The 56,007-nt window shown below is 68.2% G+C and carries 53 protein-coding genes (2 of these 53 cut by a window edge); 23 read left to right on the top strand and 30 right to left on the bottom strand.

Annotation, left to right across the window (positions count from 1 at the left end):
- The 4 genes from ACL9RL_RS13805 to ACL9RL_RS13790 form a co-directional block, all read left to right on the top strand.
- Window positions 1-49, top strand: partial view of an aldehyde dehydrogenase family protein gene (locus ACL9RL_RS13805; RefSeq protein WP_422780843.1) — the final stretch only. The gene continues 1,307 nt to the left of window position 1, outside the view; 49 of the gene's 1,356 nt are visible here — the last part of the coding sequence; its start codon lies beyond the left edge, outside the window; it ends in the stop codon at window positions 47-49.
- A gap of 148 nt (window positions 50-197) precedes the next feature.
- The gene (locus ACL9RL_RS13800; protein WP_422780842.1) at window positions 198-986 is read left to right on the top strand and encodes a 3-oxoacyl-ACP reductase; all 789 of its coding nucleotides are present in this window, start codon (window positions 198-200) and stop codon (window positions 984-986) included.
- A 170-nt stretch (window positions 987-1,156) separates the two neighbouring features.
- On the top strand, window positions 1,157-1,921 hold the full coding sequence (locus ACL9RL_RS13795; RefSeq protein WP_422780841.1) for a FadR/GntR family transcriptional regulator: 765 nt from the start codon (window positions 1,157-1,159) through the stop codon (window positions 1,919-1,921).
- 400 nt (window positions 1,922-2,321) lie between these two features.
- A complete protein-coding gene (locus ACL9RL_RS13790; RefSeq protein WP_422780840.1) occupies window positions 2,322-3,191 on the top strand; it encodes an exodeoxyribonuclease III in 870 nt (289 codons plus the stop codon).
- 300 nt (window positions 3,192-3,491) lie between these two features.
- On the opposite strand, the gene ACL9RL_RS13785 is transcribed toward ACL9RL_RS13790, so the two are convergent.
- Window positions 3,492-4,412, bottom strand: a complete 921-nt coding sequence (locus ACL9RL_RS13785) for an AEC family transporter (protein WP_422780839.1) — start codon at window positions 4,410-4,412, stop codon at window positions 3,492-3,494.
- A 268-nt stretch (window positions 4,413-4,680) separates the two neighbouring features.
- Here ACL9RL_RS13785 and ACL9RL_RS13780 point away from each other — a divergent pair, with 268 nt between their 5' ends.
- The gene (locus ACL9RL_RS13780) at window positions 4,681-5,784 is read left to right on the top strand and encodes a Glu/Leu/Phe/Val dehydrogenase dimerization domain-containing protein (RefSeq protein WP_422780838.1); all 1,104 of its coding nucleotides are present in this window, start codon (window positions 4,681-4,683) and stop codon (window positions 5,782-5,784) included.
- Window positions 5,785-5,965: 181 nt separating this feature from the next.
- Here ACL9RL_RS13780 and ACL9RL_RS13775 read toward each other — a convergent pair whose 3' ends face one another.
- Window positions 5,966-6,985: an NADP-dependent oxidoreductase gene (locus tag ACL9RL_RS13775; protein ID WP_422780837.1), complete on the bottom strand. Its 1,020-nt coding sequence runs from the start codon at window positions 6,983-6,985 to the stop codon at window positions 5,966-5,968.
- A 155-nt stretch (window positions 6,986-7,140) separates the two neighbouring features.
- On the bottom strand, window positions 7,141-7,530 hold the full coding sequence (locus ACL9RL_RS13770) for a DUF1304 domain-containing protein (protein WP_422780836.1): 390 nt from the start codon (window positions 7,528-7,530) through the stop codon (window positions 7,141-7,143).
- A 126-nt stretch (window positions 7,531-7,656) separates the two neighbouring features.
- Here ACL9RL_RS13770 and ACL9RL_RS13765 point away from each other — a divergent pair, with 126 nt between their 5' ends.
- Window positions 7,657-8,238, top strand: a complete 582-nt coding sequence (locus ACL9RL_RS13765; protein ID WP_422780835.1) for a TetR/AcrR family transcriptional regulator — start codon at window positions 7,657-7,659, stop codon at window positions 8,236-8,238.
- Between the two features lie 44 nt (window positions 8,239-8,282).
- Here ACL9RL_RS13765 and ACL9RL_RS13760 read toward each other — a convergent pair whose 3' ends face one another.
- From ACL9RL_RS13760 to ACL9RL_RS13750, 3 genes are all read right to left on the bottom strand, one after another.
- The gene (locus ACL9RL_RS13760; protein ID WP_422780834.1) at window positions 8,283-9,380 is read right to left on the bottom strand and encodes a Gfo/Idh/MocA family protein; all 1,098 of its coding nucleotides are present in this window, start codon (window positions 9,378-9,380) and stop codon (window positions 8,283-8,285) included.
- Window positions 9,365-10,099, bottom strand: coding sequence for a ThuA domain-containing protein (locus ACL9RL_RS13755; protein WP_422780833.1), 735 nt, complete (start codon window positions 10,097-10,099; stop codon window positions 9,365-9,367). The genes ACL9RL_RS13760 and ACL9RL_RS13755 overlap by 16 nt, the downstream gene beginning before the upstream one ends.
- 297 nt (window positions 10,100-10,396) lie before the next feature.
- The gene (locus tag ACL9RL_RS13750) at window positions 10,397-11,248 is read right to left on the bottom strand and encodes a DUF1295 domain-containing protein (RefSeq protein WP_422780832.1); all 852 of its coding nucleotides are present in this window, start codon (window positions 11,246-11,248) and stop codon (window positions 10,397-10,399) included.
- Between the two features lie 204 nt (window positions 11,249-11,452).
- Between ACL9RL_RS13750 and ACL9RL_RS13745 the strand changes: the two genes are divergently transcribed.
- Window positions 11,453-12,955, top strand: a complete 1,503-nt coding sequence (locus tag ACL9RL_RS13745; RefSeq protein WP_422780831.1) for a DUF6421 family protein — start codon at window positions 11,453-11,455, stop codon at window positions 12,953-12,955.
- A 102-nt stretch (window positions 12,956-13,057) separates the two neighbouring features.
- Here the strand turns inward: ACL9RL_RS13745 and ACL9RL_RS13740 are convergent, their stop codons facing one another.
- Complete coding sequence (locus ACL9RL_RS13740; protein ID WP_422780830.1) at window positions 13,058-13,300, bottom strand: hypothetical protein; 243 nt, start codon at window positions 13,298-13,300, stop codon at window positions 13,058-13,060.
- A gap of 159 nt (window positions 13,301-13,459) precedes the next feature.
- Here ACL9RL_RS13740 and ACL9RL_RS13735 point away from each other — a divergent pair, with 159 nt between their 5' ends.
- From ACL9RL_RS13735 to ACL9RL_RS13705, 7 genes are all read left to right on the top strand, one after another.
- Entirely contained in the window at window positions 13,460-14,746 is a 1,287-nt protein-coding gene (locus tag ACL9RL_RS13735; RefSeq protein WP_422780829.1) for a sensor histidine kinase, read from the top strand.
- Entirely contained in the window at window positions 14,743-15,675 is a 933-nt protein-coding gene (locus tag ACL9RL_RS13730; protein WP_422780828.1) for a response regulator, read from the top strand. The genes ACL9RL_RS13735 and ACL9RL_RS13730 overlap by 4 nt, the downstream gene beginning before the upstream one ends.
- A gap of 155 nt (window positions 15,676-15,830) precedes the next feature.
- Window positions 15,831-16,835 (top strand): aldo/keto reductase family protein, encoded by a 1,005-nt coding sequence (locus ACL9RL_RS13725; RefSeq protein WP_422780827.1) that lies wholly within the window; start codon window positions 15,831-15,833, stop codon window positions 16,833-16,835.
- A gap of 337 nt (window positions 16,836-17,172) precedes the next feature.
- Complete coding sequence (locus tag ACL9RL_RS13720) at window positions 17,173-18,057, top strand: ABC transporter ATP-binding protein (RefSeq protein ID WP_422780826.1); 885 nt, start codon at window positions 17,173-17,175, stop codon at window positions 18,055-18,057.
- A 113-nt stretch (window positions 18,058-18,170) separates the two neighbouring features.
- Window positions 18,171-19,232 carry an ABC transporter permease gene (locus ACL9RL_RS13715; protein ID WP_422780941.1) on the top strand — a complete coding sequence of 354 codons (1,062 nt, stop codon included), beginning with the start codon at window positions 18,171-18,173 and terminating at the stop codon, window positions 19,230-19,232.
- Window positions 19,233-19,334: 102 nt separating this feature from the next.
- Window positions 19,335-19,559, top strand: coding sequence for a hypothetical protein (locus ACL9RL_RS13710; protein WP_422780825.1), 225 nt, complete (start codon window positions 19,335-19,337; stop codon window positions 19,557-19,559).
- 145 nt (window positions 19,560-19,704) lie between these two features.
- Window positions 19,705-20,808, top strand: coding sequence for a threonine aldolase family protein (locus ACL9RL_RS13705; RefSeq protein ID WP_422780824.1), 1,104 nt, complete (start codon window positions 19,705-19,707; stop codon window positions 20,806-20,808).
- A gap of 61 nt (window positions 20,809-20,869) precedes the next feature.
- Here the strand turns inward: ACL9RL_RS13705 and ACL9RL_RS13700 are convergent, their stop codons facing one another.
- Both ACL9RL_RS13700 and ACL9RL_RS13695 read right to left on the bottom strand, forming a co-directional pair.
- Window positions 20,870-21,814, bottom strand: a complete 945-nt coding sequence (locus tag ACL9RL_RS13700) for a quinone oxidoreductase family protein (protein WP_422780823.1) — start codon at window positions 21,812-21,814, stop codon at window positions 20,870-20,872.
- Window positions 21,815-22,034: 220 nt separating this feature from the next.
- Window positions 22,035-23,126 carry a type I restriction endonuclease gene (locus ACL9RL_RS13695; RefSeq protein WP_422780822.1) on the bottom strand — a complete coding sequence of 364 codons (1,092 nt, stop codon included), beginning with the start codon at window positions 23,124-23,126 and terminating at the stop codon, window positions 22,035-22,037.
- Window positions 23,127-23,283: 157 nt separating this feature from the next.
- Here ACL9RL_RS13695 and acs point away from each other — a divergent pair, with 157 nt between their 5' ends.
- Entirely contained in the window at window positions 23,284-25,464 is a 2,181-nt protein-coding gene (gene acs / locus ACL9RL_RS13690) for an acetate--CoA ligase (protein WP_422780821.1), read from the top strand.
- A 214-nt stretch (window positions 25,465-25,678) separates the two neighbouring features.
- Entirely contained in the window at window positions 25,679-26,257 is a 579-nt protein-coding gene (locus ACL9RL_RS13685) for a nitroreductase family protein (protein WP_422780820.1), read from the top strand.
- A 105-nt stretch (window positions 26,258-26,362) separates the two neighbouring features.
- Here ACL9RL_RS13685 and ACL9RL_RS13680 read toward each other — a convergent pair whose 3' ends face one another.
- The 3 genes from ACL9RL_RS13680 to ACL9RL_RS13670 all read right to left on the bottom strand — a co-directional run bounded on the left by ACL9RL_RS13680 (window position 26,363) and on the right by ACL9RL_RS13670 (window position 29,738).
- Entirely contained in the window at window positions 26,363-27,031 is a 669-nt protein-coding gene (locus ACL9RL_RS13680; RefSeq protein WP_422780819.1) for a DUF1345 domain-containing protein, read from the bottom strand.
- A gap of 143 nt (window positions 27,032-27,174) precedes the next feature.
- Complete coding sequence (locus tag ACL9RL_RS13675) at window positions 27,175-27,504, bottom strand: YciI family protein (RefSeq protein ID WP_422780818.1); 330 nt, start codon at window positions 27,502-27,504, stop codon at window positions 27,175-27,177.
- A gap of 80 nt (window positions 27,505-27,584) precedes the next feature.
- The gene (locus tag ACL9RL_RS13670) at window positions 27,585-29,738 is read right to left on the bottom strand and encodes an ATP-dependent Clp protease ATP-binding subunit (protein ID WP_422780817.1); all 2,154 of its coding nucleotides are present in this window, start codon (window positions 29,736-29,738) and stop codon (window positions 27,585-27,587) included.
- A 202-nt stretch (window positions 29,739-29,940) separates the two neighbouring features.
- Between ACL9RL_RS13670 and ACL9RL_RS13665 the strand changes: the two genes are divergently transcribed.
- Window positions 29,941-30,966, top strand: coding sequence for a siderophore-interacting protein (locus ACL9RL_RS13665; RefSeq protein WP_422780816.1), 1,026 nt, complete (start codon window positions 29,941-29,943; stop codon window positions 30,964-30,966).
- A gap of 255 nt (window positions 30,967-31,221) precedes the next feature.
- Here ACL9RL_RS13665 and ACL9RL_RS13660 read toward each other — a convergent pair whose 3' ends face one another.
- From ACL9RL_RS13660 to clpS, 3 genes are all read right to left on the bottom strand, one after another.
- A complete protein-coding gene (locus tag ACL9RL_RS13660) occupies window positions 31,222-32,421 on the bottom strand; it encodes a glycosyltransferase (protein ID WP_422780815.1) in 1,200 nt (399 codons plus the stop codon).
- A gap of 66 nt (window positions 32,422-32,487) precedes the next feature.
- The gene (locus ACL9RL_RS13655; RefSeq protein WP_422780814.1) at window positions 32,488-33,180 is read right to left on the bottom strand and encodes a DUF2017 family protein; all 693 of its coding nucleotides are present in this window, start codon (window positions 33,178-33,180) and stop codon (window positions 32,488-32,490) included.
- Complete coding sequence (clpS, locus tag ACL9RL_RS13650; RefSeq protein WP_422780813.1) at window positions 33,177-33,461, bottom strand: ATP-dependent Clp protease adapter ClpS; 285 nt, start codon at window positions 33,459-33,461, stop codon at window positions 33,177-33,179. The genes ACL9RL_RS13655 and clpS overlap by 4 nt, the downstream gene beginning before the upstream one ends.
- A gap of 178 nt (window positions 33,462-33,639) precedes the next feature.
- Here clpS and ACL9RL_RS13645 point away from each other — a divergent pair, with 178 nt between their 5' ends.
- Complete coding sequence (locus tag ACL9RL_RS13645) at window positions 33,640-34,368, top strand: NADPH-dependent F420 reductase (protein ID WP_422780940.1); 729 nt, start codon at window positions 33,640-33,642, stop codon at window positions 34,366-34,368.
- Between the two features lie 14 nt (window positions 34,369-34,382).
- Here ACL9RL_RS13645 and ACL9RL_RS13640 read toward each other — a convergent pair whose 3' ends face one another.
- The 9 genes from ACL9RL_RS13640 to ACL9RL_RS13600 all read right to left on the bottom strand — a co-directional run bounded on the left by ACL9RL_RS13640 (window position 34,383) and on the right by ACL9RL_RS13600 (window position 44,464).
- Window positions 34,383-35,282: a DUF817 domain-containing protein gene (locus ACL9RL_RS13640; RefSeq protein ID WP_422780812.1), complete on the bottom strand. Its 900-nt coding sequence runs from the start codon at window positions 35,280-35,282 to the stop codon at window positions 34,383-34,385.
- Window positions 35,283-35,494: 212 nt separating this feature from the next.
- On the bottom strand, window positions 35,495-36,697 hold the full coding sequence (locus ACL9RL_RS13635; RefSeq protein ID WP_422780811.1) for a class I SAM-dependent methyltransferase: 1,203 nt from the start codon (window positions 36,695-36,697) through the stop codon (window positions 35,495-35,497).
- Between the two features lie 133 nt (window positions 36,698-36,830).
- Window positions 36,831-37,448, bottom strand: coding sequence for a hypothetical protein (locus ACL9RL_RS13630; protein WP_422780810.1), 618 nt, complete (start codon window positions 37,446-37,448; stop codon window positions 36,831-36,833).
- A complete protein-coding gene (locus ACL9RL_RS13625; RefSeq protein ID WP_422780809.1) occupies window positions 37,445-38,362 on the bottom strand; it encodes a hypothetical protein in 918 nt (305 codons plus the stop codon). The genes ACL9RL_RS13630 and ACL9RL_RS13625 overlap by 4 nt, the downstream gene beginning before the upstream one ends.
- A 42-nt stretch (window positions 38,363-38,404) precedes the next feature.
- A complete protein-coding gene (locus ACL9RL_RS13620) occupies window positions 38,405-38,824 on the bottom strand; it encodes a heat shock protein transcriptional repressor HspR (RefSeq protein ID WP_422780939.1) in 420 nt (139 codons plus the stop codon).
- A 32-nt stretch (window positions 38,825-38,856) separates the two neighbouring features.
- Window positions 38,857-39,858 (bottom strand): DnaJ C-terminal domain-containing protein, encoded by a 1,002-nt coding sequence (locus ACL9RL_RS13615; protein ID WP_422780808.1) that lies wholly within the window; start codon window positions 39,856-39,858, stop codon window positions 38,857-38,859.
- A gap of 2 nt (window positions 39,859-39,860) precedes the next feature.
- Window positions 39,861-40,496, bottom strand: a complete 636-nt coding sequence (locus ACL9RL_RS13610; protein ID WP_422780807.1) for a nucleotide exchange factor GrpE — start codon at window positions 40,494-40,496, stop codon at window positions 39,861-39,863.
- Window positions 40,497-40,498: 2 nt separating this feature from the next.
- Window positions 40,499-42,364: a molecular chaperone DnaK gene (gene dnaK / locus ACL9RL_RS13605; RefSeq protein ID WP_422780806.1), complete on the bottom strand. Its 1,866-nt coding sequence runs from the start codon at window positions 42,362-42,364 to the stop codon at window positions 40,499-40,501.
- A gap of 264 nt (window positions 42,365-42,628) precedes the next feature.
- Window positions 42,629-44,464 carry an amidase gene (locus ACL9RL_RS13600; protein ID WP_422780805.1) on the bottom strand — a complete coding sequence of 612 codons (1,836 nt, stop codon included), beginning with the start codon at window positions 44,462-44,464 and terminating at the stop codon, window positions 42,629-42,631.
- 360 nt (window positions 44,465-44,824) lie between these two features.
- On the opposite strand from ACL9RL_RS13600, the gene ACL9RL_RS13595 reads away from it, so the two are divergent.
- On the top strand, window positions 44,825-46,258 hold the full coding sequence (locus tag ACL9RL_RS13595) for an MFS transporter (RefSeq protein WP_422780804.1): 1,434 nt from the start codon (window positions 44,825-44,827) through the stop codon (window positions 46,256-46,258).
- Between the two features lie 133 nt (window positions 46,259-46,391).
- Window positions 46,392-47,072, top strand: a complete 681-nt coding sequence (locus tag ACL9RL_RS13590) for a FadR/GntR family transcriptional regulator (protein WP_422780803.1) — start codon at window positions 46,392-46,394, stop codon at window positions 47,070-47,072.
- Window positions 47,073-47,277: 205 nt separating this feature from the next.
- Here the strand turns inward: ACL9RL_RS13590 and ACL9RL_RS13585 are convergent, their stop codons facing one another.
- On the bottom strand, window positions 47,278-48,591 hold the full coding sequence (locus ACL9RL_RS13585; RefSeq protein ID WP_422780802.1) for an enolase C-terminal domain-like protein: 1,314 nt from the start codon (window positions 48,589-48,591) through the stop codon (window positions 47,278-47,280).
- 290 nt (window positions 48,592-48,881) lie between these two features.
- On the opposite strand from ACL9RL_RS13585, the gene ACL9RL_RS13580 reads away from it, so the two are divergent.
- Both ACL9RL_RS13580 and ACL9RL_RS13575 read left to right on the top strand, forming a co-directional pair.
- A complete protein-coding gene (locus ACL9RL_RS13580) occupies window positions 48,882-49,733 on the top strand; it encodes a fumarylacetoacetate hydrolase family protein (protein WP_422780801.1) in 852 nt (283 codons plus the stop codon).
- 187 nt (window positions 49,734-49,920) lie between these two features.
- Window positions 49,921-50,679, top strand: a complete 759-nt coding sequence (locus ACL9RL_RS13575; protein ID WP_422780800.1) for an SDR family NAD(P)-dependent oxidoreductase — start codon at window positions 49,921-49,923, stop codon at window positions 50,677-50,679.
- 173 nt (window positions 50,680-50,852) lie between these two features.
- Here the strand turns inward: ACL9RL_RS13575 and ACL9RL_RS13570 are convergent, their stop codons facing one another.
- Together ACL9RL_RS13570 and ACL9RL_RS13565 are read right to left on the bottom strand one after the other, a co-directional pair.
- Window positions 50,853-51,269: a hypothetical protein gene (locus ACL9RL_RS13570; RefSeq protein ID WP_422780799.1), complete on the bottom strand. Its 417-nt coding sequence runs from the start codon at window positions 51,267-51,269 to the stop codon at window positions 50,853-50,855.
- 217 nt (window positions 51,270-51,486) lie between these two features.
- Window positions 51,487-51,810 (bottom strand): MarR family winged helix-turn-helix transcriptional regulator, encoded by a 324-nt coding sequence (locus tag ACL9RL_RS13565; protein ID WP_422780798.1) that lies wholly within the window; start codon window positions 51,808-51,810, stop codon window positions 51,487-51,489.
- Window positions 51,811-52,241: 431 nt separating this feature from the next.
- Between ACL9RL_RS13565 and ACL9RL_RS13560 the strand changes: the two genes are divergently transcribed.
- A complete protein-coding gene (locus tag ACL9RL_RS13560) occupies window positions 52,242-53,027 on the top strand; it encodes a MarR family winged helix-turn-helix transcriptional regulator (protein ID WP_422780797.1) in 786 nt (261 codons plus the stop codon).
- A 215-nt stretch (window positions 53,028-53,242) separates the two neighbouring features.
- On the opposite strand, the gene ACL9RL_RS13555 is transcribed toward ACL9RL_RS13560, so the two are convergent.
- The 3 genes from ACL9RL_RS13555 to ACL9RL_RS13545 form a co-directional block, all read right to left on the bottom strand.
- Window positions 53,243-54,355, bottom strand: coding sequence for an alkene reductase (locus tag ACL9RL_RS13555; protein WP_422780796.1), 1,113 nt, complete (start codon window positions 54,353-54,355; stop codon window positions 53,243-53,245).
- 128 nt (window positions 54,356-54,483) lie between these two features.
- Complete coding sequence (locus tag ACL9RL_RS13550) at window positions 54,484-55,299, bottom strand: NAD(P)H-binding protein (RefSeq protein ID WP_422780795.1); 816 nt, start codon at window positions 55,297-55,299, stop codon at window positions 54,484-54,486.
- 359 nt (window positions 55,300-55,658) lie between these two features.
- On the bottom strand, window positions 55,659-56,007 hold the end of the coding sequence (locus tag ACL9RL_RS13545; RefSeq protein WP_422780794.1) for a glycoside hydrolase family 1 protein. 824 nt of this gene lie beyond the right edge of the window; only the last 349 of its 1,173 coding nucleotides appear in the window; its start codon lies beyond the right edge, outside the window; its stop codon occupies window positions 55,659-55,661.

Here is a 56,007-nt window from a genome sequence, read left to right as displayed (position 1 = left end):
CCCCTTCGCCTTCACCGAGACGAAGAACGTCTTCATCGCCGTCGACTGACCCGCCCGCCGGTCCCTGAGCCCGGCCCCCACGCCGCAACCCCCGGTCCCTGAGCTTGTCGAAGGGCCCACCGGCCTCAGCACCACCACCCGCACTCCCGCACCACCCGCCCCCTGAGCTAGTCGAAGGGCGACAGAGAGGACACCTCATGACCATCACCCCCATCGACCTCACCCAGCGTCTCGCCGGGAAGGTCGCCGTCGTCACGGGCGGTGCCAGCGGCATCGGCCTAGCGACGGCGAAACGGTTCGCCGCAGAGGGCGCGACCGTCGTCATCGGCGACCTCGACCCCACGACCGGTGCGGCGGCAGCAGAGCTCGTCGGCGGGCTCTTCGTGCAGGTGAACGTGACCGATCAGGATCAGGTGAACAACCTGTTCGACACGGCGGCCGCGACGTACGGCTCTGTGGATGTCGCGTTCAACAACGCGGGCATCTCCCCGCCGGACGACGACTCCATCGAGACCACCGAGCTCCCCGCGTGGGAGAAGGTGCAGGACGTCAATCTCAAGTCCGTCTACCTGTGCTCGCGGGCGGCGCTGCGGCACATGGTGAAGCAGGGTCGCGGGTCGATCATCAACACGGCGTCGTTCGTCGCGGTGCTCGGCTCTGCGACATCGCAGATCTCGTACACGGCGTCGAAGGGCGGTGTGCTCGCGATGAGCCGGGAGCTCGGTGTGCAGTTCGCCAGGCAGGGCATCCGCGTGAACGCCCTCTGCCCGGGCCCCGTGAACACGCCGTTGCTGCAGGAGCTGTTCGCGAAGGATCCCGAGCGGGCGCAGCGTCGCCTGATCCACATCCCGGTCGGGCGGTTCGCCGAGCCGGAGGAGCTTGCGGCGGCGGTCGCGTTCCTCGCTAGCGACGACTCTTCCTTCATCACCGGGTCGACGTTCCTCGTCGACGGCGGCATCAGCTCGGCGTACGTCACGCCGGAGTGAGGCGGCTGCCGCGTGCCGGTGCGGACGGCGCATCGGCACGCGGGTGAGCTGCCGGCCGGCATGCGGGTGAGCCGGCTCCGCGCATTCCGCGCATCCTGAACCGTCCGATGGGCCGGCCGTACGATGTCACAACGTCGGCCAGCTGTCGGGCATCGCGAGAGAATGGGGACATGAGCGAAACGCAGGGGGACGAGGTGGCGCCGGGCATCCTGAGCGCCGAGCTCCTGCTGCGCCCCGGGCGAGCGGCGAATGCGTTCGAGGAGACCGTGCAGCGGCTGCTGCAGTCGATCCGGCTCGGGCTCATCGGTCCTGGTGGTCGGTTGCCGGCGGAGCGAGAGCTCGCGTCGATGCTCAACGTCAGTCGGGACACCGTGCGCGATGCGATCGCTGCCCTCACCGAAGCCGGGTACGTCGTCTCCCGCCGCGGTCGGTACGGCGGCACCTTCGTGATGGAGGAGCTGCCGACGAGCACCCCCGTGATGGATGCCGACGGCGATCTCGTGCCGCGCGGCGGGGTGCCGCGGGCCGAGATCGAGGACACGCTCGTGCTGCGCAGCATCCTCGAGGTCGGGGCGGCGCGGGAGGCGGCGCTCTGCAAACTGTCCGGTCCGGATCGCGAGCGGCTCTGGCAGGCGCTGGAGGACTGCCGGTCGTCGGCGCCGGAGGACTATCGCCGCCACGATTCGCGGTTGCACCTGCTCATCGCGGAGCTCGTCGGCGCCCCGAGCCTGTTGCCGCTCGTCGCAGACGCCCGCATGCGCATCAACGAGCTCCTCGACGGGATCCCCCTGCTCGCGGTCAACATCGCCCATTCCGACGATCAGCACGAGGTCATCGTGAAGGCGATCCTGCGCGGCCATCCGGAAGAGGCCGCCCAGGCGATGGCCGAGCACGTCGCCGGTTCAGAGGCGCTCCTCCGGGGCTTCCTGGCCTAGGCCGTCTGGTCTCTTCCCTCCCGCTCCCCTCCCTTTGCCTCTGCCTCTTCCCCAACCCCTCGCGCCCCGCCCCTCCCCGTTCCCGCTCTCTCCCTCTCCCTCCCTGACGTCCAGACGGGTCATCGAGCATAACTCCTTCGATTTCGACGTCGTTCGCGGCAGATCCGCGGAATTCCGGGGATCTCAATCGGCAGGCCGCCGAATCGAAGGAGTTATGCTCGACGACCGGAGCGCGATGCCGGGCAGAACGGGCGGAACGAGTGACAGGATGCCGGGCAGCCAGACGGGCGGCCGGGCCACGGGATGGCGGGGCGCCGGGATGGGCCGTCGGGCAGGCAGCCAGACGGGGCACCGGGACGGCGGGCAGCGGCGAGTCGGGGGCTGCCGGTAACGTGGGGGCATGCGCATCGCCACGTGGAACGTCAACTCGATCCGAACCAGAGTTGGCCGGGTGGTCGATTGGCTCGTACGCGAGGATGTCGATGTCCTCGCCATGCAGGAGCTCAAGTGCCGCGACGACCAGTTCCCGCTGGAAGCCTTCACGAAGGCCGGGTACCAGGTCGAGATGCACGGACTCAGCCAGTGGAACGGTGTCGGCATCGCGAGCCGTCTGCCCATGGAGGACGTGACGATCGGGTTCCCCGACATGCCCGGTTTCGGCAAGCCGCTCCCGCCCACCCTCGACGGCTCCGGCGTCGACCCAGACGGCCTCCCGCTCGAAGCACGTGCGATCGGTGCGACCGTCGACGGCGTCCGTCTCTGGAGCCTCTACGTCCCCAACGGCCGTGCCGTGGACGACCCGCACTACGACTACAAGCTCCGCTGGCTCGCCGCCCTCGAGGCCGACACCCGCGCCTGGCTCGCCGAGAACCCCGGTCTGCCGCTCGCACTCATGGGCGACTGGAACGTCGCCCCGCTGGATTCCGATGTCGGCGACCCCAGTTTCGGCCCAGGCTCCACCCACGTGTCCGCCCCTGAGCGTGCCGCCATCGCCGCTTTTATGGATGCCGGTCTGCAGGACACCGTGCGGCCGTACGTGCCGGAGGGGTACACCTTCTGGGACTACAAGGCGCTGCGGTTCCCGCGCAACGAGGGGATGCGCATCGACTTCATCTACGGGTCGGAGACGTTCGCGGATCACGTGGTCGAGGCGTCGATCCACCGCGATGAGCGCAAGGGCGACAGCCCGAGCGATCACGTCCCCGTCGTCGTCGACCTCGACTTCGAGCTCTCCGAAGAGGGCGACGACACCCCAATGATCTTCGGCTGAGTCGCCCCGATCCCGGCCGCTGCGCCGAGCCCCGCTCCCTGAGCCCGTCGATCCCGGTCCCTGAGCCCGCCGATCCCGGTCCCTGAGCTTGTCGAAGGGCGAGCATAACTCCTTCAATTCGTCGGCCCTCCGATTCGCAACCCCGGAATTCCGGGCTTCTTCCGGAACCGACAGCCAAATCGAAGGAGTTGTGCTCGATGGTGCTGGACGGCTCCGGCGACGAATGGCCGATGGCGTCCGACCAGCAGATGGCCAGACAGGCAGGTCATCCGACCAGCAGATGACCAGGCCAGCAGGTCATCAGGCCAGCAGCGCCGCAACCCCCAGCAGCACGGGCACGGCGAGGATCGTCGTGAGCAGCACGACATCGCGCGCCAACGGCTCCCCCTGCTCGTAGCGCGTCGCGAAGTTGTAGACGTTCTGCGCCGTCGGCAGCGACGCCAACACGACCGATGCGAACAGCGGCGCCCCCACGAGCCCGAACCCGAAGTGCGCGATCAGGAACGCGACCACCGGCATCCCAACAGCCTTCAGCACCGTCCCCACGAGGATCTCGCGCCGCCCACTGCCCGGCCGCAGCGGCCGCATCCCGTGCAGCGACATCCCGAACGCCATCAGGATGAGCGGAACCGCGGCCCCGCCGAGCAGCTCGAACGGCGCCATCACGGGCGTCGGCAGGCGCACGCCGAACAGATTCAGGACGAGGCCGGCGAGCGACGCGATGATCATCGGATTCCGGAACGGCTGCGTCACGATCCCCACGAACGACACCGATCCACGGTGGTAGGCATCGAGGATCGTGAGCCCGATCGGCGCGAAGATGAGCAGCTGCAACAGGATCACGGGCGCGACGTAGCTCGCCGAACCGAGGACGTACACGGCGACCGGGATGCCGATGTTGTTCGCGTTGACGTAGCTGGAGGCGAGCGCGCCGATCGTGACGACCGGCACCGGCCGATGCAGCCACACCGCGTTGACGAGGACGAACAGGGCGGCGGTCGCGAGCGCACTGAGGAAGGCGACCCAGATGACGTCGCTGAACACCTCGTGGAGGTCCGCCGTCACGAGGACCGTGAAGAGGAGCGCCGGGTTGGTGACGAAGAACGCGACCCTGTTGAGGACGTGCGGGGTCGTCGGGCCGCCGATCTCCAGTCGGCCGGCGATGTATCCGACGAGGATCACGACACCGATGATCGCGAATCCGGTCAGCACACCACCCATGCCTCCACCCTACGACCAGCTGGCAATCGCTTGCCGCGGGGCGACATCGGCAGAGATGAATGCGCGTTCGTGCAGCTCGGCATCGCCGGGATCCGCAGGGCGACATCGCCAGTCCACCCGAAGGCAAGCGGCACTTGCGCGCGCCGCCCGGACTTGGTGGAATCACTGTGGACCAGCCCGCGCAACCCGTGGAGCATCCGAACCACCATCACCACCTGCAAACTCCCACCAGGAGCCAGCACCAATCACCCACAAGGAGATCCCGACGATGCCGTCATTCGACCCCTCCGCGTCCCTCGACGCGATGCACAGCCCATCCCTCCCCCACGAACGCCTGCTGATCACCCGCGGCGTCCGCTCGGATCTCACCATCAGCATCGCCCTCCACTCCACGACGCTCGGCCCGGCCCTCGGCGGCGCGCGCGTCTGGCAGTACGACGGATGGATGGACGCCGTCGAGGACTCCCTCCGGCTCGCTGCCGGCATGACGATGAAGAACGCTGCGGCCGGGCTCAGCCTCGGCGGCGGCAAGTCGGTCGTGTTCGTGCCGCGCGGCGTGACCCTCGACGCCGAGCGCAAACGTGCCGCGATGCTCGACCTCGGCGATGCCGTCGAACAACTGGGTGGCGCCTACCTCACGGCGGAGGACGTCGGCACGACGGCCGAGGACATGGCGGCCGTGTCCGAACGCACGGAACACGTGCGTGGGCTGCCGGCCGATCGTGGCGGCGTCGGCGAACCGAGCGATGCGACTGCCGCCGGTGTGTACTCCGCGCTGACGGCGACGCTGGAGACCGCGTTCGGGACGTCGCTCGTCGCCGGGCGTCGGGCGACCGTGTCGGGCCTCGGACAGGTGGGTGGCCGTCTTGCGCGGCGACTCGCAGCGGAGGGCGCGCGGCTCATCGTGACCGATGTGAACCCGGCCAAGCGGGCGTTCGCGGAGGAGATCGGCGCGAGCTGGATCGAACCGGGTGACGAGCACCTCGTCGAGACGGACCTGTTCGTGCCGTGCGGCGTCGGCGGTGCGCTCACGCCGGAGGTCATCGGGGCGTTGCAGTGCCGCGCCGTGGTCGGTGCGGCCAACAACCAGCTCGCGACCCGTGACGGCGCCGAGCTGCTCGCGGCGCGCGGGATCCTGTGGGCGCCGGACTTCGTCGCGAACGCCGGCGGCGTCATCTACCTCGCGATGGCGTCGGAACCGGGAGCGGATGCCGCGGCGATCGCGGCGCGCGTCGCAGACATCGGCCACACCGTGCAGGCCGTCTTCCGCAGTGCGTTGGAGGACGGCGTCACGACGCTCGTCGCAGCCGAGCGACTGGCGATGGCGCGCATCGAGGCCGGGGCGCCGGCGCTCGTCGCAGCGGCGGTCTAGGCCGGCGTCCGCGGTCGGCCCCGCCCATCGAGCACAACTCCTTCGAGCACAACTCCTTCAATTTCGACACGGCCAGATCGAAGAACACCGGAATTCCGGGGATCTTCGATCGGACGCCGACGAATCGAAGGAGTTGTGCTCGATAGTGGGGCGGAGGGCGGGCAGGCAGGCCGGCCGGAGGCTACTCGCCGACGCGGACGACCATCTTGCCGGTGTTGGCGCCGCGCATAAGCGCGAGGAACGCCTCGACCGTGTTGTCGATGCCGTCGAAGACGGTCTCGTCGAAGACGACGTCGCCGGACGTCAACCACGGCCCCATCTCGGCGGAGAACGCCGGGAACCGGTGCGTGTGGTTGCCGATCGTGAACCCCTGCAGGCGCAGGCTGCGCGTCACCAGATTGGACAGGTTCTTCGGTCCGGAGGCCTTCTCCGCCTCGTTGTACTCGGAGATCGCACCGCACAGGGCGGCACGGCCGAAGTCGTTGAAGGCGCCGATCGCGGCCTCGAGGTGCTCACCGCCGACGTTGTCGAAGTACACATCGATACCCTCCGGCGCGGCGAGCGCCAGCTGCTCGGCGACCAGCCCGTCCTTGTAGTTGAATGCCGCGTCGTACCCGTACTTCGACGTCAGCAGGGCGACCTTCTCCGCTGAGCCAGCCGAACCGATGACCCGCTTCGCGCCCTTCAACCGGGCGATCTGACCGACCATCGTCCCGACGGCCCCGGCAGCACCTGACACGAACACCGTGTCGCCTTCCTTGAAGCCGGCGATGTCGAACAGTCCCACGTATGCCGTGAGCGCCGTCATCCCGAGCACACCGAGGTACGCGGACAACGGGACGCCGGGGATCTCGGGGACCACGCGGAAGCCGGCGGCATCGGCCTGGACCAGATCGCGCCAGCCGTGCTGGTGCACCACGACGTCGCCGACCGCGACCGAATCCGACGCGCTGGCGACGACCCGGCCGACCGCACCACCCGTCATCGTCTCGCCGAGCACGTACGGCGGCGTGTACGACTTGACGTCGTTCATCCGCCCGCGCATGTACGGGTCGACGGAGAGGAACACGTTCTGCACGCGCACCTCGCCCGGCGCGAGCTCGGGGAGTTCGATCCGGACGGTCCGGAAGTCCGCCTCTGTCGGCCAGCCGACGGGGCGGGCGGCGAGCTGGATCTGGGTGCTGAGCGATGGGACGGTCATGCTGGTGTCCTTTCCGGACGGTGGAGCGGATGGAGCAGGATGCGCGAGATGCGGAAGCAGGATGCGCGAGATGGAGCGCAGGATGCGCAGGATGGAGCAGGATGCGCGACACGGCGCAGGACGCGCAGGACGCGGAAGCAGACCGCGCGGAACGACTACAGGGTGAGCGCGACCGCGAGGAAGATCACGCCGAGCGCCGGGGCCGTGCCCTGCAGGAGGGCTGAGCGCAGCATCGAGCGGTTGGAGATGACGAGGACGAGCGCGGCGAGCGCCATCGATCCAGCACCGGTGAAGATGAGCGTCGCGCCGATCACGGTCTGTCCGGCGAGGATGAAGACGATGCCGAGGAGCGCTGCGATGGCGAGGAACAGGTTGTAGAACCCCTGGTTGAGGGCGAGCGGCCGGGTGATGGCGGCTTCCGTCTCCCCCTGGATGCCGAAGGTCTTCCAGGTGGATGGCTTCATCCATCGCACCGATTCCAACACGAAGATGTAGAGGTGGAGGAGGCCGGCGATGCCGACGAGGATGAGGCTTGTGGCCAGCATGCGAGTGGTCCCGTTCTGTAGGCGGTTGGTGGTGGAATCGAGGGGTGCCTTATTCTGCACCGATAGGTACACTATATTTGTGCAACGATCAGTTCACAACCCCGCATCGCTCGAAAGGACCACGTGATGGGCCGCACACAGGAATTCGACACCGTCCAGGCCGTGCAGTCCGCGCGCGACGTCTTCTGGGACCGCGGCTACGAAGCGACCTCGCTCGCCGACCTCGAAGCGGCCACCGGCGTCGGCCGATCGAGCCTCTACCACGCGTTCGACAACAAACGCGGGCTGTTCGACGCCGCGGTGCAGGACTACCTCGACACCGTCATCCGGCCACGCCTGCGGGTCCTCGCGGCGGCCGAGAACGGACGCGAGGGACTGACGGCCTACTTCGGTGGGATCGCCGCCGTCATCGCATCACTCCCCGCGGACTCCCCCCGACGCGGCTGCCTGCTCCTCAACAGTGCCGCCGGTCTCGCCGGGCACGATGAGGCGCTGCGGCTCGTGGTCGACGACTACCGGCTCGAACTCACCAACGCCGTCGCGGACGCACTCCGCCTCGCCCGTCCGGAAGCGGACCCGGCCGATGTCGCCGCAGAGGCGCGCCTGCTCACCTCGCTGTCGGTCAGCGCACTGCTGCTCGCGCGGGTCAACGGCGAGGAGGCCGTCGCGATCCTCGGCATCGCCGTCGACCAGGTCGCTCGCTGGTAGCGCCCGCCACTCTCCGGACGGTTCTCTGACAGCCGCTCCGCGCGCTACCAGGTCGCGGGCGTGGAACCGAGCGGGACGATGTCCGGGCGTTCGACCGTGCTCGACAGCTCGACCGTCGACGCCGATCGGCCGGCGCGGACGACGGCGTCCATGATCTCCAGCACATGGAACGCGAGCTCCCCCGATGCGCGATGCGGACGGCCGGTCTCGATCGCGCGGGCCATGTCCGCCAGCCCGAATCCGCGACCGGCATCCGCGTACCCGGCCGACACCGGGACAACACTCCACGACGGATCGTCACGCGTGTAGACCTCGACGTCGCCGTCGAAGGTGTTCGGGTCAGGCAGCGAGATCGTGCCGAGCGATCCGTAGACCTCCAGCATCGGCGCCCTCGTCGCCCACAGTTCGAAACTCATCGTCACGGTGCTCGTCACGCCGGAGCGGTGGGTGAGGATCGCGTTCACGTGGGTGTCGACGTCGACCTCGATCTCCGCACCTGCGGACGGCCCGGTCTCGATCGTCCGCTTCCGCGTCGACCTCCCCACACTGCCGCTCACGCGCACGACCGGCCCGAGCAACGACACGAGCGACGTCAGATAGTACGGACCCATGTCGAACAGCGGCCCACCACCCGGCTGATAGTAGAACCGCGGCGCCGGATGCCATACCTCGTGCCCGGGAGCGGCCCAGAACGCTGCGGCGCCGACGGGCTCGCCGATCCGACCCGAGTCGAGCACCTCGCGCGCCGTCTGCACACCGGTCCCGAGGACCGTGTCCGGCGCGGAGCCGACACGCAGACCCGTCGCGGCGGACAGCTCCAGGAGCGCCGTCGCCTCGGCGGGCGCCAAGGCGAGCGGCTTCTCCGCGAAGACGTGCTTGCCGGCCTCGAGCGCACGGGTGTCGATGTCGACGTGCGCAGCCGGGATCGTCAGGTTCAACACGGCGTCGATGCTCGGGTCCGCGAGTAGCTCGTCGACCGTGAGCGAGCGGACCCCCTGCTCGGCAGCGACCACGGCGGCCCGTGCCTCGTCGAGGTCGGCGACCGCGACGAGTTCGAGTCCGGGGAGCGAGGGGAACGAGGCGAAGTACGCCTCACTAATCTTGCCGACGCCGATGACGCCGATCTTCAACGGCTGGCCCACACGAGCCCCCTTTCGATGATGGTGCGGAGTGACGGGTGCGCGAGGTCGTCGAGGTCGTGGCCGGGGGTCGCGACGAACACGCGTCCAGCACCCCACCGCCTCGTCCAGACCGCCGGGCACACGATCGGCCGACTCCACGGATCATCGGGCCTGGCCGCGATGGTCGTCGTCGCGAGCACGTCGTTGTAGTCGTCGGTGAGGACCCAGTACTGCTCGGTGTCGAGCGTGAAATCGTCGATTCCGGCGACGATCGGATGGGCGGCCTGCGCCGGGACGATGTCGATCGTGTGGACCAGATCGTTGTCCGTGCCGTCACCCAGCCGCTCGGCGAGAGGCCTGGCCGGATGATCCGCGAATTGCCCGCCGACGAGCTGCAGGTACTCGGTGCTCGACCGATAGGAATCCGCGATGCCGCCGTGCCAGCCCGCGAAACCGGTGCCGGCCCGCACGGCCGCGATGAGCCCGAAGAGCGCGTCCTGCTCGATCGTGTCCATCGTGTTCGACTGGACGATGAGATCGGTCGCCGCCAGAATCGCCTGATCGGCGTACACATCCGATGAATCTTCGACCCTGACGTCGAATCCGGCCCCTTCGAGGAACGGGATCACCGAGTCGGTGGTCTCGACGGGCTGGTGCCCATCCCATCCACCACGGACGATGAGCGCCCGCCGCGATCCGGTCTGATTGGCTCCCCGACTGGGGTGTTCGTCATCGAACATGCTTCCTCGCACTTCTGTTTCGGTCGACGGCAAGCCTAGGACCACACGCGCCCGATGCGATACCCGGACGCGCAATGTGTCACCGCATTCCCGGAAACATCAGTTCATTGGCGTCTTGCGCCGTCGGCCCCTGAGCTGTCGACCCCGGTCCCTGAGCCTGTCGAAGGGCCCGACCCACCGACCCCGGTCCCTGAGCTTGTCGAAGGGCACTTCGACAGGCTCAGTGACCGGTCTTCACGTCAGTGACCGCGCTCCACCTCAGTGACCGCGCTTTACCTCAACGACCGGACTCCGCCCTCAAGCCGCAGGACTCGGCGACGCCGACTGCTCAGGACGACGCGACGGCCACGGCACGAGCGGCGACACCCGCCGCTGGTACTCGGCGTACTCCGGGTACCTGCTCTTCGTGATCGACTCGGTGAACACGGTCGAGCCGATGAAGAGCAGCGTCAGCAGGAAGGCCCCGAGGACCGTCCACTGGATGACGCTGCCAGCGGCTGCAGCGCCGATGAAGAAGAAGATCCACCACTGCGCCTGCTCGAAGAAGAAGTTCGGGTGACGCGACCACGCGAAGAGGCCCGTCTGCAGGAATCGAGGCTGCGGCGTGCTGCCCGCATCGTCCGGTCCCTGAGCCTGTCGAAGGGTTCGCTTCCACGCGTGGAAGTTCCACTGCTGCTGATCCGCGATCGTCTCCCCGACGAGCGCCCCCAGGAACAGGACGAACAGGACGATGTCGAGCGGCCCGATCGGCGTCTGGTGCTCCCATGCCGTGAACGCCGGCAGTGCGATGAGCAGGATGATCGCGTTCTGGTACAGCGTGATGAACAGGAGGTTGAACACCTGGAACTGCCACGGCTTCATCCGGCCGCGCAGCACCGCCCAGCGGTAGTCCTCGCCGCCGCGCGCGTAGCCACCCTTGCGGGCGAAGTTGTAGGTGAGCCGGATCCCCCACAGCGTCGCGAGGATCGCCATCACGACCAGTCGCGGGTCGCTCAGCCCGGTCGATGCCGCGAACACCCACACGTAGATGATGGGCAGGATCGACCACAGACGGTCCACCCACGAGTGCTCGTTCGTGATGAGGGACAGGATCCACACGAGCGCCGAAGCTCCACCGGCGATCCAGATGCACAGCAGCAGAGGAGTCATACGGCGAGCATACGCCCACAGCCCACTCACAGTTCCGTAGCGTGATCAGCCGAATCTTGCAGCAAAGCCGCCCATCACGCAACGAATCGCCGCATGGTCCCCACGTACGCTCGAAGGACACCGCTCTGCCCACCGTTGACGCAGCACGCGAAGCCGGACGGGCACCGCATCCACACGAGTTCACCTTCCGGAAGGAGGTTCACCATGTCGTACGTCGCCAGCAGCACCCAGAGCATCGTCGGAGAGCCGGAGGTCGTCGAGGACGACGCGATGGTCGCAGCAGTTCCCGAAGCGGCTGCCGAGGCAGCGCCCGCCGAGGCCGCCGCCGCTGTCGGGACGCACCCGGCCTGGCTGGACCTCAAAGCGGCAGCCGTCGCCTTGCAGGCCGTGCAGGCGAAGGATGGCTCCGTCCCGGAGACGTCGGATCACGATGCGGCCCGCCGGGCCGTCGGCACGATCACGGCAGCCGTCCAGGACCTCGCACCGCTCTTCCCGCACGACGCGGAGTACCTCGCAGCCCTCATCGTCGACTTCGACCGATGGGCGGCAGCGGACTTCAGCGTGCCGGACTTCCACGATTCGCTCGTCGCGTTCCACCCGGAGCACCACCGCATCGATGGCCTCCGCCACCTGGTCGTGTTCCCGATGGTGACGCAGAACGGCTCGTCCAACCGGTTCGTCGAGGCCGTCCTCGTCGAGGTCATCTGGCCGGAGTTCATCGCAGCCCTCGAAGCCGGCGACTACTCCAATGCGCTCTTCGTGCCGATCCGGTTCATCGATTTCACCCCCGGGTACGACACCAACTCGGCCGTCCTGTTCCCGGAGACGGTGGCGATGCGCGCCATCCCGAAGTTCACCTGGGGTGCGATCTTCCAGGACCGCGAGGCCGCGAGGTACCGTCGCGTCGTGCGCGCGGCGGCCGACATCACGAAGCTCGAACTGCCGGCGGACGCAGCGCTGCTCCTCGACGACCAGCGCCTGGCCGAGGAGACGTTTGTGATGTGGGACCTCATCCATGACCGCACCCACATGCGCGGAGACCTGCCGTTCGACCCGTTTATGATCAAGCAGCGCATGCCGTTCTTCCTCTACTCGCTGGAGGAGTTGCGCTGCGATCTCACGGCGTTCCGCGAGGCGGTGCGCCAGGAGCGCGAGCTCACGGCATTGGCCGCATCATCGGTCCCTGAGCCCGTCGAAGGGCCCACCACCCTCACCGACTCCCAGCAGTCGATCCTCGACCACGCGAAGCTCGTCCAGTACGCCGTCATCTTCGACCGCATCTTCCGGTTCGCCATCACCGGCACGCGCGTCCGCAACTACGACGGTCTCGGCGGGCAGCTGCTGTTCGCGTGGTTGCACCAGCACGATGTCCTGCACTGGACGGACACGCAGCTCACGATCGACTGGGACGAGGTGCCCGATGTGGTCGTGCAGCTCGGCGACGCGATCGACGAACTGTACTGGCGCTCCATCGATCGCCCGAAGATCGCGCACTGGCTGGCCGCCTACGAGCTCGTCGCGACGACGGTGACGCCGCATCCGGCGTCGGCGTGGGCCCGTGGCCTGTCCGACGAACTCCTGCTCGGTCCGCCCCGCGGCCTGACGGACGCCGTCCTCGACGACGAGTTCCCCCTGTCGATGTTCTACGAGGCCCTCTCCAAGAAGATGGCCGACACCATCGCCTCCACCACCGGCATCACCGCCTAGCCTCAGCCCGCGAGGGGTCGCGAATTGCGGGTGTCGCGCCGGCGCACCCGCAGTTTGCGACCCCTCGGCGGAAGCACGGGAAGGGGAGGGAGGTGACGGGCGCTAGACCAGGAGGGTCGGGCGCTCGGGGCGGCGGGGCGGGTCCGATGGCGGCAGCCAGCCGTCGGGGACGTGACCGCTGTCGAAACGGCCGCAGGCACCGCAGAGGTAGTTGACGGTCGATGGGACCCAGTGCGGTTTGCCAGTGGCGCGCCCGCCGAGATGCACCATACGACCGGGCACGAACCCGCTGTAGACCAGGAATTCGTCTGTGTTACAGGTCCGGCAGATCGGTTTGTCAGTCATGAGATTCACCTTCGACTCACTCAGACCATACGTCACCCGAACACCGCTGCCAACGGCTTGAGTTCTCAGGATCGGCGTGCTCGGACGTCCGTGTTCCCCCAGAGGCTCTCCCCCGCTCGGCGGATGTGCGCTCGCGACCCTCGCGCTACGGTTGTCCGCATGACGACGAGCACCTCCAATCCGGATGACGCCGGTTGGAGGCGGCCCCCGCCGACACACGACGACTTCCGTCGCGACGCCATCCTCGCGGCCGCCATGCTCGTCGGCGCGCTCGTCAGCCTCGGCCTGTACTCCGTCACGGGGATCTTCCGTCATGCGGCCCCGATGTGGGTCGGCGTCATCTGGGCGTTTGTGATCATCACCCCACTCGCGTGGCGGCGCCGGGCCCCCAGCGTCGCGGCGTTCATCATCGCGGCCACCTTCGTCACCGGGGCGATGCTGCCCGTCCCCGAGGGGTTGTTCGCGAACATCGCACTGTTCCTCGCGCTCTATTCCGTGGGGGCGTGGGTCGCGAATCGGCAGCACGCGTTCATCGTGCGCGTGATCATCATCGCCGGGATGTTCATCTGGCTGATCGCCGCGATGTTCGTGGAGGCGACGAATCCGGATGCGACACCCGGGTTGTCGCGCGCGGGCGCGTTCTCGCCGTACGTGGCGTTCCAGCTTGCCCAGATCATGCTGAACCTCCTCTACTTCGGCGCCGCGTACTACTTCGGCGAGCGCTCGTACGCCGCCGCTCGCGAACGCGCGGCCCTCGAACTGCGGACACGCGAATTGAGTGCGGAGCGGGAGCGGACGGCGCGGCAGGCCGTCGCACTGGAGCGGCTCCGCATCGCACGCGAGTTGCACGACGTCGTCGCCCACCACGTGTCGGTGATGGGGGTGCAGGCGGGTGCCGCCCGGACCGTGCTCGACGTCGACCGGGACGCGGCCCGCGAGGCGCTCGCCAGCGTGGAGACGGGCGCGAGGTCGGCGATCGACGAACTCCACAAGATGCTCGGCACGCTCCGTGCGCACACCGATGAGGCGGGCGAGAACGCCGAGGCGTCGACGCTCGGCGTCCGCCACCTCGGCGACCTGACCGACGGTTCGACCGCGAGCGGACTCCCCACCCGATACGAGGTGATCGGCGAGGCTGCGGCGATCTCTCCCGTGATCAGTCTGAATCTGTACCGGATCACGCAGGAGGCGCTCACCAACGCCCGGAAATACGGCGGCTCAAGCGCGACCGCCGAAGTGCGGCTGCGCTACCTCGACGGCGCCGTTGAACTCGAGATCACCAACACGGGCAACGTCCCCTCCACGGCGCGGGCCGGCGGACTCGGGATCATCGGCATGCGCGAGCGCGTCGAGGCGTCGGGCGGCCGGTTCGAGGCCAGGCCGCGAACGCGTGGCGGCTATCTCGTGCGCGCGCACATCCCCTCGGACCAGGAGACAGCGCGATGACCGACCGCCCCATCCGCGTCCTCCTCGTCGACGACCAGGAACTCCTGCGCGCCGGCTTCCGCATCATCCTGGGTGTGCAGCCGGACATCGAGATCGTCGGTGAAGCGTCCACAGGGGCCGAGGCGATCGCGCAGACCGCAGCACTGGAACCGGACGTCGTGTGCATGGACGTGCAGATGCCGGGCATGGACGGGCTTGAGGCGACCAGGCGGATCGTCGCGGATCCTGCGCTCACGGCGGCCGTCCTCATCCTGACGACCTTCGACCGCGACGACTACCTGTACGACGCCTTGGCCGCCGGCGCGAGCGGATTCCTGCTCAAGAACTCGTCGCCGGAGGAGCTCATAGCCGCCGTGCGGGTGGTCGCCGTCGGCGATGCGCTGCTCTCGCCGGCCGTCACACGGCGTGTGATCGAGGGGTTCGCGAGTCGCGGGCGCGCGGGTGGGGCCGATGCCGGAGGCGGGGCTGCTGCTGAGCCTTCGGGTGCCGAGGTGTTGTCGTCCGGCACGCGGTCCTCCGACGCGAGGTCCGCCGGTGCGGGGTCGTCCGGTGCGGGGTCGTCCGGCGCGCTGTCGTCCGGCGCACTGTCCTCCGACGCGCTGTCGTCCGGCGCACTGTCGTCCGGCGCGAGCGCCCAGACGTCCGTCGAGTCGTCGCGTTCCGACGGTCCGTCTGCGGCCGGTGGGTCGATGGATGTCGCCGGCTCCGCCGCATCGGTGGCCCTCGCATCGCTCACGGATCGCGAGCGCGAGGTGCTGCACCTCGTGGCGCAGGGCATGTCGAACGCGGAGATCGCGGCGGAGTTGTACGTCGGCGAGGCGACCGTGAAGTCGCACGTGTCGAAGGTGTTGCAGAAGCTCGCCCTGCGCGACCGCATCCAGGCCGTCATCTTCGCCTACGAGCAGAACATCGCGCCCCAGCGCCCCTGACCCCTGTCCACAATTCCGGAATTCATGTGGCAGGAGTGACGAAGAAAACGCTTCCCGGCTGCACCATGCGCATTCCCGCTCGACAGTTCCGGAATTGTGGAAAGAGAAACGGATGACGGGAGCTGCGGAGGAGACACGAGAGTAGCGTTGGCCGCATGGAATTTCGATACCTCGGCAACAGCGGATTCAAGATCTCTGAGATCATCTTCGGCAACTGGCTCACTCACGCCTCGCAGGTCGAGAACGACATCGCGGCGGCGAGCGTCAGGGCCGCCCTCGACGCCGGCATCACCACCTTCGACACGGCCGACGCGTACGCGAACACCGCGGCGGAGGTCGTCCTCGGCGATGCGCTGAAGGGTGAACGTCGCGCCAGCATCGAGATCTTCACCAAGGTCTACTGGCCCACCGGCCCGCGCGGCCACAACGACACCGGCCTGTCCCGCAAGCACATCCTGGAGTCGATCGACGGCTCCCTCCAGCGCCTCGGCACCGACTACGTCGACCTCTACCAGGCGCACCGCTACGACGTCGAAACGCCCCTCGAAGAGACGATGCAGGCGTTCGCAGACGTGGTCCGCGCGGGCAAGGCGCTCTACATCGGTGTGAGCGAATGGAACGCGGAGCAGCTCCGCGCGGGCCACGCCCTCGCGAAGGACCTCGGCATCCAGCTCATCTCGAACCAGCCGCAGTACTCGCTGCTGTGGCGCGTCATCGAGGAGGAGGTCGTGCCGGCGTCGCGTGAGCTCGGCATCTCCCAGATCGTCTGGTCGCCCGTCGCCCAGGGCGTGCTGAGCGGCAAGTACAAGCCGGGTGCCGAACTTCCGGCCGGCAGCCGCGCGACCGACAAGAAGGGTGGCGAGAACACCATCAAGGGCTTTATGCGCGATGAGGTCCTCACCGCCGTCCAGCAGTTGCAGCCCATCGCGGACGAATTGGACCTCACGATGGCGCAGCTGTCGCTCGCGTGGGTCCTCCACAACGACAACGTGGCCGGGGCGATCGTCGGAGCATCGCGTCCTGAGCAGGTGACGTCCAACGTCGCCGCCTCCGGGGTGAAGCTCGACACGGACGTCGTCGAGCGGATCGAAGCGGCGGTCGGCGCGGTCGCCGAGACCGACCCGGCGAAGACGGTCTCGCCCACCACGCGCCCGGCCTAACCGCGCCGTCCGGGCTGTTCGCAATTCAGGAGCGCCCTCGGCGTGTCGCCCCAAGACGCCCGTTTTGGGCGCGACACGCCGCGCCTCGCCTGAATTGCGAACAGCCACCGCGACGCGGGAGTACGCAAGACGACGCCGGAGGACGGAGGAGGACGGACGACACCGACACCTCCCCCGCACGACGGAGATCCGCACCTCTTTCCACCACCCGCCGGCTGGACCGGCGCACGATACTCACAAAACACCCGCCACACGACGGATGCCGACGATAGGGCGGCCCGCGTAGCGTTGGAGCGCACACCGACAGAGGACGCACCAACGCCACAGGAGGCGAACGATGCTCGAACTGAGCCACATCGACAAGTCGTACGGGAACCGCAAGGTCCTCGACGACGTGAACTTCACGGTCGCCCCAGGCCGGATGACGGGATTCGTCGGCGGCAACGGCGCCGGCAAGACGACGACGATGCGCATCATCCTCGGCGTCCTCTCTCCGGGAGCCGGAACGGTCACGCTGAACGGCGAACCGCTCACGCCGGAGGACCGCCGCCGTTTCGGCTACATGCCGGAGGAGCGCGGGCTGTACCCGAAGATGAAGGTCGAGGAGCAGATCGTCTACCTCGCCCGTCTCCACGGGTTCTCGACGCAGGCCGCCAAGCGCAACGCAGACGAACTCCTGGAACGCCTCGGACTCGGCGAGCGCGGCAACGACACGCTTGAGAGCCTGTCGCTCGGCAACCAGCAACGCGCGCAGATCGCCGCCGCCCTCGTCCACGACCCTGAGGTGCTCGTCCTCGACGAACCGTTCTCCGGCCTCGACCCGATGGCGGTCGACGTCGTCGTGGGCGTCCTCAGTGAGCGCGCAGCCCGCGGATGCCCCGTCCTCTTCTCCAGCCACCAGCTCGACATCGTCGAACGCCTCTGCGACGACCTCGTCATCATCGCGGGCGGTCGGATCAGGGCGGCAGGGTCTCGCGACCAGCTGCGCGCAGAGCACGCCGGCAACCGCTACGAACTCCTCGGGTCGGCCGACACCGGTTGGTTGCGCGGGATCGCCGGCGTCGAGGTCGTCGACTTCGACGGCGGATACGCACTGTTCGACGCCGACTCGGAAGCGGTCGCGCAGACCGTCCTCCGTGAGGCGCTCACCCGCGGCGATGTCGCGAGCTTCTCCCCACAACATCCCACCCTTGCCCAGATCTTCAAGGAGGTCATCCAGTGAGCACGCCAACCGCGCAGGCCGGCGGCAACGGCGCCGGCGGCAATGCAGGCACCACCGGCACCACCGGCACCACCCCTCGCACCCGCCCGGCCCCGCCGAGCTTCGTCCAGAGCGTGTGGCTCGTCGCCGACCGTGAGATCCGGATGCGGCTGCGCAGCAAGACCTTCCTCGTCTCCACCGGCATCCTGCTGCTCATCGTGCTCGCGAGCATCATCGTCGGCGGATTCCTCGCGAAGTCGACCACCGACACGAAGGTCGCCGTCGTCGGCTCGGCATCGAGTTCGATCAGCGACCGCAGCGGGCTCGACATCACCGAGGTCGGCACGGTCGCCGAGGCGGAGAAGCTCGTCAAGGCCGGGAAAGTCGATGCGGCCATCGCCCCGTCGGACACGACCAACGTCACGGGCATCCAGGTGATCGGCGACACCGAGGTCTCCAGCTCCCTCATCCTGCGGTTCAGCGCCTCGCCGGAGGTGACCCTGCTCAGCCCGGACACGGGCCAGAACTCGCTCATCGGCTACTTCGTGTCGATCGCGTTCGGGCTGGTGTTCTTCGTCTCGGCGACGACGTTCGGCTCGACGATCGCGCAGAGCGTCGTCGAGGAGAAGTCGACGCGTGTGGTCGAGATCCTGATGTCGACGATCCCGGTGCGCGCGCTCCTCGCCGGCAAGGTGGTCGGCAACAGCATCCTCGCGTTCGCCCAGACGGCGGTGATCGCCGCGCTGGCGGTCATCGGCCTCACGGTGACCGGGCAGAGCGCCCTGCTCGCCGGGCTGGGGGCGCCGGTGGTCTGGTTCGTGTTCTTCTTCATCATCGGGTTCGTGCTGCTCGCGTCGCTCTTCGCGGCGACCGCATCGATGGTGTCCCGCCAGGAGGACATCGGCTCGACAACGACACCCGTCACGATGCTCGTGATGATCCCGTACTTCGCGGTCATCTTCCTGCACGACAACCCGGTCGCGATGACGATCATGTCGTACGTGCCGTTCTCCGCGCCGGTCGGCATGCCGGTGCGCATGTTCCTCGGGACGGCGCAGTGGTGGGAGCCGCTGCTCTCACTCGTGATCCTCCTCGCCACGACGGCCCTCGTCATCGTGTTCGCATCGCGCATCTACGAGAACTCGCTGCTGCGCATGGGTGGACGGGTGAAGCTGGGCGAGGCGCTCCGCGGCTGAGCCGACACCTTGGCCGGATCGTCGCCCGCATGCAACCCCTGTGGCGACGATCCGGCTTCGGCGTAGCGTTGACGCCGGCCTGAATCCGACGAAAGGACGTGCATGAGCGGGATGGGTGGCATCGACGAGGTCTTCAATCCGGGGGCGTTCGAGGCGAAGCAGTTCCTCGATGCGGAGCACGAGCTCCCGGCGCCGGCTCCGCTGGCCGGGGATCCCGATCACGACATCTACGCGGACGGGCCGTTGCACATCGAGGTCCCGGCGGATGCGCTGGACGAGGGAACGGGTGTGGTCGTGGAGGCGCGTCTCGACGTCGACGCCGACTGACCCGTCGGCCCGTCTGCCGATCCGTCGGCCCGTCGGCCGGCCCGTCGGCTGATCTCCCGGCCGATCCGCCGAGGTGAGGCAAATCGTCGCGGATCTCGCCCCCGAGCAGCGATTCGCCGCCCCTCGCAAGGAAACTGCAGGGCGGATGGGAGAGGATGGAACGGTGACCTCTCCTCTCCACGACCCCAGCGTCCGCGGTTTCGCCTCCGACAACTACGCCGGTGTGCATCCCGAGATCCTCGATGCGATCGCCCAGGCGAACGGCGGCCACCAGGTCGCGTACGGCGGCGATGTCTACACGGAGCGTCTGCACGAGGTCTTCGCCTCCCACTTCGGCGAGGGCGCGCAGGTCTTCCCCGTGTTCAACGGGACGGGTGCGAACGTCGTCGGCCTGCAGTCGATGCTGCCGCGTTGGGGCGCTGTGATCGCAGCGTCGACCGCGCACATCAACGTGGACGAGGGCGGCGCGCCCGAGCGCGTCGGCGGCATCAAGCTCCTCACGGTCGAGAGCCCGAACGGCAAGCTCACGCCTGAACTCATCGACAAGGAGGCGTGGGGATGGGGCGATGAGCACCGCGCGCAGCCGCTCGTGGTCTCGATCACGCAGTCGACCGAGCTCGGCACCGTGTACACGCCGGAGGAGATCCGGGCCATCGCCGAGCACGCCCACGGGCACGGCATGAAGCTGCACCTCGACGGCGCCCGCCTCTCCAACGCCGCTGCGGCGCTCGGCCTGCCGTTCCGTGCGTTCACGACCGATGTCGGCGTCGACGTCCTCTCCTTCGGCGGCACGAAGAACGGGCTGCTGTTCGGTGAGGCCGTCGTGGTGCTCGACCCGTCCGCCTCTGACGGGCTCACCTACCTGCGCAAGCTCAACATGCAGCTCGCGTCGAAGATGCGCTTCGGTTCCGCGCAGCTCATCGCGCTGCTCGAACAGGATGCGGACGGCGGCGGCCTGTGGCTGCGGTCGGCTTCGCACGCCAATGCGATGGCCGCCCGTCTGCGTTCCTCGCTGGAGGCGCTCATCGTCGCCGGTGAGGCGCCCGGTCTGAGCTTCAGCCAGCCGACCGACGCCAACGCCGTCTTCGCGGTCCTGCCGGCAGGCGTCGCCGATCGCGTCCGCGAGTCGTTCCGCTTCTACGATTGGGATGCCGCGACCGGCGAGGTCCGCTGGATGTGCTCGTTCGATACGACGGAGGCCGACATCGACGGCTTCGTCGCCGCGATCCGCACCGAACTGCAGCGGTAGCAGCGGCGGCAGCTCGGTGCGGCAGCAGCGGTAGCAGCAGCGCAGGCGGCCGCCGGATCGCCTACGGGACGAGGATGATCTTGCCCTGCGGGTGGCCGTTCTCGCTCTCGCGGTGCGCGTCCGCCGCCTGCGCGAGCGGGTAGACGGTCCCGATCTGGAAGTGGAACCCGCCGCGGGAGACGAGGTCGGCGACCGCGTCGACGGCTTCGACCCGCCAGGCCTGCTCCTGCTCGGTCAGCGGGATCGGGTTGCCGCCTGACCATGCCTTGATGCCCAGCTCCGCTGCCCTGGCGCCGACGACGATCGTGCCGATGTTGCTGCGGTCCGGGACGAGTTCGAACGACGTCTCGAGCGCTTCGTCGGTGCCGACGGCGTCGAGGACGAGGTCGATGCCCTCCGGGGCGACGGCCCGCACGCGGTCGGTGAGGCCCGGTCCGTAGACGACGGGGATCGCGCCGAGTTCGCGCAGACGCAACTGGCTGTTCTCGCCGCCGGTCGCGATGACGATCGCGCCCCAGTCCTTCGCGAACTGGATCGCGGCCTGGCCGACGGCGCCGGATCCGCCGTGGATGAGCAGCGTCGTGCCCTCGGTGACGCCGAGCGACTTCAGCGCCTGGTAGGCGGTGCCGACGGGGACACCGATCGCCGCAGCCTGCTGGAAGTCGACGGCTTCCGGCTTGCGGGTGATCTGGTCGGGGGTGACGACCAACTGGCTCGCGTACGCGCCGTTGCCTCCGCGGACGACCACCTCGTCGCCGACGGCCCAGCCATCGACATCGGCCCCGACCTCGCTCACGACGCCGGCGGCGTCGCTGCCGAGACGGCGCGGTTCCGTGATGGGTGCGCTCGGGCGGATTCCGGAGCGCAGCTTCCACTCGATCGGGTTGACGCCGACGGCCTTGACGTCGATGAGGAGTCCGTCCGCCGGGACGGCCGGCTTCGGCACTTCCACCACCTGCAGGACGTCTGGTGAACCGAATTCCGAATACTGGACGACCGTGGCCATGGTGTTCCTCTCGTGTTGGTGGATCGCGGCGGGCGAGTCGTGCGCGCCCGCGACATCGATCAACGCGCTCGTCTCGACACTATTCCGGTGTGACGCTGCGTGTCGCAATGCAGTGCAGTCACAAGGGAACGCTCAGCGCCGCGAGAGGAGGCAAATCGTTGTGCCGCGGCTGCTGGAACCACAATTTGCCTCCTCTCGACGTCGATGCGCCGAACGCCCCCTAGGCGTGGGCCTTGACGGCCTCACGAATCGCTTGCGCGTGTTCGTAGATGTCATCGAGCGCCTCGATGGGATGACGCGTCTCGTTCTTCTCCGCATCGAACGTCCCCAAGTACTTCTGCTTGCGGTTGAAGTGAAGTCGCGCGATCGGCTTGCGATTGTTGTCGTCGAGGATGACTGCGAAGTACGACTTCGCGTCGCGATGGACGATTCGATGAGTCCGGACTTCACTGCACGCGATCGCCTTCACGATCTGGAATCCTTCAAGCTCTTCAAGTGTCGTCTCGATGCCGTCCTGATCAGCGAGATCCTCTTCGACGGCTTCTTCGCTCGTGATCTCGTGCTCAGACGCTTCATGCTCGATGGTCGGGAAGTTCGGAGCTCCAAGAGCCGTTTTGAGGCGATCGTTGATCTGCTCGTTGAGGAATTGCTTCGCCGCCTTGTCGACCAGCGCGGTGAACTGTTCACGAACGCGTTGCGTGAACGCACCCTCATAGACGCGAGTGGTGAAGAACCTCACCCACTCGTCTTCAGGATCCTTGAACTGCGTGGCGAGGATGCGCTTGATCTGACCGATGTACTTGAGTTCCCCAGCTGAGTTGATGATCGAATCGAGGTCGAAGACGTCTTTCGTCAGCTTGCGGAGTTCTGGGATGAGCGTCTCGTCGATGTCGTTGAGATCAAGCACGAGGAACGGTTTTGCATCCATCCGATTCGGAGCGTCGAGATCGGTGAAGAACTGATAGACCTCGCCGTTCGTCAACACCGCGATCCGTGCATTCGTAACGGCGAAGTACCGATACAGCTGCGACGCGTGCTCGATCTTGACCGGCTCCGACGACTTCTTGCACTCGATGAGGATTTGCACCTCGCCGTCCCGGAGGATGGCGTAGTCGATCTTCTCGCCCTTCTTCACCCCAACGTCAGCGATGAATTCAGGCACGACCTCGAGAGGATTGAACACGTCGTAGCCAAGAATGGTCGAGATGAAGGGCATCACGAACGCGTTCTTCGTCGCTTCCTCCGTCTGGATGACGTCGCGCTGCTGCCGTACCTTGCTCGCCAGGGCGATGAGTCGCTCCGTGAATTCCATGTTGCTCCCAAATAAGTCGGTCGTTTACTTGAGAACGTACCAATAAACAGCTGTTGGATAGCGCATTCTGGTTGATCGTTTCGCCCTCGGTAACCCGCCTGTGACACTCCATGACCCCGAAGTGGCGACGCACCCGAGGGCGCAATACCGTTGGACCATGCCCCCCACTGATGGATCGACGTCCGGCGCGCCCACCACTGCGAACAGCCCTTCAGCGAGCGCGGGGAGCTCAGGGAGCGCAGGCACCTCGGCGACGATCGCGAACCTGCTCGACGAGACCCGCAGCTACCCGGCCCCCGCCGACATCGCTGCGACCGCCAACGTCGGCGCCGATGCGTGGGCTCACGCCGCCGCCGACCCGGTCGCGTTCTGGGAGGAACAGGCCAGGCGACTCGACTGGGTAACGCCGTGGGAGACCGCGCACACCTGGGAGCCGGCCAGACCGGTCGATGGCAGCACCGCCGCCGAGCACCCGGCCGGCGGCACCGATGACGCAGCCGCAGAACCCGAACTCACCATCCCGGCCGCGACCTGGTTCGCCGGCGGCACGCTCAACGTCGCCGTGAACTGCGTCGACCGTCACGTCGATGCAGGCCGAGGGGACAAGGTCGCGCTCCACTTCGAGGGCGAGCCGGGCGACCGCCGCTCCATCACCTACGCCGAGCTGCAGCGGGAGGTTTCGAAGGCGGCCAACGCACTCACGGCCCTCGGCATCGGCAAGGGCGACCGTGTCGTCATCTACCTGCCGGTCATCCCGGAAACGGTCATCGCAACGCTCGCCGTCGCCCGCATCGGCGCCATCCACTCGCTCGTCTTCGGCGGCTTCTCGGCCGAGGCGCTGCGCTTCCGCGTCGAGGACACCGAGGCGAAGCTCCTCATCACGACCGACGGCCAGTACCGCCGCGGCACAGCCGTCCCGGTCAAGCAGAACGCCGACGCAGCCGTCGCAGGCGTCCCGTCGATCGAGCACGTCCTCGTCGTCTCGCGCACGGGCGATGAGACGCCGAACGTCCCGTGGACCGATGGCCGCGACGTCTGGTGGCACAACACCGTCGACGTCGCGGACGACGTCCACGAGGCCGAGGCGTTCGACGCCGAGACGCCGCTCTTCATCATCTACACGAGCGGCACGACCGGGAAGCCGAAGGGCCTCGTGCACACGGCCGGCGGATACCTGACGCAGGCGTCGTGGACGCACTGGGCCATCTTCGACGCCAAGGACGACGACGTGCACTGGTGCACCGCCGACCTCGCCTGGGTCACCGCGCACACCTACGAGATCTACGGCCCGCTCTCCAACGGCCTCACGCAGGTCATCTACGAGGGCACGCCGAACACGCCGCACCAGGCCCGCCACTTCGAGATCATCGAACGCTACGGCGTGACCACCTACTACACGGCGCCGACCCTCATCCGAACGCTGATGACGTGGTTCCCCGATGGCCCGCCCGCCGAGTACGACCTCTCCAGCATCCGTCTCCTCGGGACGGTCGGCGAGGCGATCAACCCTGAGGCGTGGATGTGGTTCCGCGAGCACCTCGGCCGGGGCGAAGCTCCCGTGGTCGACACATGGTGGCAGTCGGAGACGGGTTCGGCCGTGATGGCTCCGCTCCCGGGCGCGACGACGATCAAGCCCGGTTCGGCGAGCCGCGCGCTACCCGGCCTCGAGACGCTCGTGGTCGACGAGGACGGCGAGACCGTCCCGTTCGGCTCTGGCGGCTACCTCGTCGTCAGTCGGTTCGGGCCGTCGCTCGCCCGCACGGTCTGGGGCAACCCGGAACGGTACCGCAACTCCTACTGGGCCAAGTACTGGCGGCAGGGCTACTTCTTCTCCGGTGACGGCGCCAAGTGGGACGAAGACGGCGACATCTGGGTCCTCGGCCGCGTCGATGACGTCATCAACGTCTCCGGGCACCGCCTCTCCACGATCGAGATCGAGTCATCGCTCGTCACCCACCCGCACGTCGGCGAGGCCGGTGTGGTCGGCGTCGATGATCCGATCACCGGGCAGGCGATCGCCGCGTTCGTGATCCCCACCTCCAGGTCCCACGGGCCGGAGACCGAGGAGGACGCGTACTGGTTGGAGCGCACGGCCGAGTTGCGCGAGGCGTTGCGTGCGCACGTCGCGAACGAGATCGGCCCGATCACGAAGCCCCGCGACGTCTTCGTGGTGCCCGACCTGCCGAAGACGCGCTCCGGCAAGATCATGCGACGGCTGCTGGGCGACATCGTGGATGGTCGAGTGCTCGGCGACACGACGTCGCTGCAGGACGAGGCGGCCCCGCATCGGATCGCGTCGATCGTCGCCGCGAGCCGCGCGTCGAACCGTCGAGCATAACTCCTTCAATTTCGACGTCGGCCGATCGCACTCCCGCGGCATTCCGCGGAAGTTCCGGCGGGCGAGGCGCAGATCGAAGGAGTTATGCGCGATGGAGGGACGCACGACGCCGGAGAAACACATCGACATCTTGGGAATAGGCCCCCGACATATGCGGTTGCATGGAACGTCAACGGCGACGACCCCATCACGAACACCCTCATATTGGAGCGATATGTCCACCGTCACCCGCACCGCCGAAACCGACTCGCCGATCCTCGACGTCCTCGCAGACCGCTGGAGCCCGCGCGCCTTCTCCGATGCGCCGCTCGACGCCCGCACGCTCTCGTCCGCACTCGAGGCGGCCCGCTGGTCGCCGAGCGCCAACAACAGCCAGCCGTGGCGCTTCATCGTCGGCACGAAGGGCACCGCGACGTTCGACACGATCGTCGCCAACCTCGTCGGGTTCAACCAGAGCTGGGCCGGAGCCGCCGGTGCACTCGTCGTCACCGTCGTCGAGACGGCCGATGAAGAAGGCAACCCGCGCCAGTGGGCCGCCTACGACGCCGGTCAGGCTGTCGCGCACCTCAGCGTGCAGGCACACCACGACGGCCTGTTCGCGCACCAGATGGCCGGCTTCCTGCCCGACGGCATCCGCGACGCCTTCCAGCTCCCAGCAGCACTGCAGCCGATCACGGTGACCGCACTCGGCGAGCTCGGCGACCCGGAGAGCCTCAACGAGGTCCTGCGCGAGCGCGAGGTCGCTCCCCGCACGCGCTTCCCGCTCTCCGACATCGTCCTCGTCCAGGAGTAGTCCCCGGACAGACCCTCTCGCAGCCCGCGAGGGGTCGCATATGGCTAGTTGAACCCGAGCCAACTAGCCGTATGCGACCCCTCGCGGGCTGCGTCGTTGGTGGGGCTAGATGGAGAGGCCGGCGATGAGGTTGATGACGGAGGCGAGGATGACGGCGCCGAAGACGTAGGACAGCAGCGTGTGCTTCAGGACCTCCCTGCGGAAGTCGGTCGAGCGCAGCGTCGTGTCCGACACCTGGTAGGTCATCCCGAGGTCGAACGCGAGGTACGCGAAATCGCTGTACTGCGGCGGCTCCTCCTGATTGAAGTCGATGCCGCCGACCGGCTCCGCGAAGTACATACGCGCGTACCGCAGCGTGTACAGCGTGTGGATGAGCAGCCACGACAGCGCGACGCTCAGCACGGCGAACCCGGCGAACAGGAACTGCTCCGCGCCCTTCGCCGCGCTCGCCTGGACGATCACCACACCGACCGCGACGAGGCTCCCGAGACTCGCACCGAGGATGAGCAGCTCGGTGACCGTCCGGCCAGGGTCCTCCGTGGTCGCGTGCTCGCGGGTCCGCTCGGCGTCCATCCGCCACACCCGCGCCCACACGATGACGATGTACACGAGCGATGCCGCCGCCCAGCCGGCCAGGATGGCATCAGCGATCCCGGCGGGTCGTGGGGCGGTGACGACGCCGACGACGATGCCCACCACAACACCGACGATCCCCATCGCGACCAGACGGGCGACGGCACGGCTGCGGATGGTCGGTTCTGCGGGTGTGCTCACGGCTCGATGCTAACGGCGCACGTCCGGTGACACCCCTCGCCCGCCCGCGATCCTCCGTTTCCAGAAGCGGAGAATCGCTCCAGGAACGGGCTCCTCGCTCCAGGAACGAGCTCCTCGCGCCAAGAACGGACTCCTCGCCCGCGTCACTCCTCGTCGACGGCCCGGATCTCGATCGTCCCCCACCTGGCCATCGGATGCAGCGCGGCGATCTCGATCGCCTCCGCCTCATCGACGACGTCGACGAGCTCGTACCCGGCGGCCTGCGTCGGTGAATCCGTGAACGGTCCACGCATCGTGACAAGCTCGTTGTCGACGGTCGTGATGGTCAGCGCCGATCCGGCCGGGTCCAGCCGGTTGCCGCTGATGCGCAGACCGCGGGCGTCCATTTCACGGATCCACCCGCGGATCTCGGCATCGATCTGGGCCGGCCGGATGAAGAGGTCGTCCTGGCAGATGAAGAGCAGGAATCGCACCGCAGCCACCTCCCAGGATCAGTCCCAACCTAGCCGCCACGGCCGCCGGATGAAACCTCCCGTCGACGACTCCGCAGCCGCTACACCACCGCCGGCTCGCCGGCGGTGACGGTGAGCCCGTCGCCGGACGGGTCGAGCGCCACATGGACGGTGTCGCCGTCGCGGATGGTGCCGTCGAGGATCGAACGCGCGAGGCGGTCGTCGATCTCCTGCTGCATCAGCCGCCGCAGGGGACGTGCGCCGTAGATCGGGTCGTAGCCGCGCTCGGCCAGCCACGACCTGGCGTCCGGGGTGACCGCCAGTGTGAGCCGACGCTCCCCCAGCCGCACCTGCAAGCGGTCGATGTACAGCTCGACGATCTGCCCCAGCTCCTCCTCCGTGAGCGCGGAGAAGACGACGATGTCGTCGAGCCGGTTCACGAACTCGGGCTTGAAGGCCTGCCGCACGAGCTGCTGCACGGCCTCCTCCTTCTGCTCTGGGCTGAGCGTCTGGTCGACGAGGTACTGCGAGCCGAGGTTCGAGGTGAGCACGAGGATCACGTTCCGGAAGTCGACCGTCCGGCCCTGACCGTCGGTGAGGCGGCCGTCGTCGAGGACCTGCAGGAGGACGTCGAACACCTCCGGGTGCGCCTTCTCCACCTCGTCGAGCAGGACGACGGAGTACGGCCGACGCCGGACGGCCTCGGTCAGCTGCCCGCCCTGCTCGTACCCGACGTAGCCGGGAGGGGCGCCGACGAGCCGCGAGACGGAGTGCTTCTCCCCGTACTCGGACATGTCGATGCGCACCATCGCCTTCTCATCGTCGAACAGGAACTCCGCAAGCGCCTTCGCGAGCTCCGTCTTGCCGACGCCCGTCGGTCCGAGGAAGAGGAACGACCCCGTCGGCCGGTCCGGGTCCGAGATGCCGGCACGTGTGCGCCGCACGGCGTCCGCGACAGCGCCGACGGCACGCTTCTGACCGATGAGCCGACGCCCGAGCTCGGTCTCGAGGTGCAGCAGCTTCTCGGTCTCGCCCTGCAGCAGGCGCCCGACGGGGATGCCGGTCCAGGCGGCGATGACCGCTGCGATGTCGTCGGCCGTCACCTGATCGTTGACCATACGCGGCTCGCCGTCGACCTCCTGCTCGGCCGTCTCGGCGAGCGCGAGCTCGCGTTCCAACTGCGGGATGTCCGCGTAGAGCAGCTTCGACGCCTGTTCGAGCCGACCCTCGCGCTGGGCGCGCTCCGCCTGGCTGCGGGCGGCATCAAGCTTGGTCTTGAGGTCGCCGACCCGGTTGAGGCTCGCACGCTCGCGCTCCCACCGCTCCTGCAGGAACTTCAGGTCGGTCTCGCGCTGCTTGAGGTCGGTGCGGAGCTTCTCCAGACGCTCCTTGGACGCGTCGTCCTTCTCCTTCTTGAGCGCGAGCTCTTCGAGCTTCAGCCGGTCGACGCTGCGGCGGAGTTCATCGATCTCCACCGGTGCGGAGTCGATCTCCATCCGGAGGCGGCTGGCGGCTTCGTCGATGAGGTCGATCGCCTTGTCCGGCAGCTGGCGGGCGGTGATGTACCGGTTGGACAGCGATGCGGCGGCGACGAGTGCGTTGTCGGCGATGGACACCTTGTGGTGCGCTTCGTAGCGTTCCTTGAGGCCGCGGAGGATCGCGATCGTGTCCTCGACGGTCGGCTCCCCGACGAACACCTGCTGGAAGCGGCGCTCCATGGCCGCATCCTTCTCGATGAATTCGCGGTACTCGTTGAGCGTGGTGGCGCCGATGAGGCGGAGTTCGCCGCGCGCGAGCATCGGCTTCAGCATGTTGGCCGCCGCGACGGAACCCTCGCCGCCGCCAGCGCCCATCAGCACGTGGAGCTCGTCGATGAAGGTGATGATCTGGCCGTCGGCCTCGTTGATCTCCTTGAGCACGGCCTTCAGGCGTTCCTCGAACTGGCCGCGGTACATCGCACCGGCGACGAGCGCCGACATGTCGAGCGACACGAGCTGCTTGCCCTTGAGGCTCTCGGCGACGTCACCTGCGACAATGCGCTGCGCGAGCCCCTCGACGACGGCCGTCTTGCCGACGCCCGGCTCACCGATCAGGACCGGGTTGTTCTTGGTGCGCCGGGTGAGCACCTGGCTCACGCGGCGGATCTCGGCGTCCCGGCCGATCACCGGGTCGAGCTTCCCGGACGCGGCGATGTCGGTCAGGTTGACGCCGTACTGCTCGAGAGCGCTCTGCTGTTCGTCCTGTTGCGGTGGCATCTGTCCTGATTGCATCTGGGATCCCCTCGGAACGGGAGTGCTGCGATCGTGGGCGATCGGAACGCCGTTCAACCGGTCGCACACACTCCAAAGTTGAGTCTTACTGACTCAAGTTTATCACCGGAAGGCGATGGCCGCCAGGCTCCCGCGGAAACCACCTATCCCCAGCGGTGCGCGAGTAGGTGAGGGTAGGCTTACCTCGATGTCCCGTCTCACTGCGCAGTCCCCAGACTCCCCGTTCCTGCTGCTCTCGACGATCGTGCGCCGCATCGATCAGATCAGCCCCACCTACCGCCGGTTCACCTTCACCGGCCCGGAGGTGGAACGCATCGCGGACAACGGCTTCGATCAGCGGGTCAAGGTCATCTTCCCCACCATCGACGGAGGACTCGACGACCTCGCCCTCGCAGACGACTGGGACCCGGCCTGGCGTGAACTCGACAACGACCGCCGCAACCCGATGCGCACCTACACGATCCGCGAGATCCGCCGCGAGGAGCGCGAGTTCGACATCGACATCGCCATCCACGGCCGCCTCGGGCCGGCGTCGACGTGGGCCCTCGACGCCGCGGTCGGCGACGAGCTGATCATGAACGTGCCGAACATCGCCCGCGGCACAGCGGCCGGCGGCATCGACTGGCACGCCCCGGCCGAGGTCGGGCAGGTCCTCCTGGCCGGCGACGAGACCGCGCTGCCTGCCATCGCCGGGATCCTGGAACGGCTCGCGGACGATGCCCGTGGCATCGCGATCGTCGAGGTGCCGCACGCGGACGACGCCGCGGCCCTCGGCTCGAGGCCGGACGGCGTCGAGCTCATCGTCCTCGCGCGTGGGAGCGACGCGGTCGGTACGCTGCTCATCCCCGAGGTCGAGCGGGTCGCGGCCGGGATCCTCGCCGCGCAGCTCGCCGGTGTGGGAGTCGGCGGTGGGGCGGTGCGGGCCGATGGTGTGCTCGCGTCCGCGCCGCTGTCTGCGACCCTGTCGGCGCCCCTGTCGGCGGAGGACGCGCTGGAGGACATCGATGTCGACACGCAGCTCCTCTGGGAGGTGCCGATGGACGAGAACGGCGGGCCGATGCTCGCTTCCGCTCCCCTGTACGCGTGGCTCGCGGGTGAGGCGTCGGCCATCAAGACGCTGCGGAGGCACCTCGTGTCGACCTGCGGCGTGGACCGCAAGTCCGTGGCGTTTATGGGCTACTGGCGAGCCGGCAAGTCCGAGGACAACCTCTAGTTCCCGTCTGGTCCCTGAGCCTGTCGAAGGGCCCCCGGACACTTCGACAAGCTCAGTGACCGTCTCCACCGTTCAGCGCGCAAAAGCCCGTCCCTGAGCCTGTCGAAGGGCCCGCGCCCGCCACACAGCTCGCCGAAGCCCGGTCCTTGAGCCCGCCGGACACTTCGACAAGCTCAGTGACCGACTCCTTGAGCTCAGTGACCGGCAGCGGACGCTCAGCGCGCGAAAGCCCGGTCCCTGAGCTTGTCGAAGGGCCTACGCCGCCCCGCCACCCAGCACACGCTGATAGATCTCCAGCATGCGCGACGTCTGATGGCTCTGCCGGAACTCGCGACTCGTCGCGGGTGCGAACGTCTTCGAACGTCCGGCGGCGACATCCGCCGCAACCGTCGTGATCGTCGCGGCGAGCGCTTCCACCGATCCGTCGGCCGGTTCCCAGTACACCCCGTCCGGCAGTTCCGCCGCGATGCTCGGGTCGCTCACGATCGACGGCGTGCCGAGCGCAGCGGCCTCGAACACGGTCATCCCCTGCGTCTCGAACCCGATCGACGTCTGCACCAGCGCATCGGCGCCGGCGATGGCAGCGAGCGACTCGCGGTACGACACCCGCCCGGCGAACACCACCCGCTCCGCGAGGTCGTGCTGCGCGACGAACGCCTGCGCCTTCCCGAGCAGCAGTCCGGCGCCGTACAACCGGAAGATCGCGTCGGCGCCCGACAGCCGCACGGCTTCGAGGAACTCCATCAGCCGTTTCTCGTGGCTGAACCGGCCGGTCCACACGAACACGGGCCGATGCTGCACCCGCTTGGCCGCGCGCTGGGCGGCGAGGACTTCGTCGACGATCGCATCGTCGACACCCGTCCACACCACGTCGGGCCGGTTCACCACACCCTCGTCACGCAACAGCTGCGCGAAATGAGCGGACGGTGCGATGACTGCCCGCGCCCTCTTCGCGTACTCCTGCAGGTACGCCCACACACCCGTCGGCAGGGTCGACAGCCGCGGTTTGAGCACACGATGCTGCCACCAGGTGAGCGCGCCGGTCACGAGCTTCGGCGCCGGCATCGACTGCTCGATGCCCACGTCCATCCGGTTGTGCATGGTGTGCACGGCGGGGATCGCGTGGCGTTCCGCATAGCGGTAAGCGATGATCGCCTGCCAGAAATCGGCCTGGACGTGCACGAGGTCGACGGGCGGCAGCTGCGCCAGCCGCTTGTCGAGCCAGCGGTCCGTCGCACGGCCGGGAACGGTCATCGAGTATTCACGGTCGATCGTGATCGGGACCGATGGTGTGTCGATGTACCGCGGGTCCTCATCGTGCGCCTGGTGCATCTTCGGCGAGCACACCGTGACGGTGTGGCCGGCAGCCTCGAGCGACCGCATCTGCAACCGGATGGAGACCTGCGCGCCACCGGCGGACTCCGGATGCTGATCGCTGAAGATGAGGATGTGCATGGTCCCCAAGGCTACCGGCCGAGTGTTGCGAAAATGCCCCACGGGTGCGGCGGATCGGGTGCGGGGCTACGCGTCGCGCGGCTCGTCGATGGCGATGACGATCGACTCCTGCAGGTAGCCGAGCCAGCCGTAGACGGCCATCATAAGCGGCTCGTTCTGCGGTTCGGTGAGGCGGGAGCGGAAGTCGTCGGAGTCGTCGTCCGTGTCGTCGTTGTACTCCTCGTCGTCCTCATCGCTCGCATCGTCCTCCTGCGCGCCGGCCGGGTACGAGCCGAGCGGGCCGTCCGGGTCGTCGTCGTCGCCGTCGTCCTCGTCTTCGTCCTCGATCCCGAGCCTCGCCGCGAGCGTGAGTCGCACATCGGTCAGGAAGCGGAGCCACGTCCACGCCGTCTCGTCGTCGAGGCGGATGCTGAGCTCCTCATCCGGGATGTCGCCAGCGACGAGCTCGCCGTCATCGCCGACGCCCGCACCACTCACGAGCGCGGAACGCACGCTCAGCGCCGACGCGACCTTGCCGCTCAGCAAGCCCTCACTCGTGAACCGACGGAAGTCCGCGGCGGCCTCCTCGTCGTCCTGGTACCCGTCCGGCAGCAGGCGCGCGATGGCAGGATCCTGCATCCGGGCGCCCGCGATGCCGACGGCCGACGCATCGGTCAGCACCGAGGTGAGCTGCTCGGCGAGCTGGGCCAGCAGGATGCTCTCCTCGACGTCGAGCACCATCGCGACGCCGCCGTCGGGTTCACGGACGAACATGCTCATGCGTCCGCCTTCGCGATCGTCGCCCACAGGCCGTAGCCGTGCATGGCCTCGACGTGACGTTCCATCTCCTCGCGGTTGCCCGTCGCGACGACGGCACGGCCCTCGTTGTGGACGGCGAGCATCAGGCGGTCGGCCTCCGCGTGATCGTAACCGAAGTAGGTGCGGAAGACGAGCGACACGTAGGACATGAGATTCACCGGGTCGTTCCAGACGATCGTGATCCAGGGCTGCTGGAGCAGCGCCTGCTGGTCGGCGACCGGTCGATCGAGTGTTTCTGCCACCTCTCAAGCTTCGCACGATCGCGCCCGCGAGTCAGCCCCGTCGCCTCCCGCTGCACCGTCCCCCTGTCGCCTCTGCTCGTCTCCCCCGCCCCGCACCCCTGTTCGCAATTCAGGAGCGCCCCGGCGCGTCGGCGCCGGAATGCGGATGCTCGGGCGACACACCGAGGTCGCTCCTGAATTGCGAACCGTCACGGGACGTCACGGCAGGTCACGGGACGGGATGCGGGAACAAACGCGATGCCGCCGCGTTGACGACTCCATGACTACTTTCGGAATCATCGGCGCAGGGAACATCGGCAGTCAGCTCGCTCGGGCGGCCGTCGGCATCGGCTATGACGTCGTCATCAGCAACTCGCGGGGGCCGGAGACCCTCGCGTCGCTGGTGGCAGAACTCGGCGACCGCGCCAGGGCTGCGACCCCGGCTGAAGCGGCGGCGGCAGGTGACATCGTCGTTGTGACGATCCCGCTCGGCAAGATCGACGAGCTCCCGGTGGACGCCCTCGCCGGCAAACTCATCATCGACACGAACAACTACTACCCGCAGCGTGATGGTCAGATCGCGTCCCTCGACGACGAGTCGACGACGACGTCGGAACTCCTGCAGACCCTCATCCCCACCGCTCGCATCGTGAAGGCGTTCAACCACATCGCCGCCGTCCACATCACCGAGCAGGCCCAGCCGACCGGCACGCCGGACCGTCGCGCGCTCGTCATCGCCGGTGACGACGCCGAGGCCAAAGCGACCGTCGCCGCCTTCATCGATGCGATCGGCTTCGACGCGCTCGACATCGGCGCACTGTCAGAGGGCTGGCGCATCCAGCGCGACACCCCCGGCTACGTCGTGCGGCTGACCGCACCGGAGCTCGCCTCCGCCGTCGCATCCGCGAAGCGCTACCGCGACCAGTAGCCTGCCGCGAGCCGTCAGGGGATGGGGGCGGGAACCGGGGCGGGCCGACGCACGGGGCGCGGCGGATAGACCCAGGTCACGAGCACGACCGAGATGATCATCAGCAGGAACCAGGACACGAGTTTGGTGATCGGGACGAGCTGCCATCCGTCGGTCTGGTTCGGATAGAGCCACGCACCCGTGACCGTCCCGATGTTCTCCGCGATCCAGATGAAGAAGGCTACGAGCAGGAACGCCACGATGAGCGGCATCCGATGCACGCCTCGGAACACGCGGAAGTGCATGATCGTGCGCGCGTAGACGATGAGCACGGCCGCGAGCAGCACCCAACGGACGTCGAAGATGAAGTGCTGCGAGAAGAAGTTCACGTAGATGCCGATCGCGATGACGGCCGTGATCCATCGCTTCGGATACCGGTTGAACCGCAGGTCGAACAACCGATACACGCGCACCATGTACGACCCGACCGCCGCATACATGAATCCCGTGTAGAGCGGGACGGCGCCGATGTGGAGGATGCCTCCGCCGTCGTACTCCCACGACCCGACGCCGGTCTTGAACACCTCCATGCCCGTGCCCACGACGTGGAACAGGACGATCACCCACAGCTCGCGGCCCGTCTCCAGCTTGGTCGCGATCATCACCACCTGGATGACGATGGCGGCGATGACGAGGGCGTCGTTCCGTGCCAGCCACAGGTCATCGGGGTACCACAGTCGGGCGGCGACGATGACGATGAGCATCGCGGCGCCGAACACGCACGCCCACGACTGCTTCGCCCCGAAGACGAGGAACTCGACGAGTCTCGCCCGTGCGCCGCCGTGGGGTGCGTCGCGCAGCATCCGGTTGGCGCGGTCGTCGATCCATCGTTCGACGCTCGTCAGCTCGTGGATGTGGTCGTGTCGGTCGGACATCGCCCCAGCATACGGACCCGACCCTGACCGTCCGCGACCCACCCGATCCGTTTCGGAATTCAGGAACTTTTGCACGATTCAGGACGATCGTGTCCGATTCACCGCTGATCCGTCCTGAATTCAGTGGATCTTCCTGAATTGTGGAGAGGAGGACGGGGAGGGGAAGGGGGAGGCGGGAAGGGAGCGGGGCGGGGCGCTCGGGGCGGGCGGGGTCAGCGACGCGTGGAGGTGGTGACCGTGAACTTGGCGTTGCGGCCGAGCTGCGTCGTCGGGCCGACGACTCGATCGAGCGCCTGCCGATAGCCGAGGTGCGAGTTCCAGACCACAACGAGCTCGCCGCCCGGACGCAGCACTCGCGCCGCATCCGCGAACAACCGATGCGCGACGCCCGTGTGCACCGCCGCCCCGATGTGGAACGGCGGGTTCAGCAGGATCAGGTCCGCCGATGCGTCGGGCTGGCCGGCCAGACCGTCGTCACGGACCACGGACACGCGCTCGACGAGCGACGATGCCGCGGCACCGGCACCGGCACCAGCACCAGCACCAGCACCAGCAGGCTCGCCGACAGCGTTCGCCCGGACGGTCGCCTCGGCCGAGGCCACAGCGGCGGCGGACTGATCCGTCGCGATGACGCGGATGCCCGGCCGGGCGAGCGCGAGCGACACGGCGAGCACCCCGGTCCCGCAGCCCAGGTCGATCGCGCGCTCGGCGCCCGGTGCCGCCTGCGGCAGGAAATCGAGCAGGTAGCGCGTGCCGATGTCGATCTTCGTCCCGGCGAACGCGGCGCCGTGAGCAGCGACCGTCAGGCCGAGGTCGGCATGCCGTTCGAGCAACGGGAATCGCGGCTCGGAACGCTCGGTCCCGGCGACACCCCGTGGCCCGGCCACCCGCAACACCCGAGACTTCTGCCGAGCGAGGCTCGCCTCGACGCGCTCGAATCGTGCACTGAGCACCTCGTTCATCGAGGTGCTCAGGTGCTTGATCCGGCCGCCCGCGAAGACCTGGACGGACGCATCGGCCCAACGCGCGATCCCCTCGGCGATCTCGGCGAGCGCATCCAGGCTCCGCGGCAATTGCAGCAGCACGACTCGCGCGCCGGCGAACAGTTCCTCGCCGAGCGGCAGCACGCGGAACGCGTCGGAGAGTCCGACCGCCGCAGCGTTGGCGAGGAGCGCACGCTCGCCGCTCAGCGGATCCTGGTGCACCCGGATCCTGCGGGCGCCATGCAGCGCTGCGGCGCCGAGCGTCAACGCGCCGTAGTGATCACCGACCACCACGACTGTCCCGGGAGCGGCATCGGCCAACGCACCGGCCGCCTCATCGAGGATCAGCCGATCGCTCGCATCGACGGCGAACAGGTTGGGCGCCTCCACATCGGGGAAGCGGCGCAACACGTCGAAGCTGAACTCGGGCATCCTCTCAGGCTAGCGGGACGGCGGTGTACGAGCGCATCATCGAGAGGACCACAGCGAGCACAGCCCAGGCAAGTCGCGGCCAGCACCAGCACAGCGCTGGCACAGCGCAGCCCGACACAGCAGCCCCCGCACACTACCGCCTCGGCTTCACCGCCCGCAGCACCACCGGGAATAGAAGCGCCCCGAGTCCGGCCGAGATGAGCAGGTTCACCGCCGTGGCGATCATGATCCCCTGCCCGACGGCACGCATCGTCGTCATCGTGTCCTGGCCGAAGCTCGCACCGACCACACCGAGCACGATGATGACGCTCACGATCCCGAACAGGAGTTGGATCGGCAGCGTGGCGAAGAACCCGCCGACCGTCACGGTTCGTGGCCGATCGACACCGTGCGTCCGCAACAGGTGGAGGCTGAGCGCCGTACCGGCGACGAACGCCACGATGCCAACGCCCACGTATCCCCAGACCCACACGGCGAACGGGGTGCTGAGGACGAGCAGCACGGTCGCGAAAGTGCGGGAGAACCCGGCGACGAACTCCGTCTCACCGGCCCCGAACAGCACACCGAACAGGATCGGCGCCGTGATGACGAGCAGGGCGAGCATCGGCACGACCCCCGCGACGACGCCGAAGTACATCAACGGATACGCGAGGGCGCCCGCCCGTCTCGCCCCGCTCCGACGACGCGACGTGACCGGGCCGGCGTCGACCGCCGCCCTGGCGGGGACCGTCGGCGCCGGAAACGCACTCATCGCGATGCTGCGGGCGGCGGCGGGAAGCCGGGTCCGGCACCGGGCGCGCCCCCTGGGCCGGCAACATGGCCGGCACCGGCACCGGCACCGAACCGCGGACCGGAACCCGGGACATCGGCCGCTCCACGGAACACGTGCGCCATCCACCACCAGGCGAGCATCCCGAAGACGACGTTCACGATGAGCGTCAGGACGAGGCTGACGATCGTGACCGTGAGCACCGGTCCGACCCAGTTCCGGTCGCCGCTCGACAGGTCGTGGCTGCCGAGCAGGCTGAAGAACGGCGAGATGATGCTGCTGGCGAGCGCACCCGCCGCCAATGCGATGCCCCACCCGGCGAAGGTCGTCGCGACGGGCTTGCGCACACCGCCGCGTCGCAGGATGGAGATGCTCACGAGGAATCCGACGACCACGATGACGATGCCGCCGACGATGAGGAGCACGTACCACCAGATGAACGGCTCGACCGCGGTCTGGTAGAGGAGCTCCAATGCGCGCGATGACTGCAGTCCGGCGCCGAGTGCCGCTGCGAGGCCGCCGATCAGGAAGCCGAAGACGAGTACGAAGACGACGATGAAGAACGGCGCGCTGATGGCGATGAACCCGAGTGTGATGAGTCCGTAGCCGAGCCCGCCTGCCAGCAGGGCGAGTTTGCGATGGGCGGGGCTCAGCGGCGGACGCGGCGGAGCCGTGCGGATCGGTGCCGGCTGCTGATACCGCGGCTGGTAGGCCTGCGACGGATACTGCGGCGGCTGGTACGGCTGCTGATACTGCGGCGGCTGCCCGTAGCCGGGCTGCTGGTATCCGGGCTGCGGGGGCTGCGGGGGTTGCTGCCCATACCCGGGCGGTTGCTGCGGCTGCTGCTGCCCGTACGGTTGCTGCGGCTGCTGTGCGCCCGGCTGCGTCTCACTCATGCCAGCATCCTACGCGCGCCGCCATCGGGGCCGCCGCAAGATTCAGGCCTCAGGCGACCTCGGCCGCCACACAACGACCTCGGTGCGCCGACGAGCCCGCGTCCCGCTCTTCAACGGCACAACGCTCCCCTCGATCCCTGCGGCGAAGACTCGGCCGCCAGGGGACTTGAGCAGCGCGTCGGCGAGCGCGTGCTCGAGTTCACGCACCCGTCCCTGGAGCGAGGTGACCTCGTTCTCCAGGGACAGGATGCGGGAGATGCCTTCCAGACTCACGCCTTCAGCGCTGAGTCTCGCCACCTCACGCAGTTGCGCGATGTCGTGCATCGAGTACCGCCTCGACTTCCCGGCTGTGCGGGTGGGCGAGACGAGCCCGATGCGGTCGTACTGTCGGAGGGTCTGCGGGTGCATGCCGGTGAGCTCCGCCGCCATCGCGATCGCGAAGATCGGCGAGTGCTCGTCCATGCCGTGCATCTGCTCATCCCTCCTTGATGGGGTTACCCTCTGGCCCTCGCGAGCAGTTCGTCGCGCGGGTTCTCCTTGGGTTCCAGCTCGTGGAACTTCTCGAGCGCTTCCTTGGCTTCTGCACCGAGGTGGGCCGGGACGACGACCTGGACGACCGCGAGGAGATCGCCGGTGCCCTTCGTCGTCACAACTCCGCGACCCTTGACCCGCAGCACACGCCCGCTGGGGGTGCCGGGGGCGACGCGCAGCTTCACGGGGTCTCCACCCAGGGTGGGGACCTCGATGGTTGCGCCAAGGGTCGCCTCGACGAACGTGACCGGCACGTTCACCCGCAGGTTCAGACCGTCGCGTTCGAACACGGGATGTTTGCGGACACTCACGGTGACCACGATATCTCCGGCAGGACCGCCGTCTTGACTCGGCTGCCCCTTGCCACGCAGGCGGATCTTCTGCCCGTCGGCGACACCGGCCGGGATCTTCACCTTGATGGTGCGCCCCTCCGAGGTCTGCAGGGAGATCGTGTCGCCCTTCGTCGCCGTGAGGAAGTCGACCGTGGTGTGCGCTGCGACATCGCGACCGGGGGTCGGTCCGCCGTACCCGCGGTACCCGCCGGTCGTCTGGCCGAAGCCGCCCTGTCCGAACATGCCGCCGAGGATGTCCTCATACCCGCCGGCCCCTCCAGGGGACTGCTGGTAGGTGTAGCTCTGACCGCGAGCCCCACCGCCGAACATGTTGCCGAAGACGTCCTCGAAGCCGCCGTTGCCGCCGCCGGAGCCCGGGGCGGTGAAGCGGGCTCCACCACCCATGGCCCTGACCGCGTCGTACTCCTTGCGCTGCTCTGGGTCGGAGAGCACCGAGTTGGCCTCGCTGATCTCCTTGAACCGCGCCTCAGCCGCATCGTTCCCTGGATTCGAGTCCGGGTGGTACTGCCTCGCGAGCTTCCGATAAGCCTTCTTCAGCTCAGCCTGCGTCACATCCTTCTTGACGCCGAGGACCTTGTAGAAGTCCTTGTCGAACCAGTCCTGACTCGCCATCGCTAGCTCACCGGGACGGAAACGACCACCTTGGCGGCGCGCAGGAGCGTCGAACCGAGGGTGTAGCCGGTCTCGACGACGTCGAGCACGGTTTCGCCTTCGGCGTCAGGAGTGGGCTGCTGGAAGATGGCCTCGTGCACGTTGGGGTCGAAGGTCTCCCCGATGGTGCCGAACGGCTTCAGGCCGAGCTTCTCCACGGAGTTCCGCAGCTTCTGCGCGATCTGGCTGAACGGTGCGTCGCCGTCCAGGTCGCCGTGCTTCTCAGCACGGTCCAGGTCGTCGAGCACCGGCAGGAGGACCTTCGCGACCTCACCGGTGGTGCGCTCGCGCTCGACCTCACGGCCGGCCTCGGTGCGCTTGCGGTAGTTGGCGTACTCCGCCGTGACCCGCTGGAGGTCGGCGAGGCGTTCGGCTGCCAGGAGTTCGGCCTCCGTCAGTTCGCCCTCCACCGGGTGCTCCGGTGCGGCGTTCAGGATGTCCTCGACGGTCAATTCGTCATCCTGCGCTGCGTCCGAGGAGGTGTCCTCGGATGCGCCCGACGGGGCGGACGCCGCAGCGTCCGTCCCGTCGGTGCCTGGCTGACGAACCTCACCGGTCTCCGGGTCGATGCCCTCGGGGTTCTGGTTCTCGTCGGTCATGGCTACTTCTTGTCCTTGTCGTCTTCGTCCTCGACGACCTCTGCGTCGACGACGTCCTCGTCAGAGGACTGGTCGGCTTCAGGGGTCTCGGCGCCGGCTGCTGCCGACTCCGCTGCCTGGGACTGCGCGTAGATCGCCTCACCGAGCTTCGTCTGCGACTCGTTGAGCTTGTCGAACGCGGTCTTCACCGCGTCCTCGTCGTCTCCGGCGAGCGCGCTCTTGAGTGCGTCGACATCGCCCTGGACGTCGGTCTTGACGTCCTCGGGCAGCTTGTCCTCGTTCTCCTTGATGAGCTTGTCGATGGAGTAGGCGAGCTGTTCGGCGTTGTTGCGGACCTCCGCCTGCTCACGACGCAGCTTGTCGTCTGCAGCGTGCTCCTCGGCCTCGCGGACCATGCGCTCGATGTCTTCCTTGCCGAGCGAGGAACCGCCCGTGATCGTCATCGACTGCTCCTTGCCGGTGCCCTTGTCCTTTGCGGACACGTGCACGATGCCGTTGGCGTCGATGTCGAAGGTGACCTCGACCTGCGGCACACCGCGCGGAGCCGGAGCGATGCCGGTCAGCTCGAAGGTGCCGAGGTTCTTGTTGTCGCGCGTGAAGTCGCGCTCGCCCTGGAAGACCTGGATGGCGACGGACGGCTGGTTGTCGTCCGCCGTGGTGAAGGTCTCGCTGCGCTTCGTGGGGATGGCGGTGTTGCGCTCGATGAGCTTCGTCATGATGCCGCCCTTGGTCTCGATGCCGAGCGACAGCGGGGTGACGTCGATGAGGAGGACGTCCTTGCGCTCGCCCTTCAGCACGCCGGCCTGGAGGGCTGCGCCGACGGCGACGACCTCGTCAGGGTTGACGCCCTTGTTGGGCTCCTGTCCACCGGTCAGCTTCTTGACGAGCTCCGCGACGGCCGGCATACGGGTCGATCCGCCGACGAGCACGACGTGCGCGATGTCGCCGACCTTGACGCCCGCCTCGGCGATGACGTCGTTGAACGGCTTGCGGGTGCGCTCGAGCAGGTCGCTCGTGAGCTCTTCGAACTTCGCACGCGTGAGCGTCTCGTCGAGGTTGGCCGGGCCGTTCTCCGTGAGGGAGAGGTAGGGCAGCTGGATCGAGGTGGACATCGAGGAGCTGAGCTCCTTCTTGGCCTGCTCCGCAGCTTCCTTGAGGCGCTGCTTCGCGATCTTGTCGCCCGAGACGTCCACACCGGTGGCGTCCTTGAAGCGCTTGATCAGGTAGTCGACGACGCGCTGGTCCCAGTCGTCGCCGCCGAGGCGGTTGTCACCGGAGGTGGAGCGCACCTGGATGGTGGAGAAGTCGTCGTCCTTGCCCACTTCGAGGAGCGAGACGTCGAAGGTGCCGCCACCGAGGTCGAAGACGAGGATGAGCTCGTCCTCCTTGCCGCGGTCCAGGCCGTAGGCGAGGGCAGCAGCGGTCGGCTCGTTGATGATGCGCAGGACGTTGAGGCCGGCGATCTCGCCGGCTTCCTTCGTGGCCTGACGCTCGGCGTCGTTGAAGTAGGCGGGGACCGTGATGACGGCGTCGGTCACGGTGTCGCCCAGGTACTGCTCGGCGTCACGCTTGAGCTTGCCGAGGATGCGAGCGGACAGCTCCTGCGGGGTGTACTTCTTGCCCTCGACGTCGAACGTCCAGGTGGTGCCCATGTGGCGCTTGACGCTCGCGATGGTGCGGTCGACGTTGGTGACGGCCTGGCGCTTCGCGGTCTCGCCGACGAGCACCTCGCCATCCTTCGTGAATGCGACGACGGAGGGGGTGGTGCGGAAGCCTTCGGCGTTCGCGATGACGGTGGGCTCTCCACCTTCGAGGACGGCGACCACCGAGTTGGTGGTTCCGAGGTCGATGCCTACTGCACGTGCCATGTGTTGATCTCCTTGGTTCGTTGGATCTGACGCTTGATAAGTCTGTGCGCTGGTCGCCGACCGGTATTTTCGGACTTGAGCCGCGCAGACTCAATTTTACAGACCGTCGTTCCGATGTCAACAAAGTTGAGCCGCCTCGACTCAACTCCCCGCCTTCTCCCAGCCATCCCCATCCGCCCTCTGCCCGCGAACTGTCAGTTGTGGCGACATTGACCCCATCGAAAACAGCCACAAGTGACGGTTCGCGAGCAGGGGCGGGGGGGGTTAGGGGCGGAGGGAGCGGCGGACGATGAGGACGGTGCCGCCGGCGGCGAGGATGACGGCCGATGCGATGAGGGCGGCCGGGACGAAGCCGGCGCCGGTATCGGGGAGGGTCGGCTTCGTCGGATCGGTGGGGACGACTCCGCCGCCCGCCAGTTCGGGGAACGCCGACGGCGCCACCCGGTGATGCGTCGCCTGCTCGTAGTCGTACGCGAACGAGAGCATCCGGCCGTCGTCGTACCGCTGCCCGATGAACTTGATCCCGAGGGGCCGGCCGGCGGCATCGATCCCCGACGGGACCGTCACACCGGGTGCCCCGGCGCGTGAGGTGAGCTCGGTCGACCCGTCGAGGCTCAACGGAGCCTCACTCGCCGTCGACGGCAACACAAACGCGTCGATCCCGTTCGACGTGAAGAAGTCCGCGAACTCCTGCCGCGCCTGCGGCACCGTCGCGAGCGCCGCGACGACCTCCGGATCCGGTGTCTCTGACGGCTGGAGTTCAGCGAACAGCTCACCCAGCGTCGTGTCGGGGCTCGCGAAGACGTCGTGCAGATCGAACACGTCATCGGGCGCCGCGAGCGCAGCGGCAGCCGGCGGAACCGTCGCCTTCGTCGTCTGCAGGAAGTGGTGCACCTGGTACCCGAAGTCGCCTGGGACGCTCGGAGCGGTGAGCGTCCCTGCCTCGTACGCGACGGGGACGATGACCGCCCCGCGCGCCCGCAGCGCATCGATCGCCCGGTCGTACGTCGCCTTCCCCTCCGCATCGAGGTAGGCGAAGACCGCGCCCGGCCCCGCGAGATACGCGTCCCAATCGGCCGGAACGCCGATGCGGGCGCCCTGGAGCGACGTCGAGCTCAGGCCACTCACGTAGGAGTGCGTGTCGATGCCGGCGGTCGGCTCGGTGTTGGGGTCGGCCGGGTCCTGCCCGGCCAGCACCTCCAGCAGGATGGCCGCATCGCGCACGGTGAGCGCCATCGGCCCGAGGGTGTCGAGCGCGGTGTTGCCCGGCACGACGCCGTCGACACTCGTCAGGCCGAACGTCGGACGCACACCGACGAGCGAACCGTTCGCCGACGGGCCGATGATCGACCCGGCGGTGTCCGTGCCGATCGCCCCAGCCGCGAAGCCCGCCGCGAGGGCCGCTGCGCTGCCGCCGCTCGAACCACTCGTGCCGAGTTCGGCGCCGTAGGGGTTCTTGACCTCGCCGAACACGCTCACACTGCTGTCGCCCATCGCCGCGAATTCGGCCAGGTTCGACTTCGCGAGGATGATCGCTCCGGCGTCGCGGAGGCGTGCGACCGAGGTCGCGTCGGCCGCGGTGCGATAGTCCCGCATCGCGCCGTTGCCGGCGGTGGTCGGCATGTCGGCGGTCGCGATGTTGTCCTTCACCACGATCGGGATGCCGTGCAGCGGGCCGCGCAGGTTCCCCGCGGCGCGTTCAGCGTCGAGTTGCTTCGCTTCGGCGAGCGCCTCGTCATCGATCGTGATGATCGAGTTGAGGCCGGTCGTCGCGGTGGAGCCGTCCTTGCCGGCGTCGGGCCGGTCGTAGGCGGCGATGCGCTGCAGGTAGGCGGTGACGAGGGCTTCCGATGTCGTCTTCCCGGCTTTCAGGAGGTCGGCGGCGCCGGCGATCCCGAGGTCGACGACGTTCGTGCGGTTCGCGTCTGTCGCTGCGGCAGCGGCGCCCCCGGCCGTCGGAGCAGACGGCGTCGAATGCGCGGTCTGCGTCGTCGTCGCACCGAACGCCGATGCCGCGGGGGCGGCACACAGGACGGCGGTGACGCCGACGACTGCGGCGAAGCGGCCGGCTCGGGATGCCCGGTTCGGTCGGCCGCTCACGCGACGATCCCCGTCCCACATCGAGCATCGACAGTTACTGGACAAGTGTTGATCTTCTTCACGCCCCCGAGCCTAGAAACGTCCACCCCGCCCGTCGTCTCCCTCCAGGACCATCTCCGTCGCCCCCACATGGCACCCCGGTACCAACCGCCCGGTCGCCTCCCCCATCGCTCCCCTCATGCCTCCCCCCTCCCTCCCCTCATCCCTCCCCCGCCCGGCCTACGCCATTCCGCCCACCCACGTCCGCCTAGGGGTCGCAAACTGCGGGTGCGCGACGCCTGCACCCGCAATTCGCGACCCCTCGGCAGCGGAAACGAGGCGTCTACCGGCGCGTTACCTCGGAGCGCTAGCCTTCGGGGTATGAACGACACGCCCGGTCACGACGACGACCAGCCTCGACCAGGGTCCCGCCCCCGGAACTTCCCGCCGACCCCGCTCACGAACGCCGACGCAGCCGCAGCGACCGTCGACCTCGACACGGCGCGCATCGCAGCCGTCAAGGCGCAGAGCGGCCGGAAGGGCCGCATCTTCGCGTGGGGCCTGTGGGACTGGGGATCCGCGGCGTTCAACGCCGTCGTCACGACGTTCGTGTTCAGCGTCTACCTGACGGGCGAGGCGTTCGGCGGAGAGGCGGCGGTCTCCGCCTCGCTCGGCTGGGCGCTCGCTGCCGCCGGTCTCCTCATCGCGTTGCTCGCCCCCATCACGGGCCAACGATCCGATGCCTCCGGCCGCCGCAAGTTCTGGCTCGGCTTCAACACCTTCGTCGTCGTCGCGATCACGGCGCTCCTCTTCTTCGTGCAGCCGGACCCGAACTACCTCTGGCTCGGTCTCGTCCTGCTCGCGGCCGGCAACGTCGTGTTCGAGTTCGCGAGCGTGAACTACAACGCGATGCTGGCGCAGGTGTCGACACCGACCTCCATCGGGAAGGTGTCCGGCCTCGGTTGGGGGATGGGGTACATCGGCGGGATCGTGCTGCTGCTCATCGTCTACTTCGGTTTCATCCACCCCGACGTCGGTCTCTTCGGCGTGACGTCCGAGGACGGGATGAGCGTCCGCGTGTCGATGCTGATCGCCGCCGCCTGGTTCGCGCTCTTCGCGCTGCCGGTGCTGTTCGCGGTGCCCGAGTACCATGCTCCGAAGGCCGTCGCCCTGCCCCGCGTCGGCTTCTTCAAGTCGTACGTGGTGCTCGGGAAGAGCATCGCGGAACTGTGGCGCGACAGCCGCCAGACGCTGTACTTCCTCGTCGCGAGCGCCGTGTTCCGCGACGGCCTGGCCGGCGTGTTCACGTTCGGCGGAGTGCTCGCCGCCGGCTCGTTCGGGTTCTCACCCGGCGAGGTCATCATCTTCGCGATCGCCGCGAACGTCGTCGCCGGCATCGCGACCATCAGCGTCGGCCTCCTCGACGACAAGCTCGGCGCGAAGCCCGTCATCCTCGGCTCCCTCATCGGCCTCGTGATCTGCGGCATCGCGGTGTTCGCGTTCCACGACGGCGGCCAGATCGTGTTCTGGACGTTCGGGTTGGCGCTGTGCATCTTCGTCGGGCCGGCCCAATCGGCCAGCCGGTCGTTCCTCGCGCGCATCATCCCGCCCGGTCGTGAGGGTGAGGTGTTCGGCCTGTACGCGACGACCGGCCGCGCCGTCTCGTTCCTCGCACCGACCGCGTTCGCGCTGTTCGTGACCTTCGGCGGCGGGCAGTACTGGGGCATCCTCGGGATTGTGCTCGTCATCGCGATCGGGCTGGCGCTGCTCCTCCCCGTCAAGGCGAAGCAGGGGAACATCGGCGTGCGTTCCTGAGCCGGAGCGCTCCTCCTCCCATCGCTTTCGGGAGCAAGCGTCCGCCTGCAGGAAGCGGTCGATGTCGGACGCATATTGCAACCGAGTGGCGTCTGTTCCGGAAAACGGCGGGCACGACAGATACGATCGAGCAATGGCAGTCACGGACGAAGCGATCCTCAAGATCAAGGACATGATCGTCCGCGGCGAACTCCGGCCGGGCGAGCGCCTCCCACCGGAGAAGGAGTTGAGCGATCGGCTCGGCCTCTCCCGCAGCTCCATGCGCGAGGCCGTCAAAGCCCTCGAAGTCATCCGCGTGCTCGATGTCCGGCGCGGCGACGGCACGTACGTCACGAGCCTCGAACCCCGGCTCCTTCTCGAGGCGATGTCGTTCGTCATCGACCTGCACAGCGACGACTCGATCCTCGAACTGTTCGCCGTGCGCCGCATCCTCGAACCGGCAGCTGCGGGCCTCGCCGCCAGTGCGGCATCGCCCAGTCAGGTCGCCGCGTTGCGTCGCATCGCCGGGTCCGTCGATGTCGACACCGACGTCGAGGGACTCGTCGAGCACGACCTCGAATTCCACCGGGCCATCGCAGCGGCCGCCGGCAACGGCTACCTGTCGAGCCTCTTGGAGAGCCTGTCGAGCCACACCGTCCGCGCACGGATCTGGCGCGGGCTGACGCAGGAGCACTCGGTCGCGAGGACGCTTGCGGAGCATCACGCGATCCTCGATGCGATCGAGCGGGGCGACGCGTCGCTCGCCGAGGCGCACGCGACGGTGCACATCGCGGGCATCGAGCACTGGCTGCGCGAGGCCGTCACGCGCGCCTGACCGCTGCTGTTCGCAGAATTCAGGAACATTTCCGCAATTCAGGACGATTGCGCCGGAAAACCGGCCGAATCGTCCTGAATGCTGTGAACGTTCCTGAATTCTGGAAAGAGAAGTAGCTGCGGATCAGGTGGCGGATGGACCGCAGCGATGCGATGCGTGGGGCGCGTCAGGCGAGCGGCAGGCGCGTCAGGCGAGCAGCAGGCGGTCAGGCCAGGGCTGCGTCCGACGCGAATTCCGGGGCGGGGACGTAGGCGTACTGCGCTCGGCTGGCCGGGAGCATCTCCATGCCGTTGCCGGGCGCCGTGGGCGTCTGATAGCGACCGGATTCCATCACGACGGGTGTCACGAAATGCTCGTGCAGGTGATCGACGAACTCGATGACCCGCCCATCGGTCGTCCCGGAGACCGCGACGAAGTCGAACATCGACAGGTGCTGCACCGCCTCGCACAGCCCGACCCCGCCGGCGTGCGGGCAGACCGGCACACCGAAGCGGGCCGCGAGCAGCAGGATTGCGATGTTCTCGTTGATCCCGGCGACCCGTGAAGCGTCGATCTGCAACACCTGCAGCGCGTCTGCCTGCAGGAACTGCTTGAACATCACCCGGTTGGCCATGTGTTCACCGGTCGCGACCCGGATCGGGGCGACACCGCGTGCGATGGCGGCGTGCGCGAGGACGTCGTCGGGGCTCGTCGGCTCCTCGATCCACGTCACGTCGAATTCGGCCAGGTGCGACATCCACTCGATGGCCTCCGTCACGCCCCAGCGCTGGTTGGCATCCGTGCCGATCAGGATGTCCGGACCGACCGCTTCGCGTGCGAGCCGCAACCGACGGATGTCGTCCTGCAGGTTTCCGCCGACCTTGAGCTTGATCATCCCGAACCCGTCGGCGACCGCTTCCTTCGCCAGGCGGACGAGCTTCTCGTCGCTGTAGCCGAGCCAACCGGGCGTCGTCGTGTAGCCCGGGTAGCCGGTCTGCAGCAGCTGCGCCTCACGCTCGGCGCGGCCGGGCACGGCGGCTTCGAGGATGTCGAGCGCCTGCTCGGGGGTGAGTACGTCCTCGAGATACCGGAAGTCGACCAGTTCGACGATCTCGGCCGGCGACATCCGCCCGAGCAGCTGCCACACGGGCAGTCCCGCGCGCTTCGCCTTGAGGTCCCAGAGCGCATTCACCACGGCGCCGATCGCCATGTGCATCACACCCTTCTCCGGGCCGAGCCACCGCAGCTGCGAATCCCACAGGAACTCGCGCGATGTCGCGCCCATGTGCGCAAGCAGCTCCTCGGCGTTCCGCCCCACCACGTGGTGCGCGAGCGCCTGGATCGCCGCCACCTGCACGTCGTTGCCTCTGCCGATCGTGAACACGAACCCGTGCCCTTCGAGGCCGTCCTCTGCGTCGGTGACGATGCGGACGTAGGCGGCCGAATAGTCGGGATCGAGGTTCATGGCATCCGAGCCGTCGAGCGATGTCGACGTCGGGAACCGGACGTCACTGGTCTCCAGCGCGAGGATCGTGCTCACTGATGACTCTCTTTCTTCGGCCGCCGATTCAAACATCGGATGTATAGAACGGCAATAGGATACAGGATACTGCTCCATTGAAGAACGTCTTGCTACAAGTATCAGTCTGAATAACGGATACGCGGAATCGTGCACAAACACTCGCGCGCGGATTATGCTGAACAAACCCGACACATCTGCTTCAGAAGTCGGATCAACGAAGTTCCACACCGTCTGGCGCCGGCCCGCAACATCCGCAGGCCGCACAGAAGTCGCGCAGACGTTGCACAGTGCACAGAAGGAGACGCAGTATGCAGTTCGCCCGCCTCGGCCCGATCGGTTCCGAAACCCCGGCAGCACTCGTCGACGGCGTCTGGGTCGACCTCTCCCCCGTCACCGCGGACATCGACGGCTCCTTCCTCGAAGCATCCCCGGTCGATGTGGTGACCGCGGCCGCGCGCGCCGGTCGACTGACTCCGATCATCGATGCCGACGCTCTCCGCATCGGCGCCCCGATCGCCCGGCCGAGCGCCGTGATCTGCATCGGCATGAACTACGCGGCCCACGCGGCGGAGTCGGGCTCGGCCCCGCCCGAGGTGCCCATCGTCTTCCTCAAGACCCCCAACACGGTCGTCGGACCGAACGACGCCGTGCACATCCCGCGCAACAGCACCAAGACCGACTGGGAGGTCGAACTCGGTGTGGTGATCGGGAAGCGCGCGTCCTACCTCGACAGCCCGGCCGACAGCATCGGTCACATCGCCGGCTTCGTCACGGCGAACGACCTCTCCGAGCGCGAGTTCCAGTTGGAGATCTCCGGCGGTCAGTGGTCCAAGGGGAAGTCGGCTCCCGGCTTCAACCCGACGGGGCCCTGGCTCGTCACCCCCGACGAGGTCGACTACCGCAACCTGCGGCTGCGCAGCTGGGTCAACGGCGAGCCCCGCCAGGACTCGTCCACCGCGGACCTCATCTTCGACGTCGACACGATCATCTGGCAGCTCAGCCAGTACATGACGCTCGAACCGGGCGATCTTGTGCTGACGGGTACACCGGAGGGCGTCGCGTTGTCCGGACGCTTCCCGTACCTGACCGCGGGCGATGTCTGCGAGATCGAGATCGAGGGGCTCGGCCACCAGCGTCAGGAATTCCTGCCGTCCGTCTGACGTCGGCGCGCCGCCCCGTACCGCCCCGTACCCAGTACCCCGCACCATCGAGCACAACTCCTTCAAATCGACGCCGTCGCATCCGAAAACCCCGGAATTCCGGGGTCGCCGGTTCGACGGACCGTCAGATCGAAGGAGTTGTGCTCGACACCGCACTCCGATTGCACCCTGAAAGGAACACAGGACCATGAGCTCCACCGCTGAATTCGACGGCCTCGTCGCCGTCGTCACGGGCGGCGCATCCGGCATCGGCGCCGCGATCGCCTCCCGCCTGACCGAGGGCGGCGCGCAGGTCGCCGTGCTCGACCTCAACCCGGACGACGCCGCGGAGGGCCTCTTCGCGGTGGCAGCGAACGTCGCGGACGACGCCTCGGTGCGCGCAGCGATCGACGCCGTCGCCGAACGCTTCGGCCGCATCGACATCGTCGTCAACAACGCCGGCATCGGCGCGCAGGGATCCATCGAGGACAACCCGGACGATGAATGGCACCGCGTATTCGACATCAACGTCGTCGGGATCGCGCGGGTGTCCAGGGCAGCGCTGCCGCACCTGCGGAAGTCGCCGTCGGCCGCCATCGTGAACACCTCCTCGATCGCCGCGACGGCCGGCCTGCCGCAGCGCGCGCTCTACACCGCGACGAAGGGCGCCGTCCTGTCGCTCACGCGCGCAATGGCCGCGGACCATCTGCGCGAGGGCGTCCGGGTGAACGCCGTGAACCCCGGCACCGCGGACACGCCGTGGGTCGGGCGCCTGCTCTCGTCCGCCGAGGATCCCGCCGCCGAGCGCGCAGCGTTGAACGCGCGGCAACCGCACGGCCGACTCGTCGCGGCGTCGGAGGTGGCCGATGCCGTCGCCTACCTCGCGAGCCCGCGTTCCGGGTCGACGACGGGCACCTCGATCGCCGTCGACGGCGGCATGCACGAGCTGCGTCTGCGGCCGGAGTAGTCGGTACCGGCGCGCTCAGCCGCCCGGCCCGTCGGCCGTTGTTCGCGCATAACTCCTTCGATTCGACGTCGCTCGAATCGAGAAGCCCGGAATTCCGCGGAACCGGATCGGCGACTGGTCGGATCGAAGGAGTTATGCGCGATGGGGAGGGCCGGCTACTTGGGGAGGGCCGGCTACTTGCAGACGGCCTGGATCTTCTCCACGGCGGAGGTCATGTTTGCCGACGCGGTGTCGAGCGCGGCCTTCGTCGTGTCGGTCGGCTTCTGCTTGTACAGACGGGCGGCGTCGACGAGGGTCCCCATCCGCTCGGCGGCGGTCGAAGCGAGCGGATTGATGGTCCCGTTGCCGACCTGGTGGGCGGCAGCGACGAAGGTGTCGCGGGCATCGCTCAACGCACCCCAGGCGTCTGGATCCGCAGTGACCTCGGGCAGGTCCTTGTCGATCGCCGCCGACATCGGCTTCCACGCCGCCTCGAAATCGCTGCACGCCTGACCCTGATCGTTGGCGGCCAGCGAGCACCCGCTGAGCGCGACGGCGATCGTCGCCGCGGCCACGATCGAGGTCGCGATCGATGTGACGAAACGCGTCATCGGAACACCCTCCAAGCGGATTCGGGCGCCGGACGTCGCACGCCCCGAGTCGACGGTAGCAGCGAACAGGCGATGCGCAGGCCAGATCGCGGCGGTGATTCCGGTGGTCCTGGAAGAGCGTGCCGCATGAGCGCTGGTCAGGACGAAGGATGCGAATGGCCGACGAGCGCACCCGGCAACGCCGAGGCGCTCGATTCAGCTGCTGATCAGCCGGAAATCACTCCTCGTCTCGCGGCCACGCCTCCACGAATCGCGCGAACAGGGCCGCGAACTGGGCCATCTCCTCCGGTGTGAATCCGCTGAGAGCAGTCGCCACGGCATCGCGGCGCCCCCGGTGAGCCTCGGTGAGGACCGTGCGTCCGGCCTCGGTCAGTTGGACGACACTGCGACGGCCGTCGTTCGGGTCGGCGGCGCGGCGGACGTGTCCGCGCTCCGTCGCCTCCGCGACCAGCCTGCTGGCGCGAGGCTGATCGACGCCGATCGCCTCCGCCAACGCGCTGATGCCCATGCCGGCGCCCGCGGATTGGATGGCGTCGAGCATCCGGAAGCGGGCCGCCTGGCCGAGCGAGCGGTCGTGCGGGCCGCGGGGGCCTCTGGGGCCGTCGCCGCCGCCCCGGAACGGACCTCCCTGATCGCCGTCGCCGCCCGCGAACGGGCCTCGTGGCCCCCATCCCGGGCCTCGCCCACAGCCCCGGCCGCGGCCATTCGGGTCGTGCTCATTCGAGTCGCGGGACGCAGAAGACTCACGCGAAGCGCGCGAGTCGCCTGACTCGTCGCGATCATGCGGATGCCCGTGTCGCCGCAACCGCCGCCTCGCCTGGTCGTGACGGAGGCGGAGCATCGCCTGCTCGATCTGCGCGACCGCATCCGACTCGTTTGCTGAGCGTTCACTGGGTGGGTCTTGACGATTCCGGGACATACATGTCATTTTACATATACATGTAACGACACATGCAAATGAAAGAAGACACCATGAACTCCCCAACAGACACGCAGAACACAGTCCCCACCGGCCCGTCCGCCCAGCATCAGCTCGGCTACTGGCTGCGCACCGTCGACGTCTCCATCAGGTCCGCCATGCACAACGCCTTCGCCCAGCAGGGCATCGGCCGACGCTCCTGGCGCACCCTGTCGGCCATCGCGGACGGCGCCTCATCGATCGACGAGATCACGGCAGCGATGCCGCCCCGCCGCCGCCCGCAAGATGCTCCCGATGGCGAAGGCCGTCCCGATGCGCGCCACCCGGGCGGACACCACTTCGGCGGACGCCCCTTCGATGGACGCCACTTCGGCGAGCGCCCCACCGATGCACGCGCCGCTGACGAGCGATCGTCCGGCGAGCGCCACCCAGGCGGGCACCACTTCGGCGAGCGCCCCACCGACGGCCACGGTCCGCGCGGCCACTTCGGTCCGGAGGGCAAACGTCGCCGGAGCACCCAGGACGTCGTCGACGAACTCGCCGCGCGCGGCTGGATCACACCTGCCGACGGCGACAGCGACGGCATCGCCATCACCGATGCGGGACGAGCGGCGCACGCCGAACTCCTCGCGCAGGTGAGGGCCGTCCGCTCCACCGTGACGGACGCCGTCTCCCCCGAGGACCTCGCCACCACCCTCGCGAGCCTCGAAGCGATCGCCCGCGGCTTCGGCTGGGACGAGAGCACCATGAACGAGCGCGGCCCGCGCGGCCGACGTGGGTTCGGCCCGCGTGGACGCGAGTCCCGCCGGCGCCCCGACGCCCGTCCGGAAGCCCGCTAGCCCCCATCGGTCGTCCAGGTGATCCCCTCCTCGGCCTCCCATCCCATCCCGCGAACTGTCACTCCTGGCGGTTCTGACACAACGAAAACAGCCCCTTCTGCCAGCTCGCGAGCTGACAGCAGGGGCTGTTCTGCTTGGCTGGAAACAGCCAGGACTGACAGTTCGCGGGCAGGGCCAGAGGACCGGCAGGGCCAGAGAACGGGAACGGGCAGGGGCTAGAGGCGGGGGTAGTCCGTGTAGCCGGCGGCGGTCGAGGCGTAGAAGGTGGCCGGGTCCGGCTCGTTCTCCGGGTGACCGCCCAGCCAGCGCTCGAGCAGGTCGGGGTTCGCGATGACGGGACGCCCGACGGCGACCGCATCCGCATGCCCGTCCTCCACCAGCGCGAGCGACTCCTCACGCGTCGTCGCCCGACTGAATCCGGTGTTCGCGATGAACATGCCGTCGAACCGAGACCGGATCCGCTGCACCAGCTCGCCGTCCGGCTGCGCGTGCAGCACACTCACGTACGCGATGCCGAGGGGCACGATGCCGTCGAGCAGCGCATCGTAGGTCGCCTGCGTCTCAGCCGGGTCGTCCTCGATCACGTCGAGGATCCCGTGTGTCGGCGACAACCGGAGCCCGACCCGACCGGCGCCGACGGCGTCGACGACCGCCCGCGCGACCTCCAGCGGGAACCGGGCGCGGTTCGCCGGCGATCCGCCGTAGGCATCGGTCCGCTGGTTCGACGACGGTGCGAGGAACTCGTGCAGCAGGTAGCCGTTCGCGCCATGCAGTTCGACCCCGTCGAGACCGGCGGCGATCGCGTTGCGTGCGGCCGTCACGATCTCCTCGCGGACGACGGCGAGCTCATCGATCGTGAGTTCGTGCGGGACCGGGTAGGCGAGCTTGCCCTGAGGGGTGTGCGTCTCACCGTTGATCGCGATGGCGCTGGGCGCGACGAGCCGATCGGTCCCGGTGATCGCCTGGTGCCCGACCCGACCGCCGTGCATCAGCTGCAGGACGATGCGACCGCCGGCCGCGTGCACGGCATCGGCGACGCCCCGCCATCCCTCGATCTGCTCATCGGTCACGATGCCGGGCTGGCCCGTGTAGGTTCGCGACTCGTGAGTCGGGTACGTGCCCTCCGAGATGATGAGGCCGAGGCTCGCGCGCTGCGCGTAGTGCTCGGCGACGAGCGCGGTCGGCACACCGTCCTGACCGGATCGGAGTCTCGTGAGGGGCGCCATCACGAGGCGGTTCGGCAGGTGGACGTCGCCGACCGTGATGGGCGAGAAGAGCGTGGGCAGCCCTTCGTCCTGGGAGGGGTTCGACGCGGTGGTCTGGGTCACGAGGATGCCTTTCTGAGCGCGGAGTGGTCACCCGGGCGCACCGAGGTCCTCCAATTCCAAGCGTCGAGCCCCCTCCCCTATTCCTCCTATACGGCTCGGAGGATGCGGATCAGTCGGCGCCGGACGGCCTAGCCGGCGCGAGCGTCCAGCGCACGACGCACGACATCGCCGATCGACAACGGTTCACGCCCGAGCAACACCCGGAGATCGTCCGTCTCAGCAGCGAAGACGCCCCGCCTCACGAGCGGGAACAGGACCGCGAAGGGTCCGGTCCAGGCATCGTCGACGAGGTCGTGCCCGATGGGCCGTCCCAGAAGGGTCGTGCATGCCTCGGCGAGGTCGTCGAACGTCCAGGCCGGCCCGCGGAGCTCCCAGAGCTGGCGCGACGGCGGATCGACGAGCGCACCGGCTGCCGCCTCGGCGAGGTCCGCAACTGCGGCGGTCGCGATGGGCGAACCATTGCTCGCGGAACGCACGACCCCTGCCGTGTCGACATCCTGCAGCGCCCGGGCGACGAACGCGTCGGTGTAGAGGCCGTTGCGGAGGACCGTGCTGCTGCCGCTCCATTCGCGGAGCGCGGTCTCGGCCGCACTGTGTCCAGGGTCGTGGGCCGCGCCCATCGCACTCGTGTAGACGACGTGCTCGACCCCGGCGGCGATGGCCGCACCGACGACCGCGCGATGCTGCTCCGACCGGACCACCGGATCGAGCACCGGACTCGACACGAACAGCAGGCGGTCGACCCCGGAGAACGCCGTGGCAAGGCTGGCCGGATCCGAGTAGTCGCCGCGTCTTGGTTCGATGGAGCGGGCGCGGAAACGGGCAGCGTCCTCCGGTCCGCGGATGAGGACGGACACCTCGTCCGCGGGGACGCGGTCGAGGAGGTGGTGCAGGGCTGCGGCGCCGAGGTTGCCGGTTGCGCCGGTGATCAGGAAACGGGTCATAGTGTACTCCAGTGAGGGGATCGTGTGCGGGTCGACGGCTGGAACTCCGATCGATCGTGTCGATCAGGAGTTCCGCCGGAGGGCACACAGAATCGCCATCCCAGGACGGCGTAACGGGTTACGGCTGCGGATGGTCGTGGTCAGGCACAACACTGAATGAGCATTCGCCGTCAGCCTACCGCCTGGCTCGGTTCAGCTCGATCAGCCCGCGAACCGTCACTCCTGGCGGGTAAGACGACGTCAGACCGGCCACTACTGACAGCTGCGGGCTGGCAGTAGTGGCCGGTCTGACGAACCGTAAACCGCCAGGAGTGACAGTTCGCGGGCTTGTTGGGGTAGGGTTAGGGCGTTGGGGCCAGTTAGAGGGCGTTGGCCTGCGCTACGGTGCCGAGCCAGGCGAGGCTCGGCTTCGGGGTGCGCACGAACGTCTCGCGGTCGACGGCGATGAGACCGAACGTCGGACGGTAACCGCTCGCCCACTCGTAGTTGTCGAGTGCACTCCAGTGCAGGTAGCCGTCCACCTGCACACCGTCCTGGATCGCCGCGTGCAGACCGCGCAGGGCGCCGTCCGTGTACGCGATGCGACGGGTGTCGTCAGCGGTCGCGATGCCGTTCTCCGTCACCATCACCGGCACACCGCCGGACAGCTCCCACGCACTGCGGACGCCCATCGCGAGCGCCTCCGGGAAGAACTCCCAACCGGTCAGC

Source organism: Plantibacter sp. Mn2098, from assembly GCF_049319745.1.
Taxonomy (GTDB): Bacteria; Actinomycetota; Actinomycetes; order Actinomycetales; family Microbacteriaceae; genus Plantibacter.
Note: the sequence above shows the minus strand (reverse complement) of the source record. Positions and strands in the feature narration are given on the sequence as shown.

What these genes read in the sequence shown, in the direction of transcription:
- ACL9RL_RS13725 (WP_422780827.1), top strand. Translation starts at nt 15,831, where the DNA reads ATGGAATTTCGATACCTCGGCAACAGCGGATTCAAGATCTCTGAGATC.
- ACL9RL_RS13720 (WP_422780826.1), top strand. Translation starts at nt 17,173, where the DNA reads ATGCTCGAACTGAGCCACATCGACAAGTCGTACGGGAACCGCAAGGTC.
- ACL9RL_RS13755 (WP_422780833.1), bottom strand. Translation starts at nt 10,099, where the DNA reads ATGTTCGATGACGAACACCCCAGTCGGGGAGCCAATCAGACCGGATCG.
- ACL9RL_RS13575 (WP_422780800.1), top strand. Translation starts at nt 49,921, where the DNA reads ATGAGCTCCACCGCTGAATTCGACGGCCTCGTCGCCGTCGTCACGGGC.
- ACL9RL_RS13775 (WP_422780837.1), bottom strand. Translation starts at nt 6,985, where the DNA reads ATGACCGTCCCATCGCTCAGCACCCAGATCCAGCTCGCCGCCCGCCCC.
- ACL9RL_RS13770 (WP_422780836.1), bottom strand. Translation starts at nt 7,530, where the DNA reads ATGCTGGCCACAAGCCTCATCCTCGTCGGCATCGCCGGCCTCCTCCAC.
- ACL9RL_RS13635 (WP_422780811.1), bottom strand. Translation starts at nt 36,697, where the DNA reads ATGCCCGAGTTCAGCTTCGACGTGTTGCGCCGCTTCCCCGATGTGGAG.
- ACL9RL_RS13595 (WP_422780804.1), top strand. Translation starts at nt 44,825, where the DNA reads ATGAACGACACGCCCGGTCACGACGACGACCAGCCTCGACCAGGGTCC.
- ACL9RL_RS13560 (WP_422780797.1), top strand. Translation starts at nt 52,242, where the DNA reads ATGAACTCCCCAACAGACACGCAGAACACAGTCCCCACCGGCCCGTCC.
- ACL9RL_RS13580 (WP_422780801.1), top strand. Translation starts at nt 48,882, where the DNA reads ATGCAGTTCGCCCGCCTCGGCCCGATCGGTTCCGAAACCCCGGCAGCA.
- ACL9RL_RS13655 (WP_422780814.1), bottom strand. Translation starts at nt 33,180, where the DNA reads ATGAGCATGTTCGTCCGTGAACCCGACGGCGGCGTCGCGATGGTGCTC.
- ACL9RL_RS13780 (WP_422780838.1), top strand. Translation starts at nt 4,681, where the DNA reads ATGCCGTCATTCGACCCCTCCGCGTCCCTCGACGCGATGCACAGCCCA.
- ACL9RL_RS13765 (WP_422780835.1), top strand. Translation starts at nt 7,657, where the DNA reads ATGGGCCGCACACAGGAATTCGACACCGTCCAGGCCGTGCAGTCCGCG.
- ACL9RL_RS13795 (WP_422780841.1), top strand. Translation starts at nt 1,157, where the DNA reads ATGAGCGAAACGCAGGGGGACGAGGTGGCGCCGGGCATCCTGAGCGCC.
- ACL9RL_RS13625 (WP_422780809.1), bottom strand. Translation starts at nt 38,362, where the DNA reads ATGAGTGAGACGCAGCCGGGCGCACAGCAGCCGCAGCAACCGTACGGG.
- ACL9RL_RS13590 (WP_422780803.1), top strand. Translation starts at nt 46,392, where the DNA reads ATGGCAGTCACGGACGAAGCGATCCTCAAGATCAAGGACATGATCGTC.
- ACL9RL_RS13730 (WP_422780828.1), top strand. Translation starts at nt 14,743, where the DNA reads ATGACCGACCGCCCCATCCGCGTCCTCCTCGTCGACGACCAGGAACTC.
- ACL9RL_RS13615 (WP_422780808.1), bottom strand. Translation starts at nt 39,858, where the DNA reads ATGGCGAGTCAGGACTGGTTCGACAAGGACTTCTACAAGGTCCTCGGC.
- ACL9RL_RS13735 (WP_422780829.1), top strand. Translation starts at nt 13,460, where the DNA reads ATGACGACGAGCACCTCCAATCCGGATGACGCCGGTTGGAGGCGGCCC.
- ACL9RL_RS13710 (WP_422780825.1), top strand. Translation starts at nt 19,335, where the DNA reads ATGAGCGGGATGGGTGGCATCGACGAGGTCTTCAATCCGGGGGCGTTC.
- ACL9RL_RS13790 (WP_422780840.1), top strand. Translation starts at nt 2,322, where the DNA reads ATGCGCATCGCCACGTGGAACGTCAACTCGATCCGAACCAGAGTTGGC.
- ACL9RL_RS13740 (WP_422780830.1), bottom strand. Translation starts at nt 13,300, where the DNA reads ATGACTGACAAACCGATCTGCCGGACCTGTAACACAGACGAATTCCTG.
- dnaK (WP_422780806.1), bottom strand. Translation starts at nt 42,364, where the DNA reads ATGGCACGTGCAGTAGGCATCGACCTCGGAACCACCAACTCGGTGGTC.
- ACL9RL_RS13630 (WP_422780810.1), bottom strand. Translation starts at nt 37,448, where the DNA reads ATGAGTGCGTTTCCGGCGCCGACGGTCCCCGCCAGGGCGGCGGTCGAC.
- ACL9RL_RS13620 (WP_422780939.1), bottom strand. Translation starts at nt 38,824, where the DNA reads ATGGACGAGCACTCGCCGATCTTCGCGATCGCGATGGCGGCGGAGCTC.
- ACL9RL_RS13570 (WP_422780799.1), bottom strand. Translation starts at nt 51,269, where the DNA reads ATGACGCGTTTCGTCACATCGATCGCGACCTCGATCGTGGCCGCGGCG.
- ACL9RL_RS13745 (WP_422780831.1), top strand. Translation starts at nt 11,453, where the DNA reads ATGTCGTACGTCGCCAGCAGCACCCAGAGCATCGTCGGAGAGCCGGAG.
- ACL9RL_RS13640 (WP_422780812.1), bottom strand. Translation starts at nt 35,282, where the DNA reads ATGTCCGACCGACACGACCACATCCACGAGCTGACGAGCGTCGAACGA.
- ACL9RL_RS13665 (WP_422780816.1), top strand. Translation starts at nt 29,941, where the DNA reads ATGTCCCGTCTCACTGCGCAGTCCCCAGACTCCCCGTTCCTGCTGCTC.
- ACL9RL_RS13660 (WP_422780815.1), bottom strand. Translation starts at nt 32,421, where the DNA reads ATGCACATCCTCATCTTCAGCGATCAGCATCCGGAGTCCGCCGGTGGC.
- acs (WP_422780821.1), top strand. Translation starts at nt 23,284, where the DNA reads ATGCCCCCCACTGATGGATCGACGTCCGGCGCGCCCACCACTGCGAAC.
- ACL9RL_RS13800 (WP_422780842.1), top strand. Translation starts at nt 198, where the DNA reads ATGACCATCACCCCCATCGACCTCACCCAGCGTCTCGCCGGGAAGGTC.
- ACL9RL_RS13705 (WP_422780824.1), top strand. Translation starts at nt 19,705, where the DNA reads ATGGGAGAGGATGGAACGGTGACCTCTCCTCTCCACGACCCCAGCGTC.
- ACL9RL_RS13550 (WP_422780795.1), bottom strand. Translation starts at nt 55,299, where the DNA reads ATGACCCGTTTCCTGATCACCGGCGCAACCGGCAACCTCGGCGCCGCA.
- ACL9RL_RS13695 (WP_422780822.1), bottom strand. Translation starts at nt 23,126, where the DNA reads ATGGAATTCACGGAGCGACTCATCGCCCTGGCGAGCAAGGTACGGCAG.
- ACL9RL_RS13565 (WP_422780798.1), bottom strand. Translation starts at nt 51,810, where the DNA reads ATGCTCGACGCCATCCAATCCGCGGGCGCCGGCATGGGCATCAGCGCG.
- ACL9RL_RS13700 (WP_422780823.1), bottom strand. Translation starts at nt 21,814, where the DNA reads ATGGCCACGGTCGTCCAGTATTCGGAATTCGGTTCACCAGACGTCCTG.
- ACL9RL_RS13685 (WP_422780820.1), top strand. Translation starts at nt 25,679, where the DNA reads ATGTCCACCGTCACCCGCACCGCCGAAACCGACTCGCCGATCCTCGAC.
- ACL9RL_RS13670 (WP_422780817.1), bottom strand. Translation starts at nt 29,738, where the DNA reads ATGCCACCGCAACAGGACGAACAGCAGAGCGCTCTCGAGCAGTACGGC.
- ACL9RL_RS13750 (WP_422780832.1), bottom strand. Translation starts at nt 11,248, where the DNA reads ATGACTCCTCTGCTGCTGTGCATCTGGATCGCCGGTGGAGCTTCGGCG.
- ACL9RL_RS13610 (WP_422780807.1), bottom strand. Translation starts at nt 40,496, where the DNA reads ATGACCGACGAGAACCAGAACCCCGAGGGCATCGACCCGGAGACCGGT.
- ACL9RL_RS13785 (WP_422780839.1), bottom strand. Translation starts at nt 4,412, where the DNA reads ATGGGTGGTGTGCTGACCGGATTCGCGATCATCGGTGTCGTGATCCTC.